This is a genomic window from Sphingomonas sp. CFBP 13706, from assembly GCF_014842355.1.
Taxonomy (GTDB): Bacteria; Pseudomonadota; Alphaproteobacteria; order Sphingomonadales; family Sphingomonadaceae; genus Sphingomonas; species Sphingomonas aerolata.
This window is the reverse complement of record NZ_JACYVM010000014.1, coordinates 1-54215: the sequence shown is the minus strand read 5'-3', so window position 1 is coordinate 54215 and position 54215 is coordinate 1. Positions and strand designations below refer to the sequence as shown.

Sequence of the window (54215 nt, the reverse complement as noted above, 5' to 3'; positions counted from 1 at the left end):
TTGGCCGAGCGCTTAGTCCGTGAAGGGTTGGTGCATGGCGGCACGAACTTGTCACTGGATGGTCGCCTGTTCCGCATCGACATGGCTGCGCTGACCGGCGGATCGACCGTGACGGTTTATGGACAGCAGGAAGTGATGCGTGACCTGTTCGATGCTGCCGAGGCGAACGACCTGTCTATCGTGTGGAACGCCGTGGACGTGACGATAGAAGATCTCGACAGTGACCGGCCATCAGTCTCCTGGAAGGAGGACGGCGTCCATCAGAATTTGGCGTGCGACTTCGTCGTCGGTTGCGACGGCTATCATGGGGTCAGCCGCGCAGCGATCCCCGCGGGCGTTCTGAACACGTTCGAACGCGTCTATCCCTTCGGCTGGCTCGGCATTCTGGCAGACGTGCCACCGGCGGATCATGAACTCGTCTACGCGAATCACGAGCGTGGTTTTGCACTGGCGTCGATGCGATCGGCTACGCGAAGCCGCTATTACATCCAGTGCGGTGTCGACGAGAATGTTGCGGACTGGTCCGACGATCGGTTCTGGGACGAGCTGTGCCTACGCCTAGGGCCGGAAACTGCGGCCAAGGTAACGCGCGGACCGTCGTTCGAGAAAGCAATCGCGCCGCTTCGCTCCTTCGTATCGGAACCGATGCGCTGGGGCCGGCTGTTCCTAGCAGGTGATGCCGCCCATATCGTCCCGCCGACCGGGGCGAAGGGCATGAACCTGGCCGTATCAGACGTAACGATGCTGGGCGAAGCGTTTGCGGAGCATTATGGCGAACGCTCCGATGCGGGGATCGATGGGTATTCCGGGCGGGCACTGGCGCGGGTCTGGAAAGCCGAGCGCTTCTCCTGGTGGTTTACCTCCGTCACGCACCGCTTTCCGACGATGGATGGGTTCGACCGGCGTATCCAGATGGCAGAGCTCGACTATATTCGTGGGTCTGACGCGGCGCAGCGGACACTCGCGGAGAACTATGTCGGTCTTCCCATGACAGCAGCGTGAAGGGTCAGGCAGCATGAAGAACAAGGTATACGAGAGTCCCGCAGCTGCACTCGACGGGCTGCTCTTCGACGGCATGACGATCATGTCGGGCGGGTTCGGTCTGTCGGGAAATCCCGAAAGCCTGATCCCGGAGGTCCGCGCGTCTGGCGTCAAGAACCTGACCGTCATTTCGAACAATGCTGGGGCTGATGGCTTTGGTCTGTGGATGCTCCTGGAGACGCGCCAAATTGCCAAGATGGTCTCGAGCTATGTCGGCGAGAACAAGCTGTTCGAACAGCAATATCTGAGCGGCGAACTCGAACTGGAACTGACGCCGCAGGGGACGCTGGCGGAGCGGATCCGCGCCGGCGGTGCGGGCATCCCGGCCTTCTATACGAAGACCGGGGTCGGCACTGTCGTAGCGGAAGGCAAGCCGGTCGAGACGTTCGATGACGAGGAGTATGTCCGCGAGACGTGGCTGCGCGCCGATGTGTCGATCATCAAGGCGTGGCGCGCCGATCCTGCGGGGAACCTGATGTTCCGCAAGACCGCGCGCAACTTCAACCCGAACATGGCGACCGCGGGCAAGGTGACAGTGGTCGAGGTCGAGGAGATCGTACCCGCCGGCAGCTTCGATCCCGACTGCATTCATACGCCTGGCATCTTCGTCGATCGCATCGTGCTGTCGACGATCAACGAAAAGCGGATTGAGAAGCTGACGGTTCGCGAAACGGAGACCGTGTGATGGGTTGGACTCGCGAACAAATGGCGGCGCGTGCGGCGCAGGAACTCCAGGATGGTTTTTACGTCAACCTTGGCATCGGTATCCCGACGCTGGTGGCGAACTACGTTCCCGACGGTCTCGACGTGACGTTGCAGTCGGAGAACGGTATGCTCGGTATCGGGCCGTTCCCAACGCGGGATTCCGTCGATCCGGATCTCATCAACGCCGGCAAACAGACGATCACCGCGTTGCCGACGTCCAGCTTCTTTTCCAGCGCGGACAGCTTTGCGATGATCCGTGGCGGCCATATCGACATGGCTGTCCTCGGTGCAATGGAAGTTGCCGTCAATGGCGACATCGCCAACTGGACGATCCCCGGCAAAATGGTGAAGGGGATGGGCGGCGCGATGGACCTGGTCGCCGGGGTGCGGAAAGTCGTGGTCGTGATGGATCACGCCAACAAGGCGGGCGAGCCGAAGATCCTGGAGGCGTGTACGCTGCCGCTCACCGGCAAAGGCGTGGTCGACCTGATCATTACCGACCTCTGCGTGCTCGTCTGCGACAAGAAGGCGGGCGGTCTGAAGCTGGTCGAACTGGCGCCGGGCGTGACGCTGGACGAGGTACGAACGAAGACCGGTGCGGCGTTCGACGCGGGTGCCTTCGAGCAGGGGAGTGCGGCATGACCGAGGTGATCGCCTATTCGCCTGAAGAACCCGGGCTGTCGCCCTCGCTGCACCCGGACTATTGCTCGACGGTCGATCGCAGTCCGCGTCAGCCGCTCATCGCGATCCCACCGACGCTGACAGAGACGACCGGTCCAAGCGCGTGGGAGCGCCTGATGGTGGGACCCTCTGGCATCGACCTCACCGCGCAACATGCGGGCGTTCCGCAGGGTCAGCGCATCATCGTCTCCGGCCGCGTGCTGGACGATCGCGCACGCCCCGTGGCCAACACCGTCATTGAGATCTGGCAGGCTAATGCTGCAGGGCGCTATATCCATTCGGCTGACACCTGGAACGCACCGCTCGACCCGAACTTCACCGGAGCTGGGCGTGTCGTCACCGATCACGAGGGGCGGTACAGCTACGTTACGATACGACCTGGCGCGTATCCGTGGGGCAACCACAAGAACGCGTGGCGGCCGGGCCATATTCATCTTTCGCTGCTCGGGCCCGCGTTTGCGACACGGCTCGTGACGCAGATGTACTTTCCCGACGATCCGCTGATCGAGATCGACCCGATCGCCAACGCCATACCGATGCCCGCCCGCCAGCGGATGGTGGGTCGCTTCGATATCAAGAGCACGAAGCCTGCCTACGCGCTCGGCTATCTGTTCGACATCGTTCTGAAGGGGCGCGACGAGACGCCGTTCGAGGATCACCACCATGACGATTGAGATCGCAGTCGAGGATCGCCAGACGGTCCCGCGCTTGGACAATCAGGATCCGGCGATTTTCGGCCAGACGCCGTGGCAGACGGTCGGGCCCTTCTTCCACTACGGCCTGCCGTGGAAAGGCGGCGCCGATCTTGTCGGTAAATCGGACATGGGCGCCCGCACCGACCTGTTCGGCGAGGAGCATTACCTCCTCAACCTGTCGTCGCCGACCGGCACGCCCGAGGGCGACGTGATCGAGATCGCGGGGCAGGTGCTCGACGCGAAGGGCGTGCCGATACTCGATGCGATGATCGAGATCTGGCAGGCCAACGCCGCCGGGCGCTATGCGAGCGTCGATGATCCGCGCGACGCGGTGCCGATCGACCCCCATTTCATCGGCTTCGGCCGCGCGTCGGTCGACCCGGACGGGATCTACCGGTTCCGCACCATTCAGCCGGGGCGCGTACCTGGTCCCGGCAACACGCTGCAAGCCCCCCATCTGGCAGTGTCGGTGTTCGGGCGGGGTATCATCAAACGGCTCGCGACGCGGCTGTATTTCGCCGATGCCGAAGGCAATGACGATGATCCGGTGCTCACAGCGGTTCCGGCAGCTCGTCGAAATACGCTGATAGCCCACCAGCGAGATGACGGTAGTTGGTGGTTCGACATCCGGTTGCAGGGCGAAGCCGAGACGGTCTTCTTCGCGGTATGATGTCGAATGACTGATCTTCTCCGCACCCGCCCGGCGACAACGCCCGCAATGTTGGCCGTCTTTGACGACGACGCTACCGTCGCTCACGCGCTCGCATTCGAAGGTGCTTTGGCAAGAGCGCAGGCGACGGAAGGAGTGATCTCGGAGGAGCTCGCGCTCGCGATTGTGGACGCCTGCATAACGACGGCGATCAATACTGCTGAACTGGCAGAGGAGTCAGCGCTGGCCGGTACGCTGGCAATCCCACTCGTCGCCCGTTTGCGTGCCGCCCTGAGTGGTGATGCCAGGAAGGCGGTACACAAGGGAGCGACCAGCCAGGACATCGCCGACACCGTGTTGATGATGCAGACGCGGGCAGCGACCGAACTGGTACTCACGGACCTTGACCGCATCGCCGATGCCCTTGGTCGTTTGGCTCTGCGTCATGCGGACACACCTGCGGTCGGCCGTACGTTGTTGCAGGATGCGTTGCCCGTCGCGTTCGGTCTTCGGATCGCGCACTGGATGATCGGTATCGCCGATGCCGCGCAGCGACTGCGGCGCGATGTCGAGGACCATGCCCGGATCCAGCTGGGCGGTGCCGCAGGTACGCGGGCCGGGCTCGACGGCGCGGGGCCGGCGATCGCATCGCATATGGCAAATGAGCTGGGCCTTGCCGTGAGCGAACCATGGCACGCGCGCCGGATCGGCATTGCCGCCATTGGCACCAGTCTTGCCATAGCGATTGGCGCCATCGGCAAGATGGCGCGCGACGTAGCGCTTTTGTCGCAGAACGCCGTTGGAGAGGCGCGTGAGCCGGTGGTCACGGGCCGCGGTGGATCATCGGCCATGGCGCACAAGCGCAACCCGACCAGTTGCCAGATCGCGCTGTCGGCAGCGCTGCGTGCGCCGGGTTTGGCTGCGACCTTGCTTGTCGGACTGCCGCAGGAGGAAGAGCGCGGGCTTGGCGGCTGGCAGGCGGAGGGGCCGGTGCTTGCCGACCTGTTCCTGCTTGCGGCGGGCGCGGCAGAGGCAATGGCTAGCGTCGCAGAAGGGTTGGAGATCGACGACGACGCGATCGCGCGCAACCTGCGTGATGCCAATATTGGGACCGATATCGGCGAAAGCGCGACAATCGTCGCGGCGCTCGTCTCCAACCTTCAAGGATAACTTCATGCCATTCGCGATCCGTGAGGACGTGCGCGTCTACTGGAAGCTCGACGGCGCTCCCGATCTGCCGGTGCTCGTCCTACTCAATTCGATCGGCACGGACATGGCGTTGTGGGAGACCAGCGTCCCGCATTTGCTGCCGGCATTGCGGCTTTTGCGGATCGATACGCGTGGACACGGCGCGTCGGACGCACCTGATGGTGACTATAGCTTGGCAATGCTAGCCGACGATGTCGCCGCTGTTATGGACGCCGCAGGCGTACAGAGTGCAGCCGTTGCCGGTGTGTCGCTCGGCGGGATGATCGCAATGGAGCTGGCGCTGACTCATCCGACGCGGGTTACCGCGCTGGCACTCGTCTGCACGTCGGCGACGATGGACGCGGACACGTGGCGGAACCGGATCGAGGTCGTACGCACAAGGGGTACGGCAGCCATCGCCGATATGGCGATGGGTCGCCTCCTGTCGCCGCGGTTCGTGGCGACGCATGGCGGCGCGGCCGAAAGCGTGCGTCGGGGCCTGATCGCGATGGCCGATGCCGGCTATGCGGGGTGCGGTGCAGCGATCCGCGATATGGCGGTGATTGATCGCTTGCCTGAGATCGGTATGCCCATGCTGGTCGTTGCGGGCGATCGCGACACCTCGACCCCGTTTGCGGGGCATGGCGAACGCATCGTGGCGGCGGTGCCTGACGCACATGTCGTGCATCTCGACGCCGCACATCTCGCGCCGATCGAGACGCCTGCCGCGCTTGCAGCAACGCTTCGCGCTTTTCTAAAACCGGCCGATACCCAGGATGCCGCAAGCACCTTGTTCGAGGCGGGGCTGGTCAACCGGCGCCGCGTGCTTGGCGATGCATGGGTCGACGCGTCGCTCGCCAAGCGGACTGACTTCACCGCCGATTTCCAGGCGATGATCACGCGGATCGCGTGGAATGAAATCTGGGGCCGGCCAGGTCTCGATGACCGCAGCCGTCGGTTCATCGTGCTTGCCATCACCGTGGCCCTGGGACGCTGGGAGGAGTTCGCGCTCCACGTTCGCACCGGGTTGATGCGTGATGGCTTCACCCGCGAGGAACTCAAGGAAGTGCTGATGCAATCGGCGATCTATGCAGGTGTACCCGCGGCAAATACGGCCTTCGCCGAAGCGGGCAAGATCATCGCCGAGCTCGACTCCAGCGGTAATAGAGGCTGAACTTATGATCGATGCTTTTCTCTGTGACGGGATCCGTACCCCCATCGGCCGACTGAACGGGTCGCTTGCGAGCATTCGCGCCGACGATCTGGCCGCCATTCCAATCAAGGCCCTGACGGATCGCAATCCGGGGGTCGATTGGGGTGCGGTGGACGACACGATCCTCGGTTGTGCGAACCAAGCCGGCGAGGACAATCGCAATGTCGCGCGCATGGCTGTGCTGCTTGCCGGATTGCCCGAAACGGTGTCGGGATCGACGATCAACCGTCTGTGCGGCTCGGGTCTCGACGCGATCGGGTCGGCAGCTCGAGCGATCCGCAGCGGTGATGCCGAGTTCATGATCGCGGGTGGTGTCGAGAGCATGACGCGCGCGCCTTATGTAATGGGCAAGGCACAAAGTCTCTTTGACCGGGCGCAGAAGCTGGAAGACACGACCTTGGGCTGGCGGTTCGTCAACCCGGCCATGCGGCATGCCTACGGCGTGGATTCAATGCCGGAAACGGGCGAGAACGTTGCCGACCAGTGGCATGTCAGCCGAGAGGATCAGGATCGCTTCGGTCTTGCCAGTCAGGAGAAGGCTGCAGCCGCGCAGGCGAGCGGACGGTTCGCCGTCGAGATCGTGCCTGTCACGATTCCGCAGAAAAAGAGCGAACCAATCGTCTTCTCCGCAGACGAACATTTGCGCGCAACCAGCCTGGACGCGCTCGCTAGGCTGAAGCCGGTCGTGCGGGCTGACGGTACCGTAACGGCTGGCAATGCGTCCGGCCTTAACGACGGTGCGGCCGCGACGCTCATCGCGTCGGAAGCCGCAGTGGCGCGACACGGGCTGACCCCCCGCGCGCGGATCGTTGCGATGGCAGCGGCTGGGGTCGCACCCCGGATCATGGGCGTGGGACCTATCGAGGCCGCGCGTAAGCTGATGACATTAGGTGGGATCACGCTGAACCAACTTGACGTGATCGAGTTGAACGAGGCGTTCGCCAGCCAGGCAATCGCGACGCTACGTGATCTCGACATCGATCCGTTCGATGACCCGCGCGTCAATCGCAATGGTGGTGCAATTGCGCTCGGTCACCCTCTCGGCATGTCCGGCGCGCGGATCACGATTAGCGCGGTCGAGGAACTTCATCGTACGGGTGGTCGCCACGCGATGGTCTTCATGTGCATCGGCGTAGGGCAGGGGATCGGCTTGTTGATCGAACGAGTGTGATATTCTGAATACATGATTCCTGACACGCCCTAACAGCAAGCGAGATGGCACGGACACCGCAGCATCGATGGTGTTTCAAGAATCTTCATCTTTGACGGTGACACAGTGCAGGCAATGTCAGGCTACCGTCTTGACCGCCGTAGCGAACCGTCGCCGATAATCGGAAGGAGATAAGCCGACAATGCGATGGAATACTTTACGAAAGGCACTAGGGTCGGTGTAGCCCACATCCCAGCCGATTTGGTCGATAGCAAGCCTCGTACCCCGCAGCTTTGTCTTGGCGTTCGATACTCGCAGGCGTTGCCAGTATTCGGTCGTGGTATAGCCGGTCGCTTTTTGAAAGCGGCGTAGAAGTGTTCTTTCCTCAAGGCTGGCTTGAGCTGCAAGCGTTGCCACGTCGACGGTTTTGCCCTCACTATCCTCTAAAAATTCCTGTACCTTCAGTATGGCTTCATCCTTGTGGCCAACGTGGGGACTGAAGCCGCTGTAATAGCTCTGCTCGCGTCCGGGCGGATCAATGAGGAAGCCACGGGCCACTTCTATCATCACGGCATCTCCCATGAACCGCGCGATGATCGTCAAGCAAAGATCGGTCCAGGCCATGACGCCCCCGGCCGTGATGATGTCACCATCGTCGATGACGATCCGGTCGGTTTCGACCCGCGCCAAAGGGAAGCGGCTTCGAAAGCGATCTTCGTAGGTCCAGTGCGTCGTGACGGTTCGGTTGTCAAACAAGCCGGTATCGCCAAGCACGAATGCACCTGAGCAGATGGAGGCCAGCACGGCGCCCTCGGCGTGCCGTTCGAGCAACCAGCTCTTTATATCTGGATCCCTGTCATCATGCGGGCCATCCAACGCCGGTGGCAAAATGCACATCGATGGATCAGTGCTACATGACGCCGAGGAATAAACGCGCTCCAACCGGCCCGTTGCCTTCGCTGCAGCCCAGTGACTGACCACTAGCCTGGATCTGTGCGCTTGCGCCGGCAACGCAGCGGCAATGCGATCGGCAGCAATCAGGAGATCCGTCATGCCCAAAATCGCTGCTTGCTGGGCTCCACGATAGGCAAGGAGAGCAATTTCCATCATGTCATTTCTAACCCGGTTTTTGTCGCTGTCGCCACTCATATAGGCCTGATCATCCTGTTAGACAGGCTCCATACTCAACGGGAGCAATGTTGTGGCCAAACGAGCCCTGATCGTAGTCGATCTGCAGAACGAATATGAAGCCAGTGGCAAGCTGCCGCTGGAGAATCTGGATCAAGCCGTCGCGAATGCGAAGCGTGTCCTTACCGCCGCGCGTGACGGCGAGGAAATGATCGTTCACATTCGTCACGAGACACCGAATTTGGACGCGGTACCTTTTGCGATCGGTACGAGCGGCACCGAAATCATCGCGGCAGTAGCGCCCGTCGATGGTGAAACAACGCTCACCAAGCACTACCCCAACGCCTTTCGCGACACGGGGCTGAAGGCGCTGCTCGATGACGCGAGCGTGCAGGAGGTGATCATCGTCGGCGCGATGAGCCACATGTGCATCGATGCGACGGCTCGCGCAGCGTTCGACTTCGGTTATGCCGTGACCGTCATTGATGATGCCTGTGCCACGCGCGCCTTGTCGATCAACGGCGTCGAGGTCCCTGCGGACCATGTTCATGCCGCCTTCATGGCCGCACTCGCCTTTGCCTACGGTCAGGTAGTCTCCACCGCCGACTTTCTTCCTGCCTGAGCTGGAGCATTACTATGACATCGGAAACTCTGTCCGGCCTCTCTCGCCGCCAGCTTCTGGCAGCCGGTGGTGCCGCTGCCGTTACCCTCAGCGTTGCCCCTTCGCTCAAGGCAGCGCCGTTGCCTGCGCCAAGCACCGGGAACTCGATAGTCCAGATCCGGAACGCGACAATTCGCGTCAACTATGCCGGGGTGCGGTTCCTGGTTGATCCCATGTTTGCGGATCCAGGGGCCTATCCGGGCTTCCCTGGTTCAGCGATGAGCCATCTGCGCAATCCGCTCGTTCCTTTGCCAGTTGCAGTTGCAGACCTTGTCGATGCCGACGCTGTTATAGTTACCCATACGCATATCGATCACTGGGACGACGCCGCGCAGAAGGCACTGCCGAAGGCGATGCCAATCTTCGTTCAGAACGCAACGGACGCTGCCACCATTCGGGGGCAGGGCTTTTCTGATGTGCGGATTATGACGACGGATACGCGCTTCAAGGGTGTTCAACTTGCCCGGACAGGTGGGCATCATGGCGGAGACGCTGTGTTGCGCGCAGTGCCAACGCTCGATCCCGTCAGCGGCGTTGTCTTCCGTCACCAATCGCATAAGTCGGTTTACGTCGTGGGGGACACTATTTGGGATGCAGCCGTGGCGCAGGCGGTCGAGACTTACAAACCCGACGTCATCGTCCTCAACGCGGGGTATGCCCAATGGGTTGATCTGGGGCCGATACTGATGGGTCCACAAGGGGTATTATCCGTCCATCGCGCGGCACCGACCGCTCAGCTCGTCGCGACGCATATGGAAGCAATCAATCACTGTGTCCTTAGTCGGGCCGATCTCGCAGCCTTTGCTAAAAAGGAAGGCTTCGCTCAGCGGCTACTTATCCCCGCCGACGGCGAGAATATTTCGATCTAAGCAAGGCGCCGTGGGCCAACAACGGTGATGCTGCCCCACGGCGTCAGCAACGGCTTGACATGCGGCTAGCGGATTAGTCCTTGATGTCAGCAAGGAGATGGGGATGAAAATCGGGCTTTTCGTATCAGCTTTTGGGATGGCAGTCGCTACTCCCGCGTACGCTGAGCCTACCCGTGTGGTGGTTCGGGTATTGAGTCAGGACGGCAAGTTTGTCGGCGATCATACTGGCGGTGCGCGCATCACCCTCCGCGACGCCAAGTCCGGTAAAACGCTGGCTCAAGGCATTACGAAGGGCGGCACCGGGAACACCGTCCGGATCATGCGAGCGACCGGTCGCTCTCCACTGTTGCAAACCGACGGCGCGGCAACCTTTGATACGATTGTCGACATTGCAGAGCCAACTCTAGTCGATCTCGAGGTGGCTGGACCACTTGGGCGGCTTGGGTCGCTCCTCCAGGTAAAGTCTCAACGATGGATGGTGCCAGGCCAGGCAATCGATATCGGCAATGGCTGGATGGTCGAACTGCCTGGGCTGGCGATTACCCCGACCGCAATGCGCAGCGGCAGTGCCGTGGTGGTTCAAGCTAAGGTCGAGTTGATGTGCGGATGCCCAATCACCCCGGGGGGAGAATGGGATGCATCGGAGTATGTGGTAACAGCATCCGTCTGGTCGGCCGGCAAGAAACTGGTGACAACATCGCTGCCGTTTACGGAATCTCCCGGCGTATTCACCGGCTCAATCGACGTACCATCGTCCACCCCGACGCAGATTTACGTCAGCGCCATCAATACTAAAACCGGAAACTCCGGACTGGTTCTAATACCCAATTTTCAGCGTGACGAACCTCGCAGTGATATAGAGTAGCCGTCACTTTATAATTCTTAAGAAGATCTTTAAAAAAGATTTATTCCCGGTTCAGCTCCCCCATTGGATTAGATGATCAGTAAAGTATGAAAACCTTACTGACATCATCGCGCCGGGTTGCTAGGCTTTAAAAATGCTCTCGATCTTTATCTACGGCGGTGCAGCTATCGCGGAAATTGCCGGTTGCTTCGCCTTTTGGGCGTGGCTTCGCATGTCGAAGTCACCGTTCTGGCTTATTCCCGGCTGCCTCTCGTTGGTGATTTTTGCCTATCTTCTGACCCGCGTTGATAGCGCTGCTGCGGGACGTTCCTATGCCGCCTATGGCGGCATCTACATCACCTTTGCAGTTTTATGGCTCTGGGGAGCGGAAGGTGTCAGGCCTGACCGCTGGGATTTGGTTGGCACGGCACTCTGCATTCTAGGTGCCGGCGTAATCTTCTTTGGACCCCACCGCGCTTAGCGGTCTGCATTCCCGACTGAGAGGGTCAACCAAGCCGCCCAGATGGGACAGGCACAAGGCCCCGCCACCTCCGCGCGACGGTCCCAAGATCTATTGCTGCTAGCGCTTCCCGAATGAGAAATAGCAACGAAGATGAGGAATTACAGGATCTGATGTGTCAGCACCGTTATGCTGGAGGCCAGCAGGTAAGGCCACTAACGTTTACTGCAAATGGCTGGTCAAGCCGACGCTGCGTCTGCGGCGGATGACCAAAGTTGCGTAGGAATGCGCACCGCATGCGCTCCGCATCTGCGAACCCGACAAGCAGCGCGACGGTTCCGACCGGTTCATTCCCGTCGCGGAGACGGATGCGTGCGGCTTCGCAGCGCAGACGTTCGATCGCACGTGCAGGTGATTCACCCGTCTCCTTCCGAAACAGGCGAGTGAATTGACGAACACTAAGGCAGGAAGCCTCAGCAAGCCGATCGACTGATAACGGTTCTGAGAGGTGGTCGCGTGCGTAGGTTAGCGCCTTGCGGATGCGGTCGGTCCGCGGCTCCATCTGGGAGATTGCCGCGTACTGCGATTGTCCACCTGGTCGCCGGTGATACACGACGAGCTCGCGTGATACCGATTTGGCTATTTCTGCGCCGTGATCGACTTCAATGCGTGCCAGCATCAAGTCAATACCAGCGGTCATGCCCGCTGACGTCCAGATCGCACCATCGTTGATGAAAATCCGGTCTGCATCGACCGTCACTCTAGGATATCGATCCTGCAGTCTTTGCGCGAACTGCCAGTGCGTTGTCGCTCGTTTGCCGTCCAGATAGCCCGCAGCGGCAAGTAGGAACGCACCGGTGCAAATGCTTGCGATGCTCGAGGCTTCGGCAGATGCACGCTGAATACCTGCAATGTTGTCAGGTTCCAGCATCGGTTCGATCATGCCCCCCACCACCACGACCGTCTCGACCGGGGACGACCCCGCGAGACGTGCCGCCAGGCTGAGCCCCGCATCACCCAAAACAGTATCGCCGTCTTTGGAGATGAGTTCGATCCGGTAATACTCTGCACCAAGCAAACGGTTTGCCGCAGTCAGAGCCGCCGTTGGCCCGGCCAGATCCAGAAGTTGAAAGCCTTCGCACAGGTAGAAAGCGAACGGCGCTGACATCGTACCTCCTCATGAACCAAGCCAACTCACCTCCTAGGCAAGTTGCTTCCGGACGCATCGGCAAAAGCGACCTATGGCCGAAATTGAGGGATTAATGCCCTACAGCCATCCGTGACGGGGCGGTAGTGCGCTCGTTGCCAACTGACACGTGTGACGGAATCAGCCATGAAGATCACCTCCTACGATGGCATGCTCGCCTCGCTCGCGCCCGAAGGCGTTCCGCCGTTCCACGTTGGTATCCTGATCGGACCCGGCTTCGTGCCGATGGACATCATCGGTGTGCAGACCGTGCTGGCGATGATGCCGGGATCGCAGATCCACTTTATCTGGAAGAACTATGACGTGGTCGAAGGCTTTCGGTCATGGCCGACCGTGCCTACGGCCACCTTCGAGACGTGCCCTCCGCTGGACGTCTTTGCGGTTGGTATGAACCCGCCCGAAGTCCAGAATGATCCAGACGTCATCGCTTTCACCCGGAAGGCGGCTGAAAGCGCGCGATATGTCATCGGCGTCTGCAATGGCGTCGCGCTACTGGGTGCGGCCGGGTTAATCGAGGGCCGGACGGTCGCAAGCAACTTTGCCGCCGAACGGCTTCTCGAGGACCTTGGCGCAGCCAAGGTGCTGGCGTCCGGCTCGGGGGCCGCGGTCGACGGCAATCTCTATACCGCTGGCCCCGGCATCGGTAGCTTCGAGGTGGCGCTGCTGGTTGCGGCAGACGCGTTTGGACGCGAAGCAGGCGAACTAGCGGAGTTCGCGATCGAGTATGACCCGCACCCTCCGTTCCGCACAGGCACCGTGGATGCTGCTTCATCGCAGATGCGAGACGCCGCCCGAGGGATGATCGGACCGATCATCGCTCAGTACCGCCGCTGAGGAGGCGACCCGTCCTGACGGGTCATACCATCGGCAAGTCCTGCTTCAGTCAAAGGATGATTTCATGTCCAAGTTCCTTCTTCCGATCGCAATTGGGTTCGTCGCGCTACTGCCACATGCCGGCAAGGCGCAGGACGCCAGCTTCTACGACTGTCAGAATGACAGGATTCCGATCGCGATCGCGTCGATGCCGTTGGACAAGGCGTTGGCCAAATTCACCAGTGTCACCCGTTGCCCGGTTTCGATCGACACGGATCGGGTAAGAGGCCGCTCGACGCGCAGCATGAAGACCGTGCTGATCAAGGGGCGGTTGACGCCTGAACAGGCACTGGTCCGCATGTTGCGGAATACGCCGCTCAGAGGCCGGATGATCCACGGCGGCTTTTCGGTGAGCAAGTAACCGTGGGTGGCGTCTCGTTCCGGAACGATGGGCCACTGATGGTGACCACTTCGGGGCGAGAAGTTTCGCGCTATCCCCTTGTTTTGCGACTGCTGCACTGGAGCCGTGCGCTGCTGGTTATCGGGTTGCTCGGTGCAGGGTGGTGGATGACCCGGCTCGACGATACGGTTCCGTCAAAATACGGCACGTTCTATCCGACCCACAAGTCGTTCGGGCTGCTGGTCTTCGGCCTCATCGTCACCCAGATCGCGATCCGATTGCGAACTGCGCTGCCGCCACCCGATGCCGCGATTGCCATCTGGGAACAGCGGCTGTCGACCTTGGCCCATACCGCCATGTACGTGCTGCTCGTGGCAGTGCCGTTGATGGGCTACGCTATGTCAAGCAGCTACAGCCATAGTGACGGGGTCACCTTCTTCGGCATTCCCGTTGCGGAGTTGTTGCCCAAGGACGACGCCCACTTCGCGGTTTTCCAGTGGCTGCACCGAGTCATGGCCTACACGCTTCTGGCCTTGATCGGGCTGCATGTCGCTGGTGTCGTGAAGCACCGGTATTTCGACACACGCGCGGGAAGCGATGTCCTGCCGCGAATGTTATAGGCTGCGCCGGAGCCGAAATCATCAAACTCATCCGTGTCGGCAGATAAGCCGGCGTCATCGAGAAGGAGCACCGCATGTCCTACATCATCCATGGCGCGACCGGAGCGCAGGGCGCGCCCCTCTACAAGCAGCTTCTCGCATCCAATCGCGCTGCGCTTGCTGCGGTGCGCGGCCCCGCCAGCGCGCAAGACAGGCCTGCCATCACCGTGGACAACGGTTCGACCAAGTCGCTGATCGCCGCTTACACCGATGCGGACGGCGTGTTCGTACATCTGCCGCAGGCGGCAGAATCCGCGCGGCTGGAACAGGCGAACAACATTGTCGAGGCCATAGGCGTCGCCCGGCCGAAGCGCGTTGTGATCTCAACCAGCGGCGCGATCGTTGATCAGCCCGAAAGCGTACTGCAGGCATCCGCAGACAGTGCTATCGCAACGCTGCTCCGCGGCGTCGCCGACAGCGGCGTGTCTCATGCCGTCATCGCGCCGCGCCAGTATCTGGAAAACCTGCTGCTGCCGATGGTCATCGGGCCGGTGAAGTCGGAAGGCGTGCTGCCCTACCCGATGCGCGAAGACTTCGCCGTGTCGTGGAGTTCACACCTCGATGTGGCAATCGCGGCGGAACGGTTGCTGACCGACCATTCCGTGACTGGCATAGTCGGCATCGGCCATATTCCAGGTCTGACAGGACCGGAACTGGCCCATGCGTTCTCAACGCATCTTGCTCGCGAGATACGGTTCGAGGCGCTGTCTCCCGAAGCATTCGGCGCGCAGCTCGAACCGTTGATCGGTCCTGCTGCCGTGAACATCGCGGGCTTCTATACCACGCTGCTGCAAATGCCTGATAACGTGATGGCTGCCGGCACCAGCGCGCAGGAGCAACTCGGCCTATGCCCGCGCAGCGTGGAGCAGTGGCTAACCGACATGGGCATTTAGGAAGGCGACAAGCCGGCGAATTGGGGGGCGTCAGTTTGGATGCCCCCTCCATCCGCAAGTCAGTCGGCAAGCAACACCGATGTTGGCACGACCTCCGCATAGGCGAAGGCAAGCGCAGCCATGAATGCCGCGTGGACCTGTTGGGCCGGGACGTCCACGCCATCGCTGGCCAGCGCGCGCGTGGCGCAGGCGTCGCCGACAACTGTCACACCGTAGCCGAAATCGAATGCGGCGCGCGCGGTGGCATCGATGCACATGTGGCTCATCGCGCCGACGATCACTACGTCCGTGACGCCCGCCTTTTCCAGGATGTCCTTCAGTCCGGTGTCGCGGAAGGAATTTGGGTAATGCTTGGACAGAATGGTCTCGCCATCGACGGGTGCCATGGCAGCAATGATATCCGTACCGTTCGTGCCGGCCGCGAACGGTGCATCTGCGGAACCTGGGGTCTCGTGGCGGAAGTGGACGATCTGGTCCTGACGGTCCCGCGCGGCAGTGAGGACGCGCTTCGCATTCCCGATGGCCTGGTCCAGGTTCTCCAGTGGTAACTTACCGTCGGCTTGATACTCGTTCTAAAGATCGACCACGATGAGGGCGCGCTTTTCCATTACCTTGCTCCTTTTAGAATCGAACCCTTCTATCGGTCGGCACGCGAGTTTATCAGTGGCAGTGACGATAAAGACCGGGTTGATTGCGACATGATCGAGATTGCCATCGTGATGTACTCGGGCGCACAGCTGGCGGCGGTCCTTGGCATGACCGACTTGCTGATCGCCGCCGATCGCGCGGCGGCGAGGTCGGATCCAGCGTCTGGTGATACGTTGGTCGTGAGCCATTGGGCTGCCATGGGCGCCAGGGGTACGCTGACACGGGTCTATTCCTCGGCTTCTCATGCCACGACTCCATCCATCTGCATCCTTCCCCCCGCACTGGACGGCCGGGCCGACGATACGGAGCCGGTCGTGACGCGTTGGTTGCAAGAACGGCACGCGGACGGCGCCGTACTGACCTCGGTATGCTTGGGCGCGTTCCTGCTTGGCGAAACGGGTCTCCTCAACGGTCGTACCGTAACGACGCACTGGGCCTATGAGGATCGCTTCCGCGCCCGCTTTCCTCAGACGAAGCTCGACACGGATCGGATCGTCATCGACGACGGTGACATCATGACCGCTGGCGGTGTCATGGCGTGGGCGGATCTATGCCTGACGATCATCGACCGGTTTCTCGGTGATGCCGTGATGATCGAGGTGGCGCGCAGCTTTCTGATCGATCCGCCGGGCCGCAGAGCTACTACAGCGGCTTCTGCCCGCACTTCGGTCACAAGGACGATGCGATCCTGAAAGTGCAGGAGTTCCTGCACGGCAGTGAGGGCAGGATCGTCGACGTCCCGACGCTAGCGGCGCAGGCGGGACTGGAGGACCGGACGTTCCTGCGGCGCTTCCAGAAGGCGACCGGCCACACGACGACGGACTATTGGCAGCGCTTGCGGATATCGATCGCGAGAGCGAAGCTGCGTGATACCGGGCTTGCGATCGATCAGATCGGCTGGGAGGTCGGCTACACGGATCCGAGCGCGTTCCGTAAGGTCTTCAATCGGATCGTCGGCCTCTCCCCATCCGGTTACCGACGACGGTTCGCGAGCGGGGATCGGCCGACGACCTGAATGGTGCCCGGGATTACTTCGGTCCGGGATATTCCATGAACAGGGCGACATGACGCGCGGCCTTCGGACCGTAGGTCTTAGTGATGTCGGCCAGCGCGATGTCCAGCGCGCGAGTGGCTTCATGCGCTTCGAGCGGGGCAAGGGTGCGATCGACTTTCGTGGGGCCTCCCGCCACCAGATCGGGCAGGAGGACCAGCCCGTGTGCAAGTCGCATGGGAGCTCCGCTTGCCGCGACGGCGTAGGCCATCGTGTTCCCCGTCCGGCTGTAGGATTCCGCGGTCAACGCCAGCGCGATCTCGTCGTCTCCCGTCTTTACCGGGATGCCGAGCTTGACGTCGGGCTTCGCATCGCGTGCCGGCATGTCCGCATTACCCGGATCGGACTGGAACGCGTCGCTGTCATGCTTCGAACTCCAGCCGTCGATGCCGACGTCGCGTGCGACCTGGGCGGCCTTGGCGGGACCGGCGATAGCCTCGACGAGCGCGATCGAGGTCGGCATCGAGGCACTGACGCCGGCACTGGAGACCACTTTGCCGTCAGCGACGTAGCGGATGTTCTTCTGCCAATTCACGTTCGGAAAACGCCGTACCCGCATCTCTTCGTTGCTGTAGTGCGAGGTCGCCCGGTGGCCGTCGAACAGGCCGGTGTTGGCGACCGCCATGGCACCGTAGCAGATGCTGATCACGGTGCAGCCCTTGCCGGCCTGCGCCTTGATCCACCGCAGCAGGCCCGCATCACTGTCGTTTTCGACGGCCGGAACGAAGATGTAATCAGCGCCCTCGGGATGGCTCTTGTCGAATTCGTCCACGGTCGTCTGCAGCTGGAAGGTGAGCGGCTGCATCTTCACCGGACCAGGGGTCACCGACACCGATACGACGTCGGCCACGCCCGAGCGTGCCATTACGCCGAACGGAATGCAGAAATCGCTGATGATCGTGCCCTCGTTCAAGCCGACGATGGCGACGAGAGGCTTCGAGCGACCGAACCTTGGTTTGTACGGCGCTATTCTCTCCGGATTTGGGTTCTTGGAGGCGTCGAAGAGCGAGGATGTCTTGGCGGCCTGTCCGGCGGTCGCGGCCCTGCCAGCGAGTGCGAGCCCACCTAGTGTCACGGCTGCGGAGATGAGCGCTGTCCGTCGATTGAAGTCTTGCATGGGGATTCCTGATTGCCACCTATGCGACGATCTGTCTGCCGACGAAACGGTGGCGTAAAGGACTTGGATCACTGGTTTTGCGCCATCGGGCACTTGGTTCTCAAAATTGGTGTCGTACAAGCCGAGCGTATGCGCTCGGTAGCGGTACATCGGGTCAACGAGGCACCTACCTGTTCATAGGACTGAAATGACAGTCCGTTAGAGAGGATTGCCGTCACGGCATGCGGCCCGCGACGGCCATCTCGCATACATAAGGATCAAGCGAATGCGTACCTCCATCGCCCGACTGGTAATTCCAACATTGGCTGTGATGGTGACCGGCATTGGCGCCAACGTCAGCGCTCAGGGTCTGCAGTATGACTGCCGGAATGAACCGGTCGCCATCGCCATCCCGGGTGATCGACTGGACCGGGCGATCAACCAGCTGCGCCTCACGACCAGGTGCCCGATTTCCGGCACGAAGCTGGCCAAGGGCAAGCGCTCAAAGCCGGTCGTCGGCACCATGGTGCCTCAACAGGCGTTGCAGGCCATGCTGGACGGTACGGGATTGCAGATGCGATCGATCAAGGGCGGATTCGAAATCGTCCGCGTTCCCCGCAACTGAACGTCAACGCCGAAAGGAGCATTGATCCGGGCTCATTCCCAGCCCGGTCATGCTTTCGAGGATGCCGATCACAGCGTTGGGTGAACCGAAAGCCCCATCCACGCCGCCATCGCGATCATCATCAGGTTCTCGGTCAGCGACAGGAAGCCGAGCGGAACGTTGCTTGATCCGCCGACACACGCGCACTTGAGATCACGTCGGTCGATATATACGGCTTTGACCACGGACACCGCGCCGACCGTACCGATGACCAGCGCGATCGGCACCGACAGCCAGGTCAACACCCCTGCGATCATCAGTACGCCCGCCAGTCCTTCGGCGAACGGATAGACGTACGAATACGGCACCCAGCGCTTCGCCAGCAGGTCGTAGTTGAGGAACATCGTAGCGAAGCTCTCGATGTTCTGGAGCTTCAACAAGGCCAGTACCGTCATGCTGAACCCGATGAACCACGCCGCAGCCTGCAGCGTGAACGGCGTGGCATATACCGCGTGGCTGACAGCCAGAGCCATCGACGCGGTGATGGCGAACAATGCCGCTACGGGCCGGTAGGTGGTCGCCTTGGGATCGGCGACGGTCTTGCCGAGATGTCGGCGCAGATCGTCGTATCCACCGACCCGTTCACCGCCGATGAAGGTCTGCGGCGTCGTCCTCACACCGTATTGCGCCTTGAACGCATCGGTATCGGCGCGCGTGCGCAACCAGCGATCCTCCACGGCGTAGCCCTCTCGGCGCAGCAGGTCCTTCGCCTTCAAGCCATAGGGACACACGTGCTGGTCCATCACCATGCGGTAGAGAACGGCTTGGCGGGGTTCGCCGATCAACGTCATTTGCAGTGGCCTTCGTGTAGCATCATTGAACTGTCACCTATATAGGGTCCGTACCATGGTACGGAGTCAAGGGATGCCTGGATTGTCCATTGCCGGGCTGGCGCGCGCGGCCGATGTGGGCGTCGAGACGGTGCGCTACTATCAACGGCGTGGCCTTCTCGAGACGCCGGCTCGACCGGACGGGTGCGGCCAGTCGGGGAGTATCCGGCGCTATGACAACGACGATGTTCGTAGGCTTCGGTTCATCCGTTCCGCGCAGGCAGCCGGTTTCACGCTTGAGCAGATCGGCGAACTGCTGGCGCTCGATGCCACCGAGGATCGGGCAAGGGTCCGGGCGCTCGCGAAGGAGCGGCTCGTTGCGCTGGGCTTGCAGATCGAGGCGCTGAAAAAGGCACGGGACTCGCTTCGACGGCTAGCACGCGAATGCGCCAGCGGTTCCGCCGGACCGTGCCCGATCCTGACCTCGTTCGATCACGCCGGAGGATGAAAGCCGTGAAACCTTCCGCAAGATCGTAAGGTAGAGCTGAGCTCGATCCGGATATCACTTCCCCTCGAGTGTCTTCAGATAGTTTTCGTGGTCCTGCGCCGTGCCTACGAAGCGCTTCATGCGAGCCAGGTGCTCGGGAGGCAGTTCGGCTTCCGCCTTGGCAAGCTGGTCAGCGATCCAGCCGGCGTTGAAGTCGGGCACGCCGGCGCGCTTCAGATTCTCCGCCCGCCTGATGGAGTCACCGCTGCAGAGCACCAGCATCCAACCGTACGTTCCCCGCTCGAACAAGGCCCGACCGCCAAAGTCGCCTTGGGTCCAGTCCGCGATCGCGTGATCGCCGCTTATGACGACCGGACCAAGCTCGATCGGAAACCGCGCACTCCCGAAGTGCGCTTCGGTTGCCTGGGCGATGCGTCCCCTGTCGACGACCGTGTTCGGAATGCCGCAGCCGGCGAGCGCAAAAGCGCTCGCCATTCCCAAGAATCTACGCATCGATCAGCCGCTTCAGTCTGGCAACCGCCTGAGCCTCCGGTTCCTTCGCGTCCATCGTGTCGACGAATTGCCCGTCACGATCGAACAGGAGTATCCTTGCCGTGTGGTCGATCGTGTAATCGCCGTTCGGCAGCGGCACACGTTCGACATAGATCTTGAACGACTTCTCCATCCGCTTCAGCTCGGCTGGGTCTCCGGTCAGACCGATCACCGGCGCATCGAACATCGAGAGGAAGCTGGCGATGTCCTCCTTCTTGTCGTGCTCGGGATCGACCGAGACGAACACGACGTTCATCTTGTCCGCGCCGGTCCCGATCCGCTTGCGGAGCAGTTCCATGCGCGCCATCGTCGTCGGGCACACATCCGGGCAACGCGTGAAGCCGAAGAAGATCGCGTAGGGCTTGCCCTTGAGCGTTTCGTTGGTGACCGTCTTCCCCTTGGTGTCGACCAGTGTGAACGACCCGCCCGGTCCCGCGCGTTGCGATGTCGTGGCGCTATTGCCGGAGGCATTGGGTTGGCGCGAACATCCCGTGACGGTCACGACCAGCCCGAGCGTGAGGGCGGTTGCCAGAGCGGTACCGCGCAGCAGACCGCGCGTGCGTGGATCCGACATCACTTGTGCCCCCCACGCTGCGCGGCCGGCGCTGAGTCCCCCGCCCCGCCGATGACGAACTGCACGGTCACTGTTCCCGCCCGTGCGAAACGCAGCGTCGCCGGAACCCGTTCGCCTGCCTTGAGGGGAGACTTCAGGCCGATCAGCATGATGTGATTGCCGCTCGGTGCGAGCGTCGCAGTGCCGCCTGCCGGCACTGCGAGACCATCGACGAGCTGGCGCATCCGCATGACCCCGCCGTCCATCGACATGGTGTGGATCTCGACGCGTTCCGCGCGCGGCGACGTGGCGGAAATAAGCCGGTCTCCTCGCGCTCCGGCGTTGCGGATCGTCAGGAAGCCCGCCCCTACCGTGGCACGGGGCGACGTAGCCCGCGACCAGGGCTGCGAGATGGTGAGCGAGCCCTTGCGGACGTCCTGCGCTAGGGCAGGGGCGGCGAGCGTGGCGACGAGCGCCAGCGCGATGCGATAGGTCATTCTAATTCCTTTTATAGGGGGTCAGCGCGCACGCGCAGCGGCGAAGCGGTCCGAAACCGCCTTCCAATTCACCACCCGCCACCAGCCATCGAGATAGTCGGCGCGGCGGTTCTGGTATTTGAGGTAATAGGCGTGTTCCCACACGTCGTTGCCCAGCACCGGAATGCCCTTCACCTCGGCGACATCCATCAGCGGATTATCCTGGTTGGCGGTGGAGGTGATGGCGAGCGTGCCATCCGACTTCACCACGAGCCAGACCCAGCCCGAACCGAACCGCTTCGTACCGGCCCCCCTGAAAGCGACCTCGAACGCAGCGAGCGAACCGAACTGGTGGTCGATCGCGGCTGCGAGCTCGGCGGAGGGCTGCCCGGTCCGTGCGGCGGGCGCCATCGTCTCCCAGAAGAAGCGGTGGTTCCAATGACCGCCGGCGTTGTCGCGGACGACCGGGGGGAGGGTACCGGCCTTCGCCACCAACGCCTCCAGCGATCGGCCGGCAAGCGACGGATCGGCCGACACGGCCTTGTTGAGCGCATCGACATAGGCCTGATGATGCTTGTCGTGGTGGATCGTCATCGTCTGAGCGTCGATCGCAGGATCGAGCGCGTCGGCGGCATAGGGGAGGGCGGGAAGCGAGAACGGTGCCGGCGCGACTTGCGCGAACGACGGCACCGGCGCGCACAGGGCGATCGCCCCGAAGAACAGGCTGCGAAACATTGATGATCTCCTTCTCGCGAAAGGCTCCGTCGATCGTGCGCGGGGGGCCGGTTGCCGACATGGCGTCGGCGCCTCCCGGTCAGTCGATCGACGTGACGAGGCTGCACGCACACCCGGTCATGTGCCGGGTGCACGGTGACAGTGCCGCTGCATCCGGCCATGCCGGTGAGCGGACGATCGTCAGTTCAGCGAGAGCGGTGGTCCACGCAGCGGTGGGCGCAGATACGGATGTGGTTGCAGCGTCGCCCCGGGCGCTGTCAGCAAGGCCGACGCGGCGACGATGGCGAGGGCGGCCAACAGGATGACGGGATCGACGGCGCCGAGGATCTGTGCGGAAAGACCGGCATAGGCGCAGGGCATCTCGGTCTTGCCGTGATCGGTAGACGGCGCGTGGTCGGGCATCGCTGCCTTCATCGTAGCCATGTCGTCGCCCATTCCGGGCATCGCCATCGCTTCGGTCGTCATGCCCGAGCAAGTAACTATGGTGATCGCACCGCGGTCGTTCGCGATCATGTACCCGGTCGGAACGAGCAGCTTCAACAGCAGCACAGCGACACATAGCAGCACGGCAAGATGACGTTGAGCAAGGAGGCGGCGGATCGCGGGCACGACGGAGAGCTATCGTGATCAGGAAGCTGTGTCACTTGGGCATTGTGCCCTAGTGACACGAGGGTTTCCGTCATTAGTCCACGCGGTGGACAGGTGCTGGGTTCAGCCCCGGCCGAGGTGGTTATGACGATACGATCCGAAGTGCGATTACGGTGCCGCGGTGCGGGCGGGGGATGTACGGTGTGATGCCGGCGCCTCGCACGCCCGGACGTCTTCGACCTTGCGGTATCCCATGTCGGCGACCGCATCGATCCGCTCGACTTCAAGCAACCCCTTTCCGCACTGGCGGCGGGTGCCAGCAGGCCCATGTCGTTGCAGGCGTTGGTGACGTGCTGTTCGACGGTCAGTCTGTGCTTGGCATCGACGCTAGCTGCGCGTGGTAACGACCGTCACTTTCGAATGTGCGACCATCAAGCCCGCGTCGGGATCGGTGAGCGAAATCGGCCCTTCGTCGCTCTCCTCGAACTGGCCGAGCAGCGCGGCAATTACCCGACGCTGCTCGCGCAGTTTGGCCGCAGCCGCTCTGCGGCTAACCGTTAAGGAACGTCGTTGAACACATGGCTCCAGATGTAGTCCGCGATATCGACGTCGGCGTTGCCGTAGACTTCGTGGAATGCGTACGCGATCGATACCAGTCCGACGCGCGTACCACCCCGGCATTCCGTGAAGGTCTCGTCCCGGCTGAGGCCCTTCAACTGGGTGCGCACGGGTTCGCCACTGCATCCGTCGAGGCCGGCCCAGGTCGCCAGGCTCTTGCGGGCCCCTTGGAAGCCGAAAAGGCCGACGCCGTAATAGCTGACGATCTCGTCCGCCGTGCCGTGAAACTCGACCACGGTGATCGGACGAATCGGGCGGCAGTCCGTCGTAGTGTTCAACGGGAAGGACACGGGCGCCGCGGCGTGGAAGACATCGGATGCCTCACACGCCATCCGCTGGGTCATAGATCCGCCGTTCGAATGTCCGGTAACATAGGTTCTGGTGCGGTCGATGCGGCCTTGTGCCTGAAGCCGGGCGACCAAGGCGCGCAGATAGCCGACGTCATCGATGTTCTGCTTAGCGGAATCGCCACAGCATCCATAGCCGTTCCAGCCCTTGTTAAGCGCCTCCGGCCAGACGGCGACGAAACCGCGACGGTCCGACTGGGCTAGCTGTCCGGACTTTCCCTGCTGCTTCTTTGCGCTGCCGAGATAGCCATGAAGATCCATCAGCAACGGCACCGCGGTGTCACCCGCATAGGTGGCCGGAACGTGGACCAGGTAGCTGCGGGTCCGTCCCGCCCACTCCATCGTGCAGCTATAGTCGCCGGGCGTCAGCGCATCGGAGCATCCGTCCTGCGCGCTGGCTGGCGTTGCCCAGAGGAAGAGGCTCGCGGCGATCGTGAACAGCGTGGGGCGCCAGCGTGCAGCGCGATTGTACAGGGTGAAGCGCGTCATGGGTCGTCTCCTGGAGAGGTTCGTCAGTGATCGTTCTGCGCAAGCCGCCATTCCGAATCGGTGGGCGCTCTAAGCGGAGTATGCTGGGGCATCGGAGCGGGCGGCAGCGGTCGCAGACCGCCGTCGTTGTCGAGCGCGGCTGCGGAAACCGAAAAACGGGGACCATCCGCGACCGCAGTTCGGGCGGCATTCCGTAGACGAGCCGGTTGGGCTGCCGGCGCGCCATCGATCACCACCACTGCCACGTTCGCCGTTTCCGTGGCGGACGGCTCACCGCAGCTCGACACGATCAGCGTGGCCGCGGCGATCAGTCGGGCCGGCTCACGCACGATGGCTGGATTCGATTGGCGGCCCTTCGGAAACACCGAGCCGGGAGTCGGCAAGCCCGACGTACAGCCACCAGCGTTCTTGGAAGGCGACTAGCCCCTGCGCGAAACACACGTTGCCGACCTGACCCGCCGCTTCCGCTGGATCAATACGCTGGAACGGGTCGGCCAGACGTCCGATCACCGCGGTCGGATCGTTTCCGTCGAACAGCATCTGGCCGGGCTGATAGGCGAAGGGAGGCGCATCCCCGACCCCGCCGTCGAAGTGGTTCGTGCCGTTGTAGATCAGGACGATGCCGGCCTGGGTCAGCACGGCTGGCGGTCCCGGTTCGGTCAGTAGAGAATCGAAGCGGTGACGACGGGGGCCGGCGATCGCGCGCAGTCCGTTGGGACCGGGCACTCGATCAAGGACCCAGTGACCCATCGGCCCGTTCGACGTCGGGTCCCAAGTCAAGTAGCGGTCCGGCGAGGTCTCCGCTTCGAGCGGGGTCCACCGGATGAGGTTCGTCGACGTTGCGGCGAAGACCATGCCTTCGCCCCAGTACATCCAGTATCGGCCATCGATCTTCGCCGCGACCAGCACGCCGCCGACGAGCATCGTCACTATTGCGCCAGCTTTGGTAGGGCGACGTACGTAGGGAGATTCTGCGAAGGCGGGACCGTGCTTGGTCCAATTACGAAGGTCGGGCGAGGTCGCCACGAACAGACATCCTGCCTTGCCGTCGAACGCCGTGTACGTGCATACGTAGCCACCCTCTGGCGAGGCGACGACACGTGGGTCTTCGATGCCGCCCGGCCACTCCCACGCCTGCCAACGGTCGTCTGTGGGGAACAGGACGGGTTCCGGGTCGAGATCGAAGTGAAGACCGTCGCTGCTGGTCGCGAGGCCAATGCGCGACGTGCCTGCATATCGCCCCTCGACGTCCTCCCCGCGCACCAGCAGGCAGATACGCCCATCATGCACCACTGCACCGGGGTTGAAGATGTCTTTTTCGGCCCAGGCAACGGTCTTGCCAGATACGGGGCAGGGAAACGTCGCGTGGGACCGTTCCTCAAGGATCCGGCTGGGCGGCGCGAACGGACCGATCGCCCAGTACGGCAGTGAGACGTCGTTCGTCATGCGAAACTCCTGGTTGCGATCGTGACGGCGGTCGTTCGAGCCATCAGGATCGCGCCATCGAGTCCGGCATGCTGCAGCTTCGCGGAGCGGATGAAGTCGTCCGCGCCCGCGACGGGACCGACGCCGTAGCCGCCGAATGCGTCCGCATAGGCCGCGCGTACCGCCGCGAGCATCGTCGGCGCGGTACCCACGCCGCCCCCGACGACGATACGGTGAGGTGACCAAGCCAGCACGATGGCCGCCAATAGCTGAGCCAGGTAGTCGGCGATCAGTTCGCGCACGTCCGGCCGATCCGCGAGCGTCTCTTCGGGACGAAGCCGAAGAGCGACGGCGGGACCGGCGGCAAGTCCCTCCGCGCAGTCGGCATGGAACGGACAGGTTGAAGGCGTCGCATCGCCTGGTCGCCGGACGAGTCGCAGATGACCGATCTCGGGATGCATCGCGCCGTGCAACGCGCCGGTCGCACTGACCAGACCTGCCCCGATCCCGGTGCCGATGGTGATGTAAGCGACGCTGGAGCAACCCCGTCCTGCGCCCCGTGCGCGTTCGGCTAAGGCGGCAGCGTTCACGTCCGTGTCGATCGCCACGGGCACGCCCAGCGCCTGCGTCAGATCTGCGCGCAGGTTGCTGCCGGTCCAGCCGGGCTTGGCGGTATCGAGCATCCGGCCGTAATCAGGATGGTGGGGGTCGATCAGCAATGGGCCGAAGGCCGCCATGCCGACTGCTGTCAGGGGATCCTGCGTCTCGTCGGTTTCCGCGACGAACGCGGTGAGGTCCCTGGACGCCGCTGCGGGAGTTGTCGTCGCCCAGCGCCGCTCCGCGCGGGTGACGCCCTGCGCGGATACGAGGCGAGCGACGATCTTGGTACCGCCGGTCTCGATGCCTAGCCAGCTCATGCCGCAGTCTCCGATGCGTGGGACGTGGCGTCCTGCCGCCGCTGAATCAGATCCCGCAGGATGGCGGAATGCTTGCGCGCATCGAGACGGTAGAAGAGGCAGGTCGATGCGGCGGCTAGCGCCAGCAGACCGGCACCCGGCCCGTTGATGATGCCGATCCACCTAACGGTATCTGCTCCCAGCGCCGCATGGCCGCTTCCCGTGCTCTGGAAGCCTATCGCCTGCAGCGCGACCCCTGCGACCAAGGAGCCGATCCCGGCCGCCGCCTTGGTGGCGAAGGCCCAGCCCGCGAAGTACAGACCTTCCCGTCGAGCGCCGAAGAGATGCTCGTGTTCGTCGGCGGCGTCCGCCATCATCGACGCGAACGAGATCGCCGCGGCGGCCATCAGAGCGCCCCCGACGAAGACCGTCACGCCAAGGATCGTGACCATGGCACGACCTTCGAACGGGAACAGCCCAACGAGACGCAGCGCCGTGGGCAGCGACGTCGACAGCGAGAGGCCGACCATCCCGATCAGCAGTACGGTCCGCTTCTCCATGCGCTTCAGCATCGGCCCGGCCAGCGGTGCGCCGAGCAGCAGCCCGCTGAACAGCGACAGCGTCACCGACTGCATCTGGCTTGGCGTCATGCGCCAGAAGTACGTGTTGGAATGGAGCCCGAGCGTGCTGTGGATCGCCAACGACGTGAAGAGGAGCAGCGCGCCGACGAACAAGGTGCGGAATGACTGGTTGCCGAAGATCTCAGCAACCTCACCCGCAAGCCGCTCATGGATGCGCCGTGTACCTGGCAGCGGAGGATGCTGGCGATCCCGCATCGTCAACAGCGCACGCATGGCGATCAATGCGCCGACGCCAGCTATAACCGCTAAGGTGAGGGCGAGAGGCGTGTAGCCCGCGCGTCGTGATGGTCCCTCGACGCCGCCGAGGAATACGCCGAAGCCCAGCACTACGGCGCTGAGCGCACCTGCCATCGCTCCGCCCCAACGCCAGACGGCGATCGACGATCGCTCGGCATAGTCGTCGCTGAGTTCCGCGCCGACCGCGTTGTAAGGGAGGAGAAACAGCGAGATCGAGATGCGCAGGCCGATCGACAGAACCGTCAGCCAAGCGAATATCGCGACGGTGCTCCAGCCCGCGGGCAGGGAGAATATCAGGACCAGGAACAGCATCGTTCCTGGCAATCCGGCCGCCATGAATGGCAGTCGACGCCCGAACCGCGAATGCCAACCATCCGAAAGCGAGCCGATCAGCGGATCGACAAGCGCGTCGACGACGAGCCCGGCGGCTAACGCGATGCCCGCCAACGCGGCCGGCACGCCGACGACCGTGGTCACGTAGAAGAAGAGGAAGATGGTGACGCCCTGACTGGCGATCCCGTCAAGCAGCGCACCGGCTGCATAGCCGAGCTTCAAATGCGTCGGCAGTGGCGTCAGCTTACGCCCCGCCGGGTCAACGCTTCCGTCAGTCGCCGCAACGCCGACGACCCCGCCGTTCGGCGCTCGGTCCATCACCCTCTCCATTTCTATCGTTGAGCAAGGCTTAGCATCGAACTTCAGCTAAGCAACAAAAAGAATGGACGGTTCGCAAGTTCTCGTTTAGCGGTCGGCTATCGACGGCATTCGATCGTCGCGGGGAGAGGAAGATGAAGCGTTCGACGATGATCGCGGTGCTCGCATGCGGCACGGCTTGTACGATGGCTTGGACACCGGTGCGCGCGCAGGAGGGCGGCATGGTTTCCGAGCGTCCGACGACTCAGAAACCAGACCCGAGTCGCGGGGAGATCGAAGCCACCGATATCGTCGTGACCGCCAACAAGCGGCAGGAGCGACTGAAGGACGTGCCGATCAGCGTCAGTGTGGTCGCCGGCGAACAACTGACCCGGCAGAACGTCAATGAGGTCTCGGATCTCACCCGTAGCGCGGCCGCTCTCAACACAGCGGGACCGTTTGGTGCGTTAAGCATCCGCGGCATCGGCAGCGTCTCCTTCTCACGTTCGTCGGAGGGCAGCGTCGGCGTGGTTGTCGACAACGTCGCACTGGCCGGTACGTCCACCAATCCGCCACTGCTGTTCGACGTCGCACGCGTCGAGGTCCTCGAGGGTCCGCAGGGAACGCTCTTCGGGCGCAACTCGTCTGCCGGCGTCCTGAACATCGTCACCAACGCACCCGATCCGACCAAGGTCGAAGTCATAGCGCACGCGGACATTGCGACGCGCGAGAACTACATCGGGCGGGCGGTGATCAACCTTCCGATCGCGGACAACGCCGCGCTGCGCGTCGCTGGTTCGTTCGCGCAGGCTCCCGAGTCGCATTTCAACCTCACCGACCGAAGCTGGGTCCGCCAGCGCAACTATGCCGGCCGAGCTAGATTCCTGTGGGAGCCCACTTCTCAGATCACGATCAATTTGGCCGGCGACTACAGCAATGCGGACAAGCGGGGCGGCACGCCGTGGTCCGTCTACTCCTCCACACCCGGCAGCCGGCTGACCCAGCGGCTGGCGGCATGCGGCGTGACCGTTGGTGAGGAAAACCAGCAGGGCTGCATCGACGGTGGCAACCGCGGCTGGACCGAAAGCTACGGCTTCTCGGCGCAGGCGGATTTTGAGATCGGGACGCATACGCTCACCTCGATCACCGCCTATCGCGCGGTGGAAGGCAAGGTGACTGCGTACGACGTCGACAGTGTGCCGGTATACCGGTTGAATCAGGTAGGTCCGCTCAGCACGCACAACGTCAGCCAGGAACTGAGGCTGACGTCGCCGAGCGGCGGTACCCTCGAATACGTCGGTGGACTGTACTACTTCGACAGCGAATACGATGGTTACGTCGAGCAGCTCGGTCCCATCGGAACCGATCTCGGCATCCCGTTCCCGCTTGGTCAGCGGCTGACGACGCATGCGCAGACGACGAGCGTCGCAGCCTTCGGCCAGGCCACGGTCAGGATCGGATCGGCCTTCCGGCTGATCGGCGGTGCTCGCTACGGCAATGAGGACGTGTATGCCCGAAGCGTCGGAACCTTGGCGACGGGGGCCGTAGCGCCGATCAGACCGATCGCGCCGGTGATGGGCGACGTCAGCGACGACTACTTCTCATACAAGTTGGGCGCTCAGTTCGACGTCACCCGTGACGTGATGGTCTACGGGACCTACACGCGCGGCTACAAGGGACCGTCGACCAACGATCAGGCGGGCGGCCAGACGACGCCGATCCTCGTCCGACCGGAAATCCCGAAGTCGGGCGAAGTGGGCGTCAAGGCCTCCGCGTTCGGTGGGCGCCTGACCGCCAGCCTCGCCGGTTTTTACACCAAGGTTGAAGATTTCCAGGCGCAGTTCTTCGATCCCGCGGCGGCGGCCTTCATCTTTGGGAACGCTCCGTCGCTCACTAGCAAAGGCGTCTCGCTGAACATCTACGGTCGACCGGCGCGCGGGCTCAGTCTGAACGTCGGCGCGGTCTACAACGATGCACGCTACGGCGACGGCTATCTGGTCGCATGCGCGCAAGGACAGACGTTGGCGCAGGGCTGTGTGCCACAGATCGTCGGCGGCGTTGTGCGCGGTCAGGTGGACGACGCAGGCGGCAATCGGCTCATCGGCGCGCCCGAGTGGAAGGTGACGGCCTCCGGCGAATATGCTGCGGCGCTCACGAGCGCGATTCAAGGTTTCGTCCAGGCGGACATGGTCTATTCGTCCCGGGTCTATTGGGAAGCGGCGTTCAATCCGATCGCGCAGAACGATCCCGCGGCCCTGTTCGGTGCTCGCGTGGGCGTGCGGTTCGACCGCGAGCGTTTCGGCTTTTCGGTGTTCGGCCGCAACCTTTTCGACACCTATCGCGCGGCGTCGCGCTTCGCGACGCCGGTCGCCGCGCAGCAGCGTGACCCTCGCGCGTATTCGCAGATCAGCGGTCCGGAGTCGCGGCGTGTGATCGGGCTTAGCCTTGATGCTTGGTTCTGACATGAGCGAGGATCCACGCCGGTTCGTTGCAGCGTCGGTTTCGCCTCAGGCGGGTATGATCCTGCGCATGGTCGGGGCAGCTCTGTCGGCGATGCCCGCGCAGGCTCCACCGGACACTCTCGAAGCGTTCGACGAAGCGGCGGCGCGTAGCGCCGCTTGGGCCGAACAGATCGCAGCGGCTCCGCTTGCCGGACTCGCGCCGACGCTGGCGAGGTGGGACGCAGGGGGCGTACCGGTACTGACCGTCACGCCTCAAGCTCACGATCCTGCCACCACATCGCTCGTGTACGTCCACGGGGGCGGCTTCGTCAGTGGTTCGGCGCAGTCGTCGCGGTTGACCGCAGCACTGGCAGCGGCGTCGAGCGGACGGGTCGTCCATTCGATCGACTATACGCTTGTCCCGCGGGCGGATCATCGTCGTATCCTCGAAGAGGTCGTGATCGCGTGGACGGAGATCGTCTCCCGCGAAGGTCGAGTGCTCGGGCTGTTCGGAGACAGTGCCGGGGGCTGCATAGCGGCGGCGGCTACGTTGATATTGCGGAATCGCGGCGTGCCGATGCCTCGAGCTCTCGTGCTGTTGTCGCCAGTGCTCGATCTGGCAGGTGAGGGCGACACGAACCGAACCCTCGCGCAAGTCGACTATCTCGATCGTGCGATGCTTGAGCCCGCCCTTCGCGGCTACGCTGATCCGGCCGAGTGGCGCAATCCTCTCGTTTCACCCGTGCACGCCGATTTCGCGCCGGGTTATCCACCGACGCTAATCCAAGCTGGTACCCGTGAGGTGCTTCTGAGCGACAGTGTCCGGTTCCACCGGTCGTTGCGTGCCGCCGATCGAACGTCCCGACTCGAATTGTTCGAGGGCATGCCGCACGTCTTCCAACCCCTACTCGCCGAGACTCCGGAAGGCGTCGCTGCTTGGGCCGACATGGCGGCGTTCTGGCGTGAGCATCTGGCATGACGCAGGGTATGCTGACGCCGCCCCGGCGCATGGCTAGGGTAAGGACCATGACCGATCCCGCTGCTCCAAGCCGCCAGCGACGCCCTCAAGCCGAGCGCACCGCGGAAACCCGCGCAAAACTAATACAGGCGGCGATCGTCTGCCTGAACCGGACCGGCTACAGCGCAACGACGATCAGCACGGTCGCGGACGAGGCCGGCGTAAGTCGCGGTGCGATGACCCATCAGTTCCCGGCCAAGACCGATCTGATGTTATCTGTGGTCGAGGCGGTGTTCGAGGAGGACGGCGCGCTGTACGGCCGGACGATCGCCGACATGGATCCGGCGGCTTGGCTGCTCGCGTTGCCCGAGACGATGTGGACGGTCATCAGCCGCCCCGCCGGCATCGCCGTCATCGAGATCATGCTCGCTTCGCGCTCGGAACCGGACTTGGGCGAGCCGCTGCGTCGTCTTCAAAGCCGCATCGACCGCCAAGCCCATGACTGGAGCGTGGAGCGGATCCGTGCGGCTGGGCTCGAACCGCATCCCGAGTCGGAGGCGATGCACGAACTCTTCGTCGCCGCAGTGCGAGGCCTCGCAATCGAGGCGACGTTCATGAAGAATACCGACGGCGTGCATCGGTCGCTCCGGGTTCTCTCGGAGACGATGCTGCGTCTCTACCCGTCGCTCGATACCTAACGATGAAGGATTTCCCGTTGACCGACCGCGCGCGCCGCCCCGTTCCCGACGGTTTTCTCTGGGGATCCGCGATCTCGGCGCACCAGACCGAGGGCAACAACGTCAACAGCGACGCATGGCTGTGTGAAACCGTGGTTCCCACCGTCTACGCCGAGCCATCCGGTGACGCCTGCGACAGCTGGGACCGGTTCGATACGGATTTCGACATCGCCGCCGACCTTGGCTTCAACTGCCATCGCATAGGTGTGGAGTGGTCCCGCATCGAGCCCGAGCCGGGGCGCTTTTCGCGCGCTGCGCTCGACCATTATCGGCGCGCGTTTGAGGCGCTGCATGCACGCGGACTGGCGCCCATCGTCACATTCAACCACTTCACCGTCCCGCGCTGGTTCGCGGCACGGGGCGGTTTCGAGGTCGCCGACGGTGCGGACCTGTTCGCGCGCTACGTCGAGCGGACGACAGCGGCGCTGGGCGACCTGATCGCCTATGCCACGCCGTTCAACGAGGCGAACATCCAGCGACTTCTGATCCTGCTGCGGGGCGGAACCGCCATCGGCGCTACCGCCGAGGAGATGCTCCTGGAATGCGCGCGCGCTTCGGGGTCGGACCGTTTCTCGTCGTTGCTGTTCGCGCCGCTGGCGCGGTGCGAACCCGTGATGCTGGACGCGCAGACCAAGGCGATGGCGGCGATGAAGGCAGGTCCGGGATCCTATCCGGTCGGCGTGACGCTCACCATGCAGGACGTTCAAGGGGTCGGTGATGGACATGCGGCCGAAGCGGTCACGACGGCCATGTACGGCCCGTGGATCGAAGCCGCCCGCGCCGCGGATTTCGTCGGCGTTCAAACGTATACGCGAGTTCTAGTCGGTCCCGCCGGTCAGATCGCACCGCCTGCCGGGGCCGAACTGACGGCGGCAGGCTACGAATTCTATCCACAGGCGCTGGGCGCCACGATCCGCTTCGCGCACGAACGGATCGGTCGCCCGATACTGGTCACCGAAAGCGGGATAGCCACGAACGACGACGCTCGTCGCGTGGCCTACATCGACGCTGCGGTGGCGGAGGTGCGGCGCTGCATCGACGACGGCATTCCGGTCCGCAGTTACGTCTGCTGGTCCCTGCTGGACAATTTCGAGTGGACGAGAGGATACAAGGAGCGGTTCGGGCTGGTGCATGTCGATTACGAAACGTTCGCCCGTACATTAAAGCCCAGTGCCCACCATCTGGGTGCGATCGCCCGATCGGGACTTATCTGATGTGGGCCGACACGAAGCCCGAAGTGGTCGGTCTCTCCAGCGACGGGCTGGCGGCGATGGATGCGGCGATCGAGGCGCACATCGACGACGGCACCATCGCAGGCGCGGTCGTACTGGTTGCTCGGCACGGGCGGCTCTGTCACGCGTCGGCGTTGGGGTATCGTGACGTCGGTACCGAAGCACGCGCCGAGATCGACGATCTGTACCGGTTGTTCTCGATGACGAAACCGGTGACCGCCGTCGCCATGCTCCTGCTTTGGGATGAGGGACGCTGGGCTCTCGACGATCCGATCGCGCAACACCTGCCGGAGTTCGCCGAACTGCGGGTGAGCACGGGCTGCGACGCCGCGGGCGGGTTGATCACGGTGCCGGTGGAACGGGCACCGACGTTGCGCGACCTGTTCACGCATAGCGCCGGTTTCAGCTACGGCACCCGTCTCTCACCCCCCGGCGACCCCGTCGATGCCCTATATCAAACAGCCGGAGTGTGGGAAGCGCATGACCTACGCGAGATGATGGCGCGGCTCGCCACGCTACCTCTTGCCTATCAGCCGGGGACTTCGTGGCGATACAGCCTGTCCATGGACGTGCAGGGTGCGATCGTCGAGCGGCTTACCGGGCAGAGTTTGGGCGCGTTCCTGTCGGGACGGCTGTTCGGGCCGCTGGGCATGGACGACACGCGCTTCTTCACGCCCGACGATGAAGCGGGCCGACTTGCGACGCTGTATCTCAAACCGTCCGATACGCCGCTGACGGCGATTCCCAACCCGATGTTCGACGAAGCCCGGACCGAGCCCCCGCTGCCGCTGGGCGGGGCGGGGCTGATATCAACGGCACCGGACTATCTGCGGTTCGCGGCGATGCTCCTTGGCAATGGCGAACTCGGCGGCACGCGCATCCTTTCGACCGAAGCGGTCACCTTGATGATGACGAATCATCTTCCTGATGCGCTGATGACGCGGGGTTTCGTAGCGGGACATCAGCGGGTCGGGCCGGGGGCGGGTTTTGGACTGAACGGCATCGTCTTTACCGATCCCACGCGCGCCGGAGTGGCGGTGGGCCGCGGCACCTATCAGTGGGACGGCGCGGCCGGAACATGGTTCTGGATCGATCCCGAGAATGATCTGCTGGTCGTGGGCATGACCCAGACCCTGTCCTACACCCCGCCCGCCCTCCAGGCGGCGACGCAGGCGCTGGTCGCCGCCGCGGTTGTCGATGCCTGACCTGGTTTCCAATCGGGGCGCATCGACCCCGAGGCGGTCTCCTTTCCGCACGCTGGCGAAGGCCGCTGCGATTGTTCTGGCGCTGTGCGTTGTCGGAACCTGCATCGCCCTCGCGTTCCTGGCATATCAAGCAACCCGTCGCCCGACCGGACGTCCCGATTATGTCGCCTTGGGGAGTTCCTATGCAGCAGGCTCGGGGCTGGGCGAGCGTGTAGGGGGTGCGCCTTTTGGGTGCATGAGGGGAAACGGAAGCTATCCTCACCTGCTGGCACGAAGGCTCGGTCTTTCGCTGGTGGACATGAGTTGCTCCGGTGCAACGGCGTCGCAGGTCCTGAACGGCGGACAATATTTCCAAGGCCCGCAAGTCGCGGCCGTGACAGCACAGACGAAGCTGGTGACGCTCACTGTGGGCGGCAATGATCTCCACTATGTCGGCGACCTGCTTGGGCTGGCGAAACGGAAGGATGGAGGAGTCGTCGGATGGATAGCGCCCCGCTTGCTGCTCGCGTCGCATACAGATCCCAAGCGCGACGCGAACGCACTCGGCGAAAATATACGGGCGATCGTCCGAACGGTCCGGCGCAAAGCGCCCAGTGCGCGCATCGTGATAGCGACCTACCCGGCGATACTGCCAGAGCAGGGGGCTTGTCCGCTTTTGCGGCTGACGATGGACGAAGCCGCTCGCATGCGCGCCTTGGCTACCACGTTGGCGCAGACCACGCGGGACGCCGCACATGATGCCGGTGCTACGTTGGTCGATATGGTGACGCTGGGCAGGGACCACGACGCCTGCTCCCTATCGCCCTGGGTCAACGGCGCATATGCCCGTTCGGGTGACGGTGGTGCGTTCCATCCGACACGCTTGGGTGCCGCAAGCTTTGCGACCAGCATAGCATCGACATTGGTTCAAACCCGGCGAGGGCGGTGATCGCCTGCACCATGCTCATGGCTATTCTCGGCGCTGCATAGCGTCATGGCAGCCTCGTCGTGATCCCGCCGATCTGGCCTACCGCGCGCATCTCGATGCTGCGGATCGAAGCAGATGTCCGGTTGCAACATCAACCGCTTCACCCGTGAGGACGTCGTACCGGCACCGGCCGTTCGGTCGTCGTGGTCGATGGCGCGCGGGACGTGTGATGTGGCGGACCTATCTCGACCGTATGCAATTGCCACGTCATTGCCGAGTTCCGTCGAAAGGGACCTAGATGATCCGTTCGGATGGATAGTCGCTGGTCGTATCCAGTGACGCGACCGCGAAACATTGCTCACGAAGCCAGCGGTGCGCGAAGTCGTTCGTCGATCTCATGTGCCACCCAGCCGATAGTGCGAACGAGGAGAGCGCGATCGGCGGTTCGACGAGGATCACGTCTAACGGTCGGTTGGCAAGCAGGGCATTGGGGAGGGTCGCGACCAAATCACTTCTCGCGACGAGTTCGATGGCGACGAGATAGCTCTGGACGGACACCGCGAGCCTTCGAGATCGGTCGAGTCTTTTCAATTCCGCGTCGATCAAGCTGTCGAAGCCGCCGCCCGTCGCGGATACCACGATGTGATCTCGCGCGCAGAATTCGTCGAGATCTAACATGCCGCCGGAATGGCCGGCGGCGGCAACGACGGTCATGAAACGATCACGTATTATCGTCCGGGCGATCAGCGAAGGTAGCGATGCAAGCTGAGCCGGAGATGCAAGGACAAGATCCAGTTCGCCAAGCTCGAGGGTATGCAGGCGAGCTCGATCATAGTTGAGGAGCACAACCCGGACACCAGGACCGGATGCCGACCGAACCGCATTGATCAGCGGCGCACCGGCGATGATGGATGCGTTGTCATTAGCCATGATCGTGAATGTCCGCGACGCCGATAACGGATCGAAGGCGACGCCGGAAACCGCCGTGTCCAACTGGCTCAGCGCTTCCCGCGCCGCCGCAGCGAGCGCGATGGCGCGGGTGGTTGGAACGAGGCCGCGGCGACCCGTTGCGGGCACGAGCAGATCGTCGTGAAGAAGGCGGCGCAGTTCGCTCAGCCGTGCGGACAGCCTCGGCTGGCTGACACATAGCCTTGTAGCAGCGCGCGTGACGCTTTGTTCCTCTATCAGTGCCACGAGCGAAGGCAGGAGCGGAAGAAGGGCTTCAGAAAGCATCTGGATTCCGGATGTCCGTCATTCGTACATCCGCATAGCGGATCGCCAGGTCCCGAGCCATCTTTTGGTTTCAACAAGGAGGTGACGATGACGACGGATTCGGAAGCACTGGCCAATGCATTTCATGGTGCTCTGGTCGCAAAGGATTGGGAAGGCATGCGCACACTGTTCCATGACGATGCGACGTGGACGCTACCAGGCGACAACGTCATTTCGGGCCAAGCGGCCGGCGTGGACGAGGTAATCGATCGCGCTAAGCTGATCGCCAGCTACGGCCTGTCCTTCAAGCTCGAACACATTCTACTCAGCCGCGACAACATGGCGCTAGGGCTGCACAACACTGCGGAGCGTGACGGCATCCGGTTGGACGAACATCTTGCGACCGTCTGCCGGTTGCGCGATGGGCGCATCGCCGAGGTCGAGACCTTCCTCTCGGACATTCCGGGAATGAACCGGTTCTTCGTACGTCCATCCGAACGATGATGCGAAGGAACCGGGGGAGTCCGTGGAGGATTCGGGATTGATCAAGCGATGACCGTCGTCGCATCGCCCCACATGGCATAGCGGACGCAACGAAGCGTCACAAACCTCTCCGTATCAAAGTGGTCGTATGTCGCGCATGAAAGCGCAGCACCGCATCGGCGACGTGATGTGCGGCTTCGCGCCCGGGAAAGTGGCCGATGCCAGGTAGGACGATGCGTTCATATGGACCCTCGAACCAAACCAAATCCTCCAAGGACTCCGCTGGTGGGTCGCAGGCATCCGCCTCTCCCTGAATCATTAGCGTCGGAACACGTAGACGCGCCGTGCCGGCGATGATCCCGGCAGCATCGTCGTAACTTAAGTCGACTGGTTCAGGCAGCCAGCGTGAACGATAACCGTGGAGTGTGATCGCTGCCCAATCAGGGTTGCGAAAGCTTCGCGCAGTTTGAATGAACGCCGCTTCCTCGTACCAGCCCTCCGGCGACCAGCTGTCCCATTGCTCGCGGGCGAAACCGATTGGATCGGCGCGCACCTTCTCTGCGCCCCCGTCGTGATTCATGTACCACTGATACCACCAGCGGCGAGCCTGGTCGTAGCCCGGCGTCGTGAAGCGTCCGTTGGGCGCGTAGCCGATCGCCAGCGCTGCGATCATGTCCAGACGGTCCGGGATGAGCGCAGCCAGATTGTAGGCGGCCCTCCCGCCCCAATCGTGACCAACGACCGAGCAGCGTTCGATGCCAAGACCGTCGAGAAGATCGATCGCATCACGCGCCAGAGCCACCGCACGACCGTCCCGTACGGTCTCCGGCGATCGGAAGCGCGTCGGTCCGAAGCCGCGTAGCCACGGCACGATCGTTCGGAATCCGTGCGTCTGAAGACGCTCGGCGACGTCCGACAGTCCCGTCGGATCGTCCGGCCAGCCGTGGAGCAGAAGCATCGGTTGGCCGGCAGACGACCCGCCTTCGAGGTAGGCGATGTCCAGCTTGCTGGTTTGAAGCCGTTTCATGAGGGCTGTCTATCTGATGTAACCGGCGCCCGCATGTGGATCGGCGCCGAATATCGATCCCGTGTCGCACTTGCGGATGCTGCCTCCGTTGGCAGCCGAAACGGTGGATTGGAGCTAGCCAGAAGTTCGATGGTCGCGAAGAGCAGATCTGTATCGCCGATGTTCTCCAGGTCGTGCGTCATCGACTGGCCCGCCGCGAAATGGAGGTGATGCGTATCGCCTGCGACTTATGCGACTCGGTCGCTCGTTCCATCGGCGTTTCGGGAGAGGGCATGGCCCGGCGTGAGCGCGGTCCAGAAATAGTCCGGCACAAGCGTGTGGAAGCCCAGCCGTTCGCCTGGAGCGAGCCTGACATGCCAGATGCGCAATACGTTTGTTTTGGAAACGAGATGGGTTCCGACGCGGCCGTTGTGCATGCTGCCTTCAAGCTCCTCGCGGAGAGCCGGCGTCCAGATTTCGTCTGAATCTGCCAGCGCAGGGTCGATCTCCGCCTGAACGTTCAGTAGCACCGGAGCGCCGAGCGGCATGCTGGCAACTCCGGCGACGCCGCGACTGTGACGCGGGGGGACGGAATGACCGCGTTGAGAACGTCCGATGCCCCATCGAGAACTGCCGCATGATCCTCGAAGTCCGGCGTGCACAACAGGTTGCCCTCGACGCGTACGATCCGACGCACGCGAGCCAGGTTACCGCCGCAGGCTACGCGAAGCTGGGCCATCGCGCTGATCGCGCACAGTCTGGCGGCGTCGTAGCCTTCGTCCGTCGTCAGCGTCGCCCCAAGGCGACCGACATGGCCTAGCGCGCCGTTCCTCCAGGGGAATTGCTCCGAGGTGGTCACGATGTCTCCGACCCGAGACCATGGAGCGTAGGCGCCCAGGCCGTCGGACGCGTCCGGCAACGCAATGCCGAGTTCTGCCAGCCGCTGCTCAGCGGAAGACTCGACCGCGGCGTCGATTGAATCTGCCGGGAACGGATCGGTAGGATCGTCCATCGTCTTTTCTCCCTCGCGAGCTATCGGTGGTCGTTGCCCGCAGGCTTCGCATTCACGGCCAGGCTGTAGAGCGTGACCGGCGGCACCACGGCGTCCTTGCCACGGTTCAGGCCTGCGGTGCGGTTGAGTTGCGAGGCAGGCAGCAGCAGGTTGCCCTTGTCGTCGATCCACATCGCATCGACCCAGATCAGTCGCGGATCGGCGATAAGCGTCTTGATCCGTCCGACAGGATCGATGGCAAGGATGCGTTTCTTGTCGGTATCGCTCAGGTAGATCGTGCCGTCCGCCGCGATCGCGGTGCCACCGGTCGATGGTGTGTCGGCAAAACGCTCGACATGACCCGCTAACGCAGCAGGGGGAAGCGAGGCATCGTCGAGCCAGCGCGTTTCGATCCGCGCCATCCGCCCGTTCGAAGGCTGATAGTAGAACCACTTGCCATCGGGCGAGATCTCCAGCTGGTCGGCATGGATCACCACCGGTTTGCCTGCGGGATCGGTCAGCTCGCGCCCCTCCGCCATAAGCTTGGTCTGCGCGACAGTTGAAGGATGGTCGTCGAGGACACGGCGACCTCTGCCGGTCGCCATATCGAGGACGATGAGGCCGGGCTGGCCCGCATCGGTGAGGTAGGCGTTCGGCCCGTGGAAACGCACGTCGTCGACGAAGCTGATGGGGGTGGTGACGCCAGCCAAATCGTACGTGCGGGTCACTTTGTTCGACGCGATGTCGACGCGGACGAGCTTGACGCCGCCGGCGACGGCCGGCTTGCCGATTCCCGGCGAGCCACGATCAACGACCCATAGAGCACCGTCAGGGCCGATCCGCAGCGCATTCACGCCGACGAAGCGGTTCGAGCCGCTATCGCCCTGCTTCCATTCGTTCCAGGTCGCATCTGGATAGGCGACGGCCTTGCCGTCCAGAAGTTCGGCAACCTGAGGGTCGCCCTTTCCGGGACGGGGCTGCACGGGAAGGAACGTCCGACCCGATGGCGTCGTCGCGACGCCGTTAACGATCAGGTCAGACGAAAAAACGGGCGTCAGCCGATCCTTGGCGGCAACGGGACCGGTTGCGAGCACGCTCGCAGCTAGCGCGGAAACGAGAGCGACTTTCATCGTCATATCCCTATTCGATGCCGGAGAGGACGGTCTTGCCATAGGCATCGCCGCCTTCGACAATGGCATGGGCGCGGCGCAGGTTCTGGGCGGTCAGGGGACCCACATCCTGTGTCGTGGTCGACCGCAACACGCCGGCGTCAATGATCGCCGCGAGCGCATCGATCGCCCCCGAAGGGTGGTAGCCTATGGCTTTCATGGACGGTCTCCTGATGATTTCTTGGAGGGTGTTCTGTAGGTGTGAAGCGCGTCGTCGAGCGCGCTGACCTGCGCATTGCCAAGATACAGCGCCGACAGTTCGGCAAGCGCGGGCCCGCCCAGCCGCGTCTTGGCATCCTTGCGGACGATCAACGTGGCGTTATCAACGCCGCCGAGCAGGCCCTTCGGATCTTCGAGCGCGCGGATCCGGTAGCGGTGATGCAGCCATTGCGGATGCCACAGCGGTACGATGATCCACGCACCGTCAGCCACAGCGCGTTCGAAGCGGCCGAAACAGTCATCTTCGCTACCGGGCGCAAATCGATAGCCGTGGGCGCCGAGACCGTATTGTTCGACGATCGCCTGCGAGAAGCGGCTGATTCCGGCGCCGACGTTCACGCCATGGATCAACCGATCCATGCGATCGAGCGCAAGCGGGGATGTCAGATCCTCGATGGAGGCGACTGCGGATACCGGGACGTGTTCGGGTACGCCCCAGATGCAATAGGGCTCGTACAGGACGGTCACCTTTTCGACTGCGTCGAGCATCGGTGTGATGTAGGCCCCATGGCTGGCGGGCAGCCACGCCGCGACCAGCAGGTCTATTTCGCCTGCGCCAAGCCGCCTGTACATCTCCTCATGCGGTGCCGCGCTGCGTTCTATCAAGTGACCATGCTTGACGATGATCGCCTCCACCTCTCGAGCGGCGGCGTTGTGAAAGCTGAGGTCGATGTGACCGACACGGACCGCTTTCGCGAGGCGCGACATCACCGCGCCCTCAATGTTGCGGAATACAGATGCCATCGGGGCTGCGATGGCGAACTGCCATCTACGGCGTTGGCGCGGCGCACAACGTAGCTTCCATCGAAGCGTTGGTTCCGACCGGTCGTCATCAGGCCGTCAACCCGTACCGGAACGGTCACGTAGATTGATCCGGCCGCGCCTTCGGACCGGGCGGGGCCGGTCACGCTCACGCGGACCCGGCGTGTCGCGGCGAAACCGCGCCGGAAAGCGGCGTAGGTTTGACCCGGCCGGCCGCGGTCTCCCCACTTCACCCAAGCCGTCGCATAGTCGTGGGCATCGATCGCACGATAGTAATCGCGTACGACGTCGATCGCAGCGGCCGTGCCGATCTGTGTTCGCGCGCCGCCTTCCGCCGCAGATGGAAGGGGACCCGCAAAAGCGGCCATCGTCGCGACGGCCAACATGCGATGCAGATTACGGACATGGCGGATTGTCATGCGGCGGTCCCTTTGGAGCGATGGTTGATCTTGGTGATGTCGGCGAGTCCAAGTACGGTTGCGGTTGCTGCTCGCGTTCGCCGGCATGCTTCGGCGTCCGCTTTGAGATCGATCCCATAGGTCGGGATCACCGCTCTGAGACGCGGAAGCCAAGCGGTTAGCCGGTCTGCGAAGCAGCGGCGCAGGACGTCGAGCGCGATCGACGCGGCAGTCGATGCGCCGGGCGACGCCCCCATGAGCGCTATGAAGGAGCTGTCCGCCGAACCGACCAGCGCGGTGCCGAACGCCAGTGTACCACCGCCATGACCGTTGGGCTCGATGACCTGTACACGCTGTCCGGCGACCGCCTCGGTCCAGTCCGCCGGATCGGCTTCCGGGTAGAATTGCCGAAGGGTGTCGATCCGCCCTTGCTCTGACAAGACCACCTGATCGGCGAGATACTCCTCCAGCTTCAGCGCATGAACGGCCACGTCGAGCAGCGGCAGCAGATTGGCTGGACGAACCGATCGGACAAGGTCGAGATAGGACCCGTCACGCAGGAATTTCGGGCTGAACCCCGCAAAGGGTCCGAACATTAGCGAATGCCTGCCCCGCACCACGCGCGTGTCTAGGTGGGGGACCGACATCGGCGGCGATCCGTGCGCAGCCTTGCCGTAAACCTTGACGCGGTGCCGCTCGACGACCGCAGGGTTGTCGCAGCGCAGCCAGATCCCGCTAACGGGGAAGCCGCCATAGCCTTGGCCTTCAAGGATGCCGCTTTTCTGCAGCATCGTCAGCGATGCACCACCCGCGCCCGAGAACACAAAGCGCGCTCGGACCTGTCCGGAAACCCCGTGGTCGCCGTGTGCGCGATAGCCAACGGTCCATAAGCCGTCATCGTCCCGAGTGAGCGCATCGACTTCGGCACCGTAGCGCGCCTCGAAGCCTTGCCGTGCGCCAAGCGCATCAATCAGCAGGTGCGTGAGCGTACCGTAATCGACATCGGCGCCGGTCATCATCCTTGTTGCTGCGACCGGGGCAGCTGGGTCGCGTCCCTCGATCACCAGCGGCGCCCACTCGGCGATCGTTGCAGAGTTCTCGCTGTATTCCATCCCGGCGAAGCAATGATGCGCGCTCATAGCCGCATGGCGCTTGCGCAGGAACGTGACGTTGTCAGCGCCGGTGACAAAAGCGCAGTGTGGTGCCGAGCGGATGAAGCGTGTCGGGTCGGGGATCGCACCGTGCTGGACCAGGTGCGCCCATAACTGGCGTGAAAGATCGAATTCCACGTTCACCTCGAGCGCCTTTGCGATGTCGATGGATCCGTCGACCTTCTCGGGCGTATAATTCATCTCGCAATTGGCGGCATGGCCAGTGCCCGCGTTGTTCCATCCGTCCGAACTCTCGCGCGCCGGACCACCCAGCCGTTCGACCAGCACTATCGAAAGCGTCGGGTCGAGTTCCCGTAATACGGTGCCAAGCGTCGCACTCATGATGCCACCGCCGATCAGAACGACATCGACCGTATCCGCCACCCTGCTCACAGCATCGTTCCGGCAGTGAACGGCACTGTGGCGGGATCTTCGACGATGACATACGCCCGTCGCCAAGGCTCTTCGTCGAGCAGCTCCCAATTATGACCGGTGCCGGTGGTGTCCTGGGCGAACAGAACGTCGCCGGGCCGGATCGCGAAACTGCGTCCGTCCTTCACGGTGAATCGCAACGTTCCCGACAATGTGATGACGAGCTGCATGGCAGGGGCATCGTGCCAGCCAAAATTACCACCGGACGGCGTTTCGCGGAACGAGATGCTGGTGGCGGCTGCGACGGGGCTGAGCGTATCGGCACCGTGCGTGCCGGACAGATCGATTGCGCCGTCCTCGAAATCGGAGTTTCCGTCGGCATCTGTCCAGATGCGTACGCAACGTATCATCGTCATCTCTCCTTGCGACGCTGCCGCGCCGGAATGGTCAGGATCGTCAGGCACATCGCTATGGCGATCAGTGCGTTCGCTTCGCCCCACCGCATGGCCGCGGTGCCGGCCACGGCGCCCAAGGTGAGAGCGAGCAACATGCCCGCATAGGGCCAGATCGGATTCCATCCGCGGCGGCCGGCCAACACGGCGGCGATGCCCCGCCCCACATGCACGAGAGTGCCAGTGACGTAGGTCAGCGCCATGCCCACGCCCTCCGCCCGCAGGATAAGAGCATTCTGCATACCCATCGCCAACGCCAGGAGGACGCTTGAGGTCAGGCCTGATCCAAACCCGGCCGCGAGCAGAACGGTGACCGCTTCGACGACCATTGCTAACGGACGCCGTTGTGCCGCCGCGCCGATCAGCAGTTCGCCGGCGACGACGCCGACGACGAAGGCCGCAATGACCATCGCTCCCTGCGTAGCCAGAGACCAGTCGGTCTGCGCCAGGGCTAAGGCTACCCGTGTTGTGTTCCCGCTCATGAATGACACGTAGAAGGTGTGGAAATGCAGGAAGCCGATGGCATCGACGGCGCCCGCAACCGCGAGAAGTCCGAACGCCAGCGCATAGGTCCGACCGTCGTGTCCACCAGGATCGGACCTAGCCGTCACGTTATCACCCCCGCTACGCGCCAGCGACGCCGTTGCCGACGAGCTTTTGCGGATCGACGACGGCATCGAACTGCTTCTCATCGACCTTGCCGGACTTGAGCGCGGCCTCCTTCAAGGTCGAGCCGTCCGCATTGGCGGCCTCGGCGATGTGGGCCGCGTTGTCATAGCCGATAACCGGCGCCAGTGCGGTGACCAGCATCAACGACTCGCCGACCGAAGCGTCGATCCAATCCCGGTTGAGTTCGGTCCCCTCGATCGAGAACGTCCGCATCTTGTCGCACATGTCGCCGATGATCCGGATCGAGTGCAGCGCGTTGTTGATGATGATCGGGCGCATCGCGTTCAGTTCGAAATTCCCCTGACTTCCCGCGAAGGCGACGGCGCTGTCCTCGCCGATCACCTGGATGCAGACCATGACCATCGCTTCGCACTGCGTCGGGTTGACCTTGCCGGGCATGATCGAGCTGCCCGGCTCGTTTTGCGGCAGGAGCAGTTCGCCCAGACCGCAGCGTGGGCCGGACGCGAGCCACCGCATGTCGTTGGCGATCTTCATCAGCGCGACTGCGATTCCTCGCACGGCCGCCATCGCCGAAACCATGGCGTCAAGCGAACCCTGTGCTGCGAACTTGTTCGGCGCAGTCACGAAGGGATGCCCGGTCAGGTCGGCTATGGTCTTCGCGATATCACGCGAGAAGCCCTCCGGCGCGTTGAGGCCCGTACCGACCGCCGTCCCGCCGGCGGCGAGCCGATACAGTCCGTCGAACGACCGCCTGACGTTCTCCATCGCGTCGCGGACCTGCGCCGCATAGCCCGACCATTCCTGACCTACGGTCAACGGAACCGCGTCCTGCAGATGCGTCCGGCCCGTCTTCACGACATCCATCCATTCGTTCGCCTTCGCCTCGATCGCCGTGGCGAAGCGGTCGAGCGCTGGCAGCATGTGGTCGGACAGAGCGAGTACGGTCGCGATGTGCATCGCGGTCGGGAAGCTGTCGTTGGACGACTGCCCCATGTTGACGTGATCGTTGGGATGGACCGGCTTCTGCGTGCCGAGTTCGCCGCCTAGCAGCTGGATGGCGCGGTTCGAGATGACCTCGTTCAAGTTCATGTTAGACTGCGTTCCGGATCCCGTCTGCCAGACGTAGAGCGGGAAGTGCGGGTCGAGGTCTCCGGTGATCACCTCGTCCGCTGCCTTCACGATCGCGTCCGAGCGCCATTGCTCCAGTCGCCCGGCCTTGGCGTTCACCAAGGCGGCGGCCTTCTTCACGTAGCCGTAGGCGTGGTAGACCGCCTTTGGCATTCGATCCTCGCCGATCGAGAAGTGCTGGAGCGACCGTTGCGTCTGCGCGCCCCAATAACGATCCGCAGGAACCTCGACCTCGCCCATGGAGTCGAACTCCTTGCGTTTGCCCTTCGCATCGACGCCGACCGGCACGTCCTTCATCACCGGATGTTCGCCGGAATGGTGATTTTGTTTCGTCATGTCCCGTTCCTCGTTCAATCGCGCTCAATAGGAAGGGGTGTAGGTCTGGCTCTTCAGCCAGGCGCGGATGTCGTCCGGCCGATCGACGGTGGCGAGACCGCGATCGAAGATGTGTTCCGCAACGCGGGCGGCGGTGGTGATCTCCGTCTCCAGGATGTCGCTCTGGGGCGGGAACAGCATGCCCTTGTCCCGCGTGGCCTGGTCGACCTGATCGGCTGATCCCTGCGCCGCGGCGATCCACATCCTGTCGTCGATGCGCTTCGGTTTCGTCGCGTAGATGGCGAGGCCAAAGGCGGGGAAGATGTAGAAGTTGTTCGCCTGACCTGGGTGATAGGTCTTGCCGTTCACCGTCACGTCGGGGAACTGGACGCCGGCGGCGAACAGCGCCTTGCCGTCGGTCCAGGCATAGGCCTGCTCCGGCGTGCATTCCGCCTTGTCGGTCGGGTTCGACAGCGGGAAGATGATCGGCCTGTCCGTGTTGGCGGCGACCGCCTTCACCACGTCTTCAGTGAATAAGCCATGCGTCGTGCTGACGCCGATCAGCGCCGTCGGCTTGAACGCCTTGACGCTGTCCTCGAGGCTCTTCGTCGCCGGCAGATCCTTTGCATAGACCTTCTGCGAGGCGCTAAGATCATCTCGCTTCGCATCGAGCAGACCGTTCACGTCGTACATCGCGATGCGTGCCCGGGCGTCATCCGCAGACAGACCCTCGGTTTGCATCGCCTCGACGATCATGTTGGCGATACCGATCCCGGCGGAGCCCGCGCCCGCGAACATGATCTTCTGGTCCGCGAGCTTCTCTCCCTTGATCTGGAGAGCGGTCGTCAGACCCGCGATGGTGACGCTCGCCGTTCCCTGGATGTCGTCGTTGAGGACGAGATACTTGTCCTTGTACCGCGCGAGCAGGCGGATCGCATCGGTGCCCTTCCAATCCTCGAAATGCACACAGACGCCTGGAAAGACCTCGTTTGCGGCTTCCATGAACTCGTCGACCAGCGCATCGATATCATTCTCAGTGGGCGGCTCGTCACGAAGGCCCGTGTAGAGCGGATCGGCGCGCAGCTTGGCGTTCGTAGTGCCGATATCGAAGTGGATCGGCAGCAGTCCGTCCGGCGGTACCGCCGCGCACGCGGTATACAGCTGGAGCTTGCCGATCGGGATCGGGGCGCCATTGGCGCCGATGTCGCCAAGTCCGAGGATACGCCCGCCCGAGGATACGCAGATGAAGCGGATGTCCCTGTTGGGCCAGTGGGCGAGCACTTCGGCCAGCCGCCCCGTCATCTGTTTCGTCAGATACATGCCCTGCGGCCGGCGGTATACGTGGCCATAGGTCAGGCAGGCGTCGGCGATCGTCGGATCATAGACAATCGGCACGAACCGCGCAGGGTCGCTCATGAGGACGGCGTAGAACAGGGTCTCGTTGCGGTCGCAGAGACCCTGAAGATAGATGTACTGTTCCAGCGCATCGGGCTTGGCGCCGAGATGACCGAGTACGCGCTCGACCTGCGTGTCCAGAGTTTCGACTGCCGCCGGCAGCAACCCTTCCAGGCCGAGCGACTTGCGCTCATCGGCGGTAAAGGCGGTGCCCTTGTTGACGATCGGGTTCTCCAGCGTCGCGACGCCGGTCGGTGATTTCGTGGTCATGGTGGCTCCGCAAAAATATTGGCAGGGTGGGCAACTGGTTCAGTTGGCGGACACGAGCCCGATCTGCTGCTGGAAGGTGAGATTGTCCTCGAGATGCCAGTTGTCGGTGATCATGCCACTCGACACGCGCAGGATGTCGGTGGCGATGAAATCGATCGGCTGACCGGTGCCGGTCGTCCCCATGAACGTTCCCGTGAAATGGCCGGTGAAGTGCAGGTGGCTTACGACGCGGTCGCCCACGACGAGGCGCTGGACGACGTCGATCCGCAGATCGGGAACCGCGCCGAGGAACGCCTTTGACGCGGCTGCAGGGCCGGCGGGGCCCTGCGGGCGGCCCTTGGGCAGCGTGTGGTCGACGAAGCGTGGGCTGAGCGCGGCCTTCAGCAATGTCGCGCTGCCGTTGTTCCAGAAACCGTAGAACGCATCGACCGGCTTGAGCATCGCTGCGACGGTCGTGGCTGGCAGCGCCTTGTCGACGATCAGTTCCTGAGGCTTCGCGATCGCCTTTGCTGCGCGGTCATCGACCTGAGCGGCCAGGGAGGGGGTGGCGGCGGCCAGTGCCGCGAAAGCAAGGAATACGCGCATGGATGGTCTCCTCAGGCTGCGATCGTGCCGCCGCCATCGACCGTGACGGTCGATCCGGTGACGTACGGATTGGTGGCGACGAAAAGGATGGCGCCGGCTATGTCATCGGGCTGGCCGACACGACCCGCAGGAAGGCGTGCGGCTGCCTTCTCGAACATCGCCTGCCGTTCGGTGTCGCTCATCCCGGCATAGAGCGGCGTGTCTACGAGGCCCGGCGAGACGGTGTTGATCCGCACCGGCGCGCGTTCGAGCGCAAGGCCTCGAGCGAGAGCCTCAAGCGCGGCGTTGATCGCGCCTTGGAGTACCGAAGAAGCACTGGGCCGCTGGGACAAGAAGCCTGACACGAAGGTGATCGAGCCGCCATCGCGTACCTTTGCAGCGCGTGCGACACGGTAAGCACCAAAGAACTTGCTGTTCATCGCCGCCTGGGCGTCCGTTAGGGCCAGCTTGGAGACTGGCCCTGTCTTCGTCTTCGCAGCCGCCACGACCACGTGATCGAAGACGTCTTGCGCGGCGAAGAACGCATCGACCGAACCGTCATCGATGATGTCGAGCGTCTCCTGGTCGGGGCGAAATACCTGTGCGCCCGCTTTCTCGAACGCGTCGGCGGTCGCTTTGCCGATGCCGCCGCTCGCACCGACGACTAGAATGCGCTGTCCGTTCAGTTGCGCTGTCATGACTTTTTCTCCTTGGGTGAGGGGCCGGGCAGACCCGTCTCGGTGGCGGGGCCGCGGTCGAAGACCGGGGTCATGCCCTTGGTCTGGAGAGCGTATTTCGCGATCTCGTCCTTGCGTGCGAACCACACGCCGGGCTTGGAGCGCGCATAGGTCAGGAACCGGTCGAGGACGCGTACGCGGTTGGCATGGCCGGAGATGCGGTCGTGCATCGACACGACCATCATCCGCCGCTTGGTCGCGCCCTCTTCGTACAGCTGATCGAACTCGTCCTTCAGCGCCTGTTCGTAAGCGATCGGATTCCACCCCTCGAACGGGAATGACGAGATGTCGTTCATATGGAAGGTGTACGGGACGGTGACGAAGTCGCCCTTGGCAAGGGGGACGATGAACGGCTCGTCGCGGCTCGGCTCGTCGATATGATAGATGAGACCCAGACTCTGGAGAATGTCGAGGGTGCGAGGTGAATTCCGTAACCAGTACGCGTTCCATCCCAGCGGTTTGAAGCCCGTGATCCGCTCGATCGTATCAACGCAATCGCCGATGAAACGGCGCTCCTCGTCGGGTTTCATGTCATAGCTGTTCTGCCATGTACGTCCGTGGGCTGCAGCCTCGTGGCCCCGACGGACTATCTCCTTGGCGAGGTCAGGCGCCTTTTCGATCGCCTGACCAATCATGAACGACGACAGCTTGATGCCGTGCTTGTCCATCAGGTCCAGTATCCGAGGAATGCCCTCGTTGGGACCATATGCGAAGAACGCATTGGTCGGCAGATCCGGCAGGCCGTGCTCGATGGGCTCCGGAATGGGACCGCCCGCGCCGGAAATCGGCTGGCCGCCGCCCTCGAACATCAAGCTCAGACTGACGGCCAGTCGGGCATCGCCGGGCCAGAACGCAGTCTTGGTCGTCATGTTACGCTCCTTCGCAAAGGCGCCCGACGAGATCGTCAAGGCCGTTCCTCCGAGAACGACGCTGCGGCGTGACAGATCGGGCATGATGGACATGAGGCATAAACGACATGGTGCGTTGTCCGATCCGGATTGATCGGTATTAGGTCGACTGAAGATGTGTCGTCCGGGAGTTGATAATAATGCTTAATGATCTGAATGAGCTCAGGACCTTCCAGAAGGTGCTCGCGTCAGGCTCGCTGTCCGCTGCGGCCCGCGAGATGAACGTCAGTCTCGCCGTCGTCAGCAAGAGATTGCTGACATTGGAAGGAAGGGTAGGGGCGAGGCTCGTCAATCGTACGACGCGTAGTCTGTCCCCTACGGAAGAAGGAGCCAGACTTCTGATCGATGTCGAGCGTGCGTTGGACGCGCTGCGCCAAGGCGAGGAGACGCTGGCGACGGGGCGGCTCGAGCCCGTCGGGCTCCTCAGGGTCACCGCGCCGGTCTCGTTCGGACGACGACACGTCGCACCGGTCCTGGGCGAGCTGACGGATCGGTTCCCACAACTACTCGTCTCGCTGACGCTCGAGGATCGGGTGATAGATCTGGCAGGCGAGGCGGTCGACGTGGCGATCCGGATCGGTGCGTTGGCCGACACCAGTGCGGTGATGCGGAAGCTCGCAGACAATCGACGCATCCTGCTCGCGTCGCCGAGCTACCTGGGAAGGATCGGGCCGCCGCGGTCGCCCGACGACCTCCCGGGCCACGCCTTTCTCCGGTATGGCGGGACGACCACGTCCTTCAGGCTGACCCGAGCGGATGGTCTTTCGGCCGTGATCGACGGTCCCAGTCGGCTTCGCGCGGACAACGGAGACGCCGTTCACGATTGGTGTCTCGCGGGTCATGGGATCATGCTGAAGTCATACGTGGACGTCGCAGCAGAGCTTGAGGCCGGGACGCTGGTCCATGTTCTTCCAGACTGGTCGGGAGGGGACGCGCCGGTCGTAGCGCTGTTCCCGACGGCTCGTCACCTCTCGCTCAAGGTCCGAGCTTTCGTCGATGCCATGGCAGCGGCGCTCAGACCGGCGGCGGAAAGCGGTTGAGCGTCGCGGCTACTCGTTCAGCGACGGCAGAGCATCGCGATCGGCAACGCCGCTTCGACCACGTCGGCAAGCCGGCTTTCGAAACCGGATTCGATCCAGGCGGTTGCGATGTGAAGCAGTCCGCCCGCCACGCCACGACGGAGAAGGGGCAGGCGCGAAAACCGACCGGAGCGTGCCGGATCACATATTTCGACCAACGGCTCAGTAAGCCGGACCAGCGAGCCTTCGAACAGACGATCGAGTTCCGCGCTGACTCCAACCGTCTCCACCAGGAAAAGGCGTGCGGCGACGGGGCTTGCCGCAACTCTCCCGTAGTAGGCTGTCAAGAGGTCACGGACGCGCGCCTCCTGGTCGCTGTCGACCGCCGCAGTCGCAAGTGGCGTCATCAGCCTTAGGAGATTGTCGACCGATGTCTCGAACGCAGCGGTCAGCAGCGCTTCGCTGTTCGGGAAGGCCTCGTAGAAGAAGCGTTCCGTGAGACCTGCCGACTGACAGACTGCGCGTATGCTGGTGTTGCGGTAGCCGTTCAGACCGTAAAGCGAGATTGCGGCATCGAGAAGTCTGGCGCGTCGATCGGCGAGGCGGTCGGCTGCACTTCTCCCGGCATAGGAACGTCTTGTCGTCATCCATTCGTCGTACCGCATCGGCAAGGTAGGCAAAACCCACGGCAGTGCTTACGGGAGAGCATCAGGCGAGACGGCCGATAGTGAGGAGTCAGCAGCGATGAACACCGTAGACGTAACTGCCGTGAATCATGCGGGTTTTGCCGTTCTCTCGTTGAACGAGTCCATCTGGTCCGGACGCGAGCGGTTGGCTTCTCGGTCGGACGGCAGCCGAAAATCGAAGTGAACCGCGCCGCGCCTACTGGACGCGACGGGTTGTGACTCATGCCGTCATATCAATGTTGTCCGCGACTCCATGATATCGATCGTCGAGGTCGGCAGGCCGAATGTTGGCGATGGACTCCAACGGTTGGCGATGATTGAACCAGTCTACCATTCGAAGGTCGTGTGTCCCAACGTATCCAAGGATCGCCAAGGTCCAGAGTGGTGGATGACCCCGGCCCTGTAGAGGCCGTTGATCGTCCTGGGCAAAGCGTTGCCTTAGCTGTCCCCGACTCTCCCAACCGAGAGCTTGATCCGAGCTCGACCAACCGCTGGGTGTAGTTGATGAACACAAATTGCAGCCCGCGGTCGCTCTGTTGGGTGATGCCGCCCCGATGGGCCGGACGGCGATCGCGAGGTGCCCGTTCCAAAGCATCGGGGACGAAGCTGGCATGAGCCGCCCTGCCGACGCCACAGCGGACGAACAGCGAAGAACTAAAGCAGCACCGTACGAATGGCGAAGGCGATCGCTGCGAGCGCCAGAACGCTCGCGGTCCAGATCATCGCTAGCCAGCATAACTGTTGGACGAACCGGGGTCCGGGCGTAGCCATCAATGATACCCCTCGCCGACCTTGCCCCTGAACACCCAATAGGCCCAACCGGTATACCCGATGATGATCGGGATGATGACGACGGTCCCGACCAGCATGAACAACTGGCTCTGCGCCGGAGCCGCAGCTGCCCAGATCGTGACGGCACGCGGCACGACGTAGGGAAAGACGCTGATGCCCAGTCCGACGTATCCCAACAGGAACAGCGCCAGGGACGCGAGGAAGGGCAGCTTGTGTCGCCCGCGGGCGATCGACCAGAACAGGACTCCGGTGATCACGACGACCAGCAACGGCACCTGCGCTGTCAGCAAGACGCCCGGCATCGCGAACCAGCGTCGCCAATAGTCATAGCTGAGGAACGGCGTCGCCGCACTGACCGCGGCCATCGCAACAACCGTCGCGATGGCCAGCATCCTGGCCATCCGTCGCGCGTGGGCCTGTGCGGGGCCGTCCGTCTTACCGATCAACCAGGTCGCGCCAAGCAAGGCGTAGCTGACCGCTACCGAGATACCGGTCAGGACTGTGAACGGAGTGAGCCAGTCCAGCCATCCACCTGAAAAGGCACGTCCCACGACCCGGATGCCCTGCAGGATCGCGCCGAGCATCATGCCCTGCGCGATCGCTGCGACCAGAGAACCCAGCGTGAAGGCCCTGTCCCACCAACGTCTGTGCACCGGATCACGCCACCGGAACTCGAACGCCACCCCGCGGAACACCAGGCCCAGCAGCATGGCGATCACCAGCGGATAGGTGGCAGGAAGGATAATCGCGTAGGCAAGAGGGAAGGCCGCGAACAGCCCTCCCCCGCCTAGCACAAGCCACGTCTCGTTTCCGTCCCACACCGGCGCGATCGAATTCATCGCGGCGTCACGCTCCGCCCCGACCTCGAAGCCGGGGAACAGGATGCCGATGCCGAGATCGAACCCGTCCATGACGACATAGGCGAATATGCCGAATGCGATGATGACGGCCCAGACGACCGTGAGGTCCAGACTGTATGTCAGGCCGGTCATGCGTCCTTCTCCCTGTTGGTCGGCTCGAAGGTCGCGACCGGCGTGATGCCGGCTGCATGACGTGGCGTGCGGCGCGGTTCAGCCTCATGAGCCTCGGGTGGCTTGGCGATCAGGCGAAGGACGTAGAGGACGCCCAATCCGAAGACCGCGAAGTAGACGACGACGAAAGCGGCAAGTGACGTCGCCACTGCGGGGGCCGCAATCGGCGAGCGAGCGTCGGCCGTCAGCATATGACCGTAGATGACCCATGGCTGCCGGCCGACCTCGGTCGTGATCCAGCCCGCCAGCACCGCCACGAAGCCCGCCGGGCCCATCGCCACGGCCGCACGGTGCAGCCAGGGCGTGTCGTACAACCGGCGTCGCCACCGCGCCCACAGACCCCATACGCCGAGCATGAGCATCGCCAGTCCAAGACCGACCATGATCCGGAACGACCAGAACAAGATTGCTGCCGGGGGCCGTCGATCGCGTGCGAAATCCTTGAGGCCCGGCAGCGGGGCGTCAGGGTCATGGCGGAGGATCAGCGAACTGAGCCTCGGTATCTCCACGGCATAGCGGACCCGCTCGTCGCGGTCGCTGGGCAGGCCGAACAGGATGAGCGGCGCCCCGTCGGGATGCGCGTCGTAGTGCCCTTCCATCGCCAGCACCTTGGCCGGCTGATGCTCGAGCGTGTTCAGCCCATGCTCGTCGCCGGCCAGGATCTGGAGTGGCGCCATGACCGCGACCATGCCCAAGCCCATCGCCAGCATCTTGCGAGCGCCGAGGTTCGCCCGGTCGCGCAGGAGGTGCCAGCCGCCGACCCCGGCTACGACCAGCGCCGTCGTCAGGAAGGCGGCGATGACCGTGTGGGTCAGCCGGTAAGGGAAGCTGGGGTTGAAGATGATCGGCAGCCACGATCCAGCGGGGACGAACTGCCCCTGCGCGT

Annotated in this window: 63 protein-coding genes (1 of these 63 running past the window's edge); 28 read left to right on the top strand and 35 right to left on the bottom strand. The window is 63.2% G+C overall.

The features are described from left to right. The 8 genes in view from pobA to pcaF are tightly spaced (at most 13 nt apart) and all read left to right on the top strand, a layout consistent with a single transcriptional unit that may run on beyond the window. Positions 1 to 1002, top strand: the 3' portion of a protein-coding gene (gene pobA, locus IFS44_RS18225; RefSeq protein WP_192099530.1) for a 4-hydroxybenzoate 3-monooxygenase. 180 nt of this gene lie to the left of the window's left edge; only the last 1002 of its 1182 coding nucleotides appear in the window; its start codon lies off the left edge, out of view; it ends in the stop codon at positions 1000 to 1002. Between the two features lie 13 nt (positions 1003 to 1015). Next, a complete protein-coding gene (locus IFS44_RS18220) occupies positions 1016 to 1726 on the top strand; it encodes a CoA transferase subunit A (protein WP_192099529.1) in 711 nt (236 codons plus the stop codon). After that, positions 1726 to 2388 (top strand): 3-oxoacid CoA-transferase subunit B, encoded by a 663-nt coding sequence (locus IFS44_RS18215; RefSeq protein WP_192099528.1) that lies wholly within the window; start codon positions 1726 to 1728, stop codon positions 2386 to 2388. The genes IFS44_RS18220 and IFS44_RS18215 overlap by 1 nt, the downstream gene beginning before the upstream one ends. After that, entirely contained in the window at positions 2385 to 3101 is a 717-nt protein-coding gene (pcaH, locus tag IFS44_RS18210) for a protocatechuate 3,4-dioxygenase subunit beta (protein ID WP_192099527.1), read from the top strand. The genes IFS44_RS18215 and pcaH overlap by 4 nt, the downstream gene beginning before the upstream one ends. Then, positions 3091 to 3792 carry a protocatechuate 3,4-dioxygenase subunit alpha gene (gene pcaG, locus IFS44_RS18205; RefSeq protein WP_192099526.1) on the top strand — a complete coding sequence of 234 codons (702 nt, stop codon included), beginning with the start codon at positions 3091 to 3093 and terminating at the stop codon, positions 3790 to 3792. The genes pcaH and pcaG overlap by 11 nt, the downstream gene beginning before the upstream one ends. Before the next feature lie 6 nt (positions 3793 to 3798). After that, positions 3799 to 4941: a lyase family protein gene (locus IFS44_RS18200; RefSeq protein ID WP_192099525.1), complete on the top strand. Its 1143-nt coding sequence runs from the start codon at positions 3799 to 3801 to the stop codon at positions 4939 to 4941. A gap of 4 nt (positions 4942 to 4945) precedes the next feature. Beyond that, positions 4946 to 6133, top strand: coding sequence for a bifunctional 3-oxoadipate enol-lactonase/4-carboxymuconolactone decarboxylase PcaDC (pcaDC, locus tag IFS44_RS18195; RefSeq protein ID WP_192099524.1), 1188 nt, complete (start codon positions 4946 to 4948; stop codon positions 6131 to 6133). Positions 6134 to 6137: 4 nt separating this feature from the next. Continuing rightward, entirely contained in the window at positions 6138 to 7343 is a 1206-nt protein-coding gene (gene pcaF / locus IFS44_RS18190) for a 3-oxoadipyl-CoA thiolase (protein ID WP_192099554.1), read from the top strand. Positions 7344 to 7460: 117 nt separating this feature from the next. Here the strand turns inward: pcaF and IFS44_RS18185 are convergent, their stop codons facing one another. After that, the gene (locus tag IFS44_RS18185; protein ID WP_244647509.1) at positions 7461 to 8471 is read right to left on the bottom strand and encodes a GlxA family transcriptional regulator; all 1011 of its coding nucleotides are present in this window, start codon (positions 8469 to 8471) and stop codon (positions 7461 to 7463) included. A gap of 52 nt (positions 8472 to 8523) precedes the next feature. Here IFS44_RS18185 and IFS44_RS18180 point away from each other — a divergent pair, with 52 nt between their 5' ends. From IFS44_RS18180 to IFS44_RS18165, 4 genes are all read left to right on the top strand, one after another. Next, the gene (locus IFS44_RS18180) at positions 8524 to 9072 is read left to right on the top strand and encodes an isochorismatase family protein (protein ID WP_192003458.1); all 549 of its coding nucleotides are present in this window, start codon (positions 8524 to 8526) and stop codon (positions 9070 to 9072) included. Positions 9073 to 9086: 14 nt separating this feature from the next. Next, the gene (locus IFS44_RS18175) at positions 9087 to 9980 is read left to right on the top strand and encodes an MBL fold metallo-hydrolase (RefSeq protein WP_192003459.1); all 894 of its coding nucleotides are present in this window, start codon (positions 9087 to 9089) and stop codon (positions 9978 to 9980) included. Positions 9981 to 10083: 103 nt separating this feature from the next. Next, complete coding sequence (locus IFS44_RS18170) at positions 10084 to 10845, top strand: hypothetical protein (RefSeq protein ID WP_192099523.1); 762 nt, start codon at positions 10084 to 10086, stop codon at positions 10843 to 10845. Between the two features lie 133 nt (positions 10846 to 10978). Next, on the top strand, positions 10979 to 11305 hold the full coding sequence (locus tag IFS44_RS18165) for a YnfA family protein (RefSeq protein WP_192003461.1): 327 nt from the start codon (positions 10979 to 10981) through the stop codon (positions 11303 to 11305). A 166-nt stretch (positions 11306 to 11471) separates the two neighbouring features. On the opposite strand, the gene IFS44_RS18160 is transcribed toward IFS44_RS18165, so the two are convergent. Continuing rightward, the gene (locus IFS44_RS18160; protein ID WP_192003462.1) at positions 11472 to 12452 is read right to left on the bottom strand and encodes a GlxA family transcriptional regulator; all 981 of its coding nucleotides are present in this window, start codon (positions 12450 to 12452) and stop codon (positions 11472 to 11474) included. Positions 12453 to 12617: 165 nt separating this feature from the next. Here IFS44_RS18160 and IFS44_RS18155 point away from each other — a divergent pair, with 165 nt between their 5' ends. The 4 genes from IFS44_RS18155 to IFS44_RS18140 all read left to right on the top strand — a co-directional run bounded on the left by IFS44_RS18155 (position 12618) and on the right by IFS44_RS18140 (position 15256). Continuing rightward, on the top strand, positions 12618 to 13325 hold the full coding sequence (locus tag IFS44_RS18155; RefSeq protein ID WP_192071795.1) for a DJ-1/PfpI family protein: 708 nt from the start codon (positions 12618 to 12620) through the stop codon (positions 13323 to 13325). A gap of 64 nt (positions 13326 to 13389) precedes the next feature. After that, a complete protein-coding gene (locus tag IFS44_RS18150) occupies positions 13390 to 13725 on the top strand; it encodes an STN domain-containing protein (RefSeq protein WP_192071794.1) in 336 nt (111 codons plus the stop codon). Between the two features lie 38 nt (positions 13726 to 13763). Further along, on the top strand, positions 13764 to 14324 hold the full coding sequence (locus IFS44_RS18145; protein ID WP_192099522.1) for a cytochrome b: 561 nt from the start codon (positions 13764 to 13766) through the stop codon (positions 14322 to 14324). A 74-nt stretch (positions 14325 to 14398) separates the two neighbouring features. Then, positions 14399 to 15256 (top strand): SDR family oxidoreductase, encoded by an 858-nt coding sequence (locus IFS44_RS18140; protein WP_192099521.1) that lies wholly within the window; start codon positions 14399 to 14401, stop codon positions 15254 to 15256. A gap of 59 nt (positions 15257 to 15315) precedes the next feature. Here the strand turns inward: IFS44_RS18140 and IFS44_RS18135 are convergent, their stop codons facing one another. Continuing rightward, positions 15316 to 15789 (bottom strand): cysteine hydrolase family protein, encoded by a 474-nt coding sequence (locus tag IFS44_RS18135; protein WP_244647520.1) that lies wholly within the window; start codon positions 15787 to 15789, stop codon positions 15316 to 15318. Positions 15790 to 15816: 27 nt separating this feature from the next. Here IFS44_RS18135 and IFS44_RS22390 point away from each other — a divergent pair, with 27 nt between their 5' ends. Continuing rightward, entirely contained in the window at positions 15817 to 16596 is a 780-nt protein-coding gene (locus IFS44_RS22390; RefSeq protein ID WP_244647510.1) for a GlxA family transcriptional regulator, read from the top strand. Between the two features lie 2 nt (positions 16597 to 16598). Beyond that, positions 16599 to 16919 carry a helix-turn-helix domain-containing protein gene (locus tag IFS44_RS22385; protein WP_342366485.1) on the top strand — a complete coding sequence of 107 codons (321 nt, stop codon included), beginning with the start codon at positions 16599 to 16601 and terminating at the stop codon, positions 16917 to 16919. Positions 16920 to 16932: 13 nt separating this feature from the next. Here IFS44_RS22385 and IFS44_RS18125 read toward each other — a convergent pair whose 3' ends face one another. Next, positions 16933 to 18192, bottom strand: a complete 1260-nt coding sequence (locus IFS44_RS18125) for a DJ-1/PfpI family protein (protein WP_192099520.1) — start codon at positions 18190 to 18192, stop codon at positions 16933 to 16935. A 145-nt stretch (positions 18193 to 18337) separates the two neighbouring features. Between IFS44_RS18125 and IFS44_RS18120 the strand changes: the two genes are divergently transcribed. Beyond that, entirely contained in the window at positions 18338 to 18676 is a 339-nt protein-coding gene (locus IFS44_RS18120) for an STN domain-containing protein (RefSeq protein ID WP_192099519.1), read from the top strand. Between the two features lie 68 nt (positions 18677 to 18744). On the opposite strand, the gene IFS44_RS18115 is transcribed toward IFS44_RS18120, so the two are convergent. Then, a complete protein-coding gene (locus IFS44_RS18115; protein ID WP_244650422.1) occupies positions 18745 to 19506 on the bottom strand; it encodes a glutaredoxin family protein in 762 nt (253 codons plus the stop codon). A gap of 73 nt (positions 19507 to 19579) precedes the next feature. Between IFS44_RS18115 and IFS44_RS18110 the strand changes: the two genes are divergently transcribed. After that, the gene (locus IFS44_RS18110; protein ID WP_192099518.1) at positions 19580 to 19993 is read left to right on the top strand and encodes a MerR family transcriptional regulator; all 414 of its coding nucleotides are present in this window, start codon (positions 19580 to 19582) and stop codon (positions 19991 to 19993) included. Positions 19994 to 20047: 54 nt separating this feature from the next. Here the strand turns inward: IFS44_RS18110 and IFS44_RS18105 are convergent, their stop codons facing one another. The 10 genes from IFS44_RS18105 to IFS44_RS18065 all read right to left on the bottom strand — a co-directional run bounded on the left by IFS44_RS18105 (position 20048) and on the right by IFS44_RS18065 (position 28084). After that, positions 20048 to 20467: a copper uptake system-associated protein gene (locus tag IFS44_RS18105; RefSeq protein ID WP_192099517.1), complete on the bottom strand. Its 420-nt coding sequence runs from the start codon at positions 20465 to 20467 to the stop codon at positions 20048 to 20050. Between the two features lie 10 nt (positions 20468 to 20477). After that, entirely contained in the window at positions 20478 to 21098 is a 621-nt protein-coding gene (locus tag IFS44_RS18100; protein ID WP_192099516.1) for an SCO family protein, read from the bottom strand. Then, on the bottom strand, positions 21098 to 21574 hold the full coding sequence (locus IFS44_RS18095) for a copper chaperone PCu(A)C (RefSeq protein ID WP_192099515.1): 477 nt from the start codon (positions 21572 to 21574) through the stop codon (positions 21098 to 21100). Before IFS44_RS18095 ends, IFS44_RS18100 begins: the two co-directional genes overlap by 1 nt. A gap of 21 nt (positions 21575 to 21595) precedes the next feature. Beyond that, entirely contained in the window at positions 21596 to 22288 is a 693-nt protein-coding gene (locus IFS44_RS18090) for a superoxide dismutase (protein ID WP_192099514.1), read from the bottom strand. Positions 22289 to 22468: 180 nt separating this feature from the next. Then, complete coding sequence (locus tag IFS44_RS18085) at positions 22469 to 22897, bottom strand: DUF2946 family protein (RefSeq protein WP_342366484.1); 429 nt, start codon at positions 22895 to 22897, stop codon at positions 22469 to 22471. A gap of 536 nt (positions 22898 to 23433) precedes the next feature. Beyond that, positions 23434 to 24330 (bottom strand): alpha/beta hydrolase family esterase, encoded by an 897-nt coding sequence (locus IFS44_RS18080; RefSeq protein ID WP_192099513.1) that lies wholly within the window; start codon positions 24328 to 24330, stop codon positions 23434 to 23436. A 23-nt stretch (positions 24331 to 24353) separates the two neighbouring features. After that, on the bottom strand, positions 24354 to 24659 hold the full coding sequence (locus tag IFS44_RS21935) for a hypothetical protein (RefSeq protein ID WP_192239511.1): 306 nt from the start codon (positions 24657 to 24659) through the stop codon (positions 24354 to 24356). Beyond that, a complete protein-coding gene (locus IFS44_RS18075; protein WP_192099512.1) occupies positions 24652 to 25776 on the bottom strand; it encodes a glycoside hydrolase family 130 protein in 1125 nt (374 codons plus the stop codon). The genes IFS44_RS21935 and IFS44_RS18075 overlap by 8 nt, the downstream gene beginning before the upstream one ends. Beyond that, positions 25773 to 26672: an ROK family protein gene (locus IFS44_RS18070; protein WP_192099511.1), complete on the bottom strand. Its 900-nt coding sequence runs from the start codon at positions 26670 to 26672 to the stop codon at positions 25773 to 25775. Before IFS44_RS18070 ends, IFS44_RS18075 begins: the two co-directional genes overlap by 4 nt. Further along, positions 26669 to 28084: an MFS transporter gene (locus tag IFS44_RS18065; RefSeq protein ID WP_197977946.1), complete on the bottom strand. Its 1416-nt coding sequence runs from the start codon at positions 28082 to 28084 to the stop codon at positions 26669 to 26671. The genes IFS44_RS18070 and IFS44_RS18065 overlap by 4 nt, the downstream gene beginning before the upstream one ends. A 230-nt stretch (positions 28085 to 28314) precedes the next feature. Between IFS44_RS18065 and IFS44_RS18060 the strand changes: the two genes are divergently transcribed. Genes IFS44_RS18060 through IFS44_RS18035 form a run of 6 tightly spaced genes read left to right on the top strand, consistent with a single transcriptional unit; the run spans position 28315 to position 35660 of the window. Further along, positions 28315 to 30621 carry a TonB-dependent receptor gene (locus IFS44_RS18060; protein ID WP_197977945.1) on the top strand — a complete coding sequence of 769 codons (2307 nt, stop codon included), beginning with the start codon at positions 28315 to 28317 and terminating at the stop codon, positions 30619 to 30621. 1 nt (position 30622) lies between these two features. After that, on the top strand, positions 30623 to 31579 hold the full coding sequence (locus tag IFS44_RS18055; RefSeq protein WP_192099509.1) for an alpha/beta hydrolase fold domain-containing protein: 957 nt from the start codon (positions 30623 to 30625) through the stop codon (positions 31577 to 31579). 47 nt (positions 31580 to 31626) lie between these two features. Next, positions 31627 to 32256, top strand: coding sequence for a TetR/AcrR family transcriptional regulator (locus IFS44_RS18050; RefSeq protein ID WP_192099508.1), 630 nt, complete (start codon positions 31627 to 31629; stop codon positions 32254 to 32256). A gap of 2 nt (positions 32257 to 32258) precedes the next feature. Beyond that, the gene (locus IFS44_RS18045) at positions 32259 to 33509 is read left to right on the top strand and encodes a glycoside hydrolase family 1 protein (protein WP_192099507.1); all 1251 of its coding nucleotides are present in this window, start codon (positions 32259 to 32261) and stop codon (positions 33507 to 33509) included. Then, positions 33509 to 34732: a serine hydrolase domain-containing protein gene (locus IFS44_RS18040; RefSeq protein WP_192099506.1), complete on the top strand. Its 1224-nt coding sequence runs from the start codon at positions 33509 to 33511 to the stop codon at positions 34730 to 34732. Before IFS44_RS18045 ends, IFS44_RS18040 begins: the two co-directional genes overlap by 1 nt. After that, on the top strand, positions 34725 to 35660 hold the full coding sequence (locus tag IFS44_RS18035; RefSeq protein WP_192099505.1) for an SGNH/GDSL hydrolase family protein: 936 nt from the start codon (positions 34725 to 34727) through the stop codon (positions 35658 to 35660). The genes IFS44_RS18040 and IFS44_RS18035 overlap by 8 nt, the downstream gene beginning before the upstream one ends. Positions 35661 to 35933: 273 nt before the next feature. Here the strand turns inward: IFS44_RS18035 and IFS44_RS18030 are convergent, their stop codons facing one another. Beyond that, positions 35934 to 36872 (bottom strand): LysR family transcriptional regulator, encoded by a 939-nt coding sequence (locus IFS44_RS18030; protein ID WP_192099504.1) that lies wholly within the window; start codon positions 36870 to 36872, stop codon positions 35934 to 35936. An 87-nt stretch (positions 36873 to 36959) separates the two neighbouring features. On the opposite strand from IFS44_RS18030, the gene IFS44_RS18025 reads away from it, so the two are divergent. Next, positions 36960 to 37355: a nuclear transport factor 2 family protein gene (locus IFS44_RS18025; protein WP_192099503.1), complete on the top strand. Its 396-nt coding sequence runs from the start codon at positions 36960 to 36962 to the stop codon at positions 37353 to 37355. Between the two features lie 97 nt (positions 37356 to 37452). Here the strand turns inward: IFS44_RS18025 and IFS44_RS18020 are convergent, their stop codons facing one another. The 15 genes from IFS44_RS18020 to IFS44_RS17950 all read right to left on the bottom strand — a co-directional run bounded on the left by IFS44_RS18020 (position 37453) and on the right by IFS44_RS17950 (position 49762). Beyond that, entirely contained in the window at positions 37453 to 38361 is a 909-nt protein-coding gene (locus IFS44_RS18020; protein WP_192099502.1) for an alpha/beta fold hydrolase, read from the bottom strand. Positions 38362 to 38588: 227 nt separating this feature from the next. After that, the gene (locus IFS44_RS18015) at positions 38589 to 38888 is read right to left on the bottom strand and encodes a hypothetical protein (protein ID WP_192099501.1); all 300 of its coding nucleotides are present in this window, start codon (positions 38886 to 38888) and stop codon (positions 38589 to 38591) included. Next, on the bottom strand, positions 38861 to 39352 hold the full coding sequence (locus tag IFS44_RS18010) for a RidA family protein (RefSeq protein WP_192099500.1): 492 nt from the start codon (positions 39350 to 39352) through the stop codon (positions 38861 to 38863). The genes IFS44_RS18015 and IFS44_RS18010 overlap by 28 nt, the downstream gene beginning before the upstream one ends. A 20-nt stretch (positions 39353 to 39372) precedes the next feature. Then, positions 39373 to 40524, bottom strand: coding sequence for an SMP-30/gluconolactonase/LRE family protein (locus IFS44_RS18005; protein ID WP_197977944.1), 1152 nt, complete (start codon positions 40522 to 40524; stop codon positions 39373 to 39375). After that, positions 40472 to 40660 (bottom strand): hypothetical protein, encoded by a 189-nt coding sequence (locus IFS44_RS21850; RefSeq protein ID WP_244647513.1) that lies wholly within the window; start codon positions 40658 to 40660, stop codon positions 40472 to 40474. Before IFS44_RS21850 ends, IFS44_RS18005 begins: the two co-directional genes overlap by 53 nt. Continuing rightward, positions 40657 to 41427, bottom strand: a complete 771-nt coding sequence (locus IFS44_RS17995; RefSeq protein ID WP_192099548.1) for a glycine betaine ABC transporter substrate-binding protein — start codon at positions 41425 to 41427, stop codon at positions 40657 to 40659. Before IFS44_RS17995 ends, IFS44_RS21850 begins: the two co-directional genes overlap by 4 nt. Next, entirely contained in the window at positions 41427 to 41900 is a 474-nt protein-coding gene (locus IFS44_RS17990) for a hypothetical protein (protein ID WP_192099499.1), read from the bottom strand. Before IFS44_RS17990 ends, IFS44_RS17995 begins: the two co-directional genes overlap by 1 nt. Continuing rightward, positions 41897 to 43423 carry a malate dehydrogenase (quinone) gene (gene mqo / locus IFS44_RS17985; RefSeq protein WP_192099498.1) on the bottom strand — a complete coding sequence of 509 codons (1527 nt, stop codon included), beginning with the start codon at positions 43421 to 43423 and terminating at the stop codon, positions 41897 to 41899. Before mqo ends, IFS44_RS17990 begins: the two co-directional genes overlap by 4 nt. Further along, on the bottom strand, positions 43420 to 43812 hold the full coding sequence (locus IFS44_RS17980; RefSeq protein WP_192099497.1) for a hypothetical protein: 393 nt from the start codon (positions 43810 to 43812) through the stop codon (positions 43420 to 43422). The genes mqo and IFS44_RS17980 overlap by 4 nt, the downstream gene beginning before the upstream one ends. Before the next feature lie 2 nt (positions 43813 to 43814). Further along, on the bottom strand, positions 43815 to 44531 hold the full coding sequence (locus tag IFS44_RS17975) for a YoaK family protein (protein WP_192099496.1): 717 nt from the start codon (positions 44529 to 44531) through the stop codon (positions 43815 to 43817). Continuing rightward, on the bottom strand, positions 44479 to 45909 hold the full coding sequence (gene fumC / locus IFS44_RS17970; RefSeq protein WP_197977947.1) for a class II fumarate hydratase: 1431 nt from the start codon (positions 45907 to 45909) through the stop codon (positions 44479 to 44481). Before fumC ends, IFS44_RS17975 begins: the two co-directional genes overlap by 53 nt. Positions 45910 to 45972: 63 nt before the next feature. After that, complete coding sequence (locus tag IFS44_RS17965; protein WP_192099494.1) at positions 45973 to 47592, bottom strand: NAD-dependent malic enzyme; 1620 nt, start codon at positions 47590 to 47592, stop codon at positions 45973 to 45975. A gap of 39 nt (positions 47593 to 47631) precedes the next feature. Next, positions 47632 to 48177 carry an ester cyclase gene (locus IFS44_RS17960; protein ID WP_192099493.1) on the bottom strand — a complete coding sequence of 182 codons (546 nt, stop codon included), beginning with the start codon at positions 48175 to 48177 and terminating at the stop codon, positions 47632 to 47634. A gap of 11 nt (positions 48178 to 48188) precedes the next feature. After that, the gene (locus tag IFS44_RS17955) at positions 48189 to 48854 is read right to left on the bottom strand and encodes an SDR family oxidoreductase (protein WP_192099492.1); all 666 of its coding nucleotides are present in this window, start codon (positions 48852 to 48854) and stop codon (positions 48189 to 48191) included. Beyond that, complete coding sequence (locus IFS44_RS17950; RefSeq protein ID WP_192099491.1) at positions 48851 to 49762, bottom strand: polysaccharide deacetylase family protein; 912 nt, start codon at positions 49760 to 49762, stop codon at positions 48851 to 48853. The genes IFS44_RS17955 and IFS44_RS17950 overlap by 4 nt, the downstream gene beginning before the upstream one ends. 179 nt (positions 49763 to 49941) lie before the next feature. On the opposite strand from IFS44_RS17950, the gene IFS44_RS17945 reads away from it, so the two are divergent. Further along, entirely contained in the window at positions 49942 to 50841 is a 900-nt protein-coding gene (locus tag IFS44_RS17945) for a LysR family transcriptional regulator (RefSeq protein WP_192099490.1), read from the top strand. A gap of 17 nt (positions 50842 to 50858) precedes the next feature. Here IFS44_RS17945 and IFS44_RS17940 read toward each other — a convergent pair whose 3' ends face one another. The 4 genes from IFS44_RS17940 to IFS44_RS17925 all read right to left on the bottom strand — a co-directional run. Continuing rightward, a complete protein-coding gene (locus IFS44_RS17940) occupies positions 50859 to 51467 on the bottom strand; it encodes a TetR/AcrR family transcriptional regulator (protein ID WP_192099489.1) in 609 nt (202 codons plus the stop codon). 693 nt (positions 51468 to 52160) lie between these two features. Further along, positions 52161 to 52277: a DUF2474 family protein gene (locus tag IFS44_RS17935; RefSeq protein ID WP_192099488.1), complete on the bottom strand. Its 117-nt coding sequence runs from the start codon at positions 52275 to 52277 to the stop codon at positions 52161 to 52163. Next, positions 52277 to 53290 (bottom strand): cytochrome d ubiquinol oxidase subunit II, encoded by a 1014-nt coding sequence (gene cydB, locus IFS44_RS17930; protein WP_192099487.1) that lies wholly within the window; start codon positions 53288 to 53290, stop codon positions 52277 to 52279. Before cydB ends, IFS44_RS17935 begins: the two co-directional genes overlap by 1 nt. Continuing rightward, positions 53287 to 54215, bottom strand: a 929-nt coding sequence (locus tag IFS44_RS17925) for a cytochrome ubiquinol oxidase subunit I (RefSeq protein ID WP_192099486.1), incomplete at its 5' end; no start/stop codon positions are given. The genes cydB and IFS44_RS17925, both read right to left, overlap by 4 nt.

What these genes read in the sequence shown, in the direction of transcription:
- IFS44_RS18220 (WP_192099529.1), top strand. Translation starts at nt 1,016, where the DNA reads ATGAAGAACAAGGTATACGAGAGTCCCGCAGCTGCACTCGACGGGCTG.
- IFS44_RS18215 (WP_192099528.1), top strand. Translation starts at nt 1,726, where the DNA reads ATGGGTTGGACTCGCGAACAAATGGCGGCGCGTGCGGCGCAGGAACTC.
- pcaH (WP_192099527.1), top strand. Translation starts at nt 2,385, where the DNA reads ATGACCGAGGTGATCGCCTATTCGCCTGAAGAACCCGGGCTGTCGCCC.
- pcaG (WP_192099526.1), top strand. Translation starts at nt 3,091, where the DNA reads ATGACGATTGAGATCGCAGTCGAGGATCGCCAGACGGTCCCGCGCTTG.
- IFS44_RS18200 (WP_192099525.1), top strand. Translation starts at nt 3,799, where the DNA reads ATGACTGATCTTCTCCGCACCCGCCCGGCGACAACGCCCGCAATGTTG.
- pcaDC (WP_192099524.1), top strand. Translation starts at nt 4,946, where the DNA reads ATGCCATTCGCGATCCGTGAGGACGTGCGCGTCTACTGGAAGCTCGAC.
- pcaF (WP_192099554.1), top strand. Translation starts at nt 6,138, where the DNA reads ATGATCGATGCTTTTCTCTGTGACGGGATCCGTACCCCCATCGGCCGA.
- IFS44_RS18185 (WP_244647509.1), bottom strand. Translation starts at nt 8,471, where the DNA reads ATGAGTGGCGACAGCGACAAAAACCGGGTTAGAAATGACATGATGGAA.
- IFS44_RS18175 (WP_192003459.1), top strand. Translation starts at nt 9,087, where the DNA reads ATGACATCGGAAACTCTGTCCGGCCTCTCTCGCCGCCAGCTTCTGGCA.
- IFS44_RS18170 (WP_192099523.1), top strand. Translation starts at nt 10,084, where the DNA reads ATGAAAATCGGGCTTTTCGTATCAGCTTTTGGGATGGCAGTCGCTACT.
- IFS44_RS18165 (WP_192003461.1), top strand. Translation starts at nt 10,979, where the DNA reads ATGCTCTCGATCTTTATCTACGGCGGTGCAGCTATCGCGGAAATTGCC.
- IFS44_RS18160 (WP_192003462.1), bottom strand. Translation starts at nt 12,452, where the DNA reads ATGTCAGCGCCGTTCGCTTTCTACCTGTGCGAAGGCTTTCAACTTCTG.
- IFS44_RS18155 (WP_192071795.1), top strand. Translation starts at nt 12,618, where the DNA reads ATGAAGATCACCTCCTACGATGGCATGCTCGCCTCGCTCGCGCCCGAA.
- IFS44_RS18150 (WP_192071794.1), top strand. Translation starts at nt 13,390, where the DNA reads ATGTCCAAGTTCCTTCTTCCGATCGCAATTGGGTTCGTCGCGCTACTG.
- IFS44_RS18145 (WP_192099522.1), top strand. Translation starts at nt 13,764, where the DNA reads ATGGTGACCACTTCGGGGCGAGAAGTTTCGCGCTATCCCCTTGTTTTG.
- IFS44_RS18140 (WP_192099521.1), top strand. Translation starts at nt 14,399, where the DNA reads ATGTCCTACATCATCCATGGCGCGACCGGAGCGCAGGGCGCGCCCCTC.
- IFS44_RS18120 (WP_192099519.1), top strand. Translation starts at nt 18,338, where the DNA reads ATGCGTACCTCCATCGCCCGACTGGTAATTCCAACATTGGCTGTGATG.
- IFS44_RS18115 (WP_244650422.1), bottom strand. Translation starts at nt 19,506, where the DNA reads ATGACGTTGATCGGCGAACCCCGCCAAGCCGTTCTCTACCGCATGGTG.
- IFS44_RS18110 (WP_192099518.1), top strand. Translation starts at nt 19,580, where the DNA reads ATGCCTGGATTGTCCATTGCCGGGCTGGCGCGCGCGGCCGATGTGGGC.
- IFS44_RS18105 (WP_192099517.1), bottom strand. Translation starts at nt 20,467, where the DNA reads ATGGCGAGCGCTTTTGCGCTCGCCGGCTGCGGCATTCCGAACACGGTC.
- IFS44_RS18100 (WP_192099516.1), bottom strand. Translation starts at nt 21,098, where the DNA reads ATGTCGGATCCACGCACGCGCGGTCTGCTGCGCGGTACCGCTCTGGCA.
- IFS44_RS18095 (WP_192099515.1), bottom strand. Translation starts at nt 21,574, where the DNA reads ATGACCTATCGCATCGCGCTGGCGCTCGTCGCCACGCTCGCCGCCCCT.
- IFS44_RS18090 (WP_192099514.1), bottom strand. Translation starts at nt 22,288, where the DNA reads ATGTTTCGCAGCCTGTTCTTCGGGGCGATCGCCCTGTGCGCGCCGGTG.
- IFS44_RS18080 (WP_192099513.1), bottom strand. Translation starts at nt 24,330, where the DNA reads ATGACGCGCTTCACCCTGTACAATCGCGCTGCACGCTGGCGCCCCACG.
- IFS44_RS18075 (WP_192099512.1), bottom strand. Translation starts at nt 25,776, where the DNA reads ATGACGAACGACGTCTCACTGCCGTACTGGGCGATCGGTCCGTTCGCG.
- IFS44_RS18070 (WP_192099511.1), bottom strand. Translation starts at nt 26,672, where the DNA reads ATGAGCTGGCTAGGCATCGAGACCGGCGGTACCAAGATCGTCGCTCGC.
- IFS44_RS18060 (WP_197977945.1), top strand. Translation starts at nt 28,315, where the DNA reads ATGAAGCGTTCGACGATGATCGCGGTGCTCGCATGCGGCACGGCTTGT.
- IFS44_RS18055 (WP_192099509.1), top strand. Translation starts at nt 30,623, where the DNA reads ATGAGCGAGGATCCACGCCGGTTCGTTGCAGCGTCGGTTTCGCCTCAG.
- IFS44_RS18050 (WP_192099508.1), top strand. Translation starts at nt 31,627, where the DNA reads ATGACCGATCCCGCTGCTCCAAGCCGCCAGCGACGCCCTCAAGCCGAG.
- IFS44_RS18045 (WP_192099507.1), top strand. Translation starts at nt 32,259, where the DNA reads ATGAAGGATTTCCCGTTGACCGACCGCGCGCGCCGCCCCGTTCCCGAC.
- IFS44_RS18040 (WP_192099506.1), top strand. Translation starts at nt 33,509, where the DNA reads ATGTGGGCCGACACGAAGCCCGAAGTGGTCGGTCTCTCCAGCGACGGG.
- IFS44_RS18035 (WP_192099505.1), top strand. Translation starts at nt 34,725, where the DNA reads ATGCCTGACCTGGTTTCCAATCGGGGCGCATCGACCCCGAGGCGGTCT.
- IFS44_RS18030 (WP_192099504.1), bottom strand. Translation starts at nt 36,872, where the DNA reads ATGCTTTCTGAAGCCCTTCTTCCGCTCCTGCCTTCGCTCGTGGCACTG.
- IFS44_RS18025 (WP_192099503.1), top strand. Translation starts at nt 36,960, where the DNA reads ATGACGACGGATTCGGAAGCACTGGCCAATGCATTTCATGGTGCTCTG.
- IFS44_RS18020 (WP_192099502.1), bottom strand. Translation starts at nt 38,361, where the DNA reads ATGAAACGGCTTCAAACCAGCAAGCTGGACATCGCCTACCTCGAAGGC.
- IFS44_RS18015 (WP_192099501.1), bottom strand. Translation starts at nt 38,888, where the DNA reads ATGCCGCTCGGCGCTCCGGTGCTACTGAACGTTCAGGCGGAGATCGAC.
- IFS44_RS18010 (WP_192099500.1), bottom strand. Translation starts at nt 39,352, where the DNA reads ATGGACGATCCTACCGATCCGTTCCCGGCAGATTCAATCGACGCCGCG.
- IFS44_RS21850 (WP_244647513.1), bottom strand. Translation starts at nt 40,660, where the DNA reads ATGAAAGCCATAGGCTACCACCCTTCGGGGGCGATCGATGCGCTCGCG.
- IFS44_RS17995 (WP_192099548.1), bottom strand. Translation starts at nt 41,427, where the DNA reads ATGTCGCGCCTCGCGAAAGCGGTCCGTGTCGGTCACATCGACCTCAGC.
- IFS44_RS17990 (WP_192099499.1), bottom strand. Translation starts at nt 41,900, where the DNA reads ATGACAATCCGCCATGTCCGTAATCTGCATCGCATGTTGGCCGTCGCG.
- IFS44_RS17980 (WP_192099497.1), bottom strand. Translation starts at nt 43,812, where the DNA reads ATGATACGTTGCGTACGCATCTGGACAGATGCCGACGGAAACTCCGAT.
- IFS44_RS17975 (WP_192099496.1), bottom strand. Translation starts at nt 44,531, where the DNA reads ATGCCGTCGTCGATCCGCAAAAGCTCGTCGGCAACGGCGTCGCTGGCG.
- fumC (WP_197977947.1), bottom strand. Translation starts at nt 45,909, where the DNA reads ATGAAGGACGTGCCGGTCGGCGTCGATGCGAAGGGCAAACGCAAGGAG.
- IFS44_RS17965 (WP_192099494.1), bottom strand. Translation starts at nt 47,592, where the DNA reads ATGACCACGAAATCACCGACCGGCGTCGCGACGCTGGAGAACCCGATC.
- IFS44_RS17960 (WP_192099493.1), bottom strand. Translation starts at nt 48,177, where the DNA reads ATGCGCGTATTCCTTGCTTTCGCGGCACTGGCCGCCGCCACCCCCTCC.
- IFS44_RS17955 (WP_192099492.1), bottom strand. Translation starts at nt 48,854, where the DNA reads ATGACAGCGCAACTGAACGGACAGCGCATTCTAGTCGTCGGTGCGAGC.
- IFS44_RS17950 (WP_192099491.1), bottom strand. Translation starts at nt 49,762, where the DNA reads ATGACGACCAAGACTGCGTTCTGGCCCGGCGATGCCCGACTGGCCGTC.
- IFS44_RS17945 (WP_192099490.1), top strand. Translation starts at nt 49,942, where the DNA reads ATGCTTAATGATCTGAATGAGCTCAGGACCTTCCAGAAGGTGCTCGCG.
- IFS44_RS17940 (WP_192099489.1), bottom strand. Translation starts at nt 51,467, where the DNA reads ATGACGACAAGACGTTCCTATGCCGGGAGAAGTGCAGCCGACCGCCTC.
- IFS44_RS17935 (WP_192099488.1), bottom strand. Translation starts at nt 52,277, where the DNA reads ATGGCTACGCCCGGACCCCGGTTCGTCCAACAGTTATGCTGGCTAGCG.
- cydB (WP_192099487.1), bottom strand. Translation starts at nt 53,290, where the DNA reads ATGACCGGCCTGACATACAGTCTGGACCTCACGGTCGTCTGGGCCGTC.